This window comes from Pararhizobium sp., from assembly GCF_035497515.1.
GTDB lineage: Bacteria > Pseudomonadota > Alphaproteobacteria > Rhizobiales > Rhizobiaceae > Pararhizobium.
In genome coordinates, this window is record NZ_DATJDJ010000024.1 from 1 (window position 1) to 57381 (window position 57381).

Consider the following 57381-nt stretch of genomic DNA (forward strand, 5'->3'; position numbering starts at 1 on the left):
GTGCCGGGAAGGGCCGCCGCCTTGGTATAATATTCGGTGGAATTGCCGGGAGCGCCAGCCTCGACGGCACGGCCCATCCAGTACCAGGCCCGTGAGACAGAGATCGGACGGTTCGACGCTTTCAGGATGCGTTGGAAATGCCGGACGGCCGTCGCCGGGTCCTCCATTCCACGCAGGGCGTACCAGCCGGCGTGGAATTCCGCATCGACGATATCCGTCGGATCGGCTGCGACATGATCGGCGGCGATCCGGTAGGCGGCCTTGAACTTGCCGTCATCCAAGAGGCCCCGGCTGATGATCCGCTGCTCTACCCACCATTCGCCGGGATTGACCAGTTTGTCCTTGTCCCGGGGCAGGGTGGCGAGCAGCTTGGCCGCCTCTTCATACTTCTCCTGCTTGCGCAGATATTCGATGCGGATGAACAGATAGGCGGGCTCCGCATGCCAGGACGGATCAACAGTGGCGATCAGCGCCGCTGCATTGCCGGCCTTTTTCGAAACCGCGACCCAGGCCCGGTAGAGCGATTGCGCCTTGCCGAGATCGCTGAAGCGGACCGCCTGATCCAGCCGGTTGCGATAGAGCAGCATTTCCATCCGCCGCCTGTGGTCGGCGGTCGTCAGAAGGGTCGGAAATTCCGCAAGAATCTTGCTTTCGGTCGCCTTGTCCAGCGCTTCGGAAGCCCAGAGGCCGCGCAGCAATTTCGCTGCCTCGGCGGGCCGGCCGTTCGCCTGCAGCGCGCGTGCCAGGATGATCGTCCCATCGGTCGTTTCCGGCTGCGTCGTGCCGAAGGCCGAAAGAACATCGGCGGGAAGCGGGTTTTCGCGGTAAAGCGCCCGCTCGGAATTGGCGCGCAGCCTGCCGAGACCCGGCCAGCCCTTCAATTCCTGCTGGGCTCGGGCGATCTCGTAGGACGGTACGCCCTTCTGTCCGGAGACGGCAATCGCCCAGGTGAGGATATGGCTGTCAAGCGACCCTCTTGCCATTCCGTTCCGCGCCGCGATCGCCCTGGGCGCATCCTTGTTGGATAGCGCATCCAGCCCGGTCTTGAGATCCGAACTGGCGGGAATGGCTGCGGTGATGGAGGGGATCGAACCTGTGACATCGCGGAACGGGACGTCTTGCGCCGCCGCGAGCGCCAATGCTCTTGATTTCGGTACGGGAATGGTTCCGGTTTCGGCGGCGGCGGCAAAGGCGCACAACGACAGCGCCGACGCACCGAGCATCGCGATCAGCCGAGAAGAGATGTGCCCATGCATGAAGAACCCCACGCTGCCCCGTGATATCCTGTCATTTGGCGATGCATTTGCTAACGAAAGGTTACTCGCTTCCATTCAATCCCATAAAGGCAGGTTCGTCCACGCGGACGGGCGGTTTAATCCGGAAAACACATTGAAATCGCCGCTGAAGCCGGGCGGATATACGCCAACCGGCACCGAATGGCGCGATAGAGTGCTTGCCGCAGGCACCTCACATGATTATGGTGCGCCAGTTTTCTAACCATGAAATGCGGCTAAAGCGTGGGTTGGTCTTCAAGCTCCCGGGCCGTCAGGAGTCGTGCATGTTCAAGGGATCCATTCCCGCTCTCGTCACACCGTTCACCGCCTCCGGCGCCGTGGACACGGACAGCTTTGCCGCGCATGTCGAATGGCAGATCAGCCAAGGCAGCCACGGCCTCGTGCCGGTCGGTACCACCGGTGAATCGCCGACCCTGTCGCATGCCGAACACAAACGCGTCGTTGAACTGTGCATCGAGACCGCGGCGAAACGCGTTCCCGTCATTGCGGGTGCCGGCTCGAACAACACGATCGAAGCCGTCGAATTGGCGCAGCATGCCGAAAAGGCGGGCGCTGACGCGGTCCTGGTCGTGACGCCTTATTACAACAAGCCGACCCAGAAGGGCCTGTTCGCGCATTATTCGGCGATTGCCGAAGCGATCAAGCTGCCGATCATAATCTACAACATCCCCGGCCGTTCGGTCGTGGACATGAGCGTCGAGACGATGGCTGCCCTCTACAAGGCCTATCGGACGATCATGGGCGTGAAGGATGCCACCGGCAGGATCGAGCGCGTCTCCGAACAGCGCTTGGCCTGTGGTCCGGGCTTCGTCCAGCTTTCCGGCGAGGACGCGACCGCGCTTGGCTTCAACGCCCATGGCGGGACGGGGTGCATTTCCGTGACCGCCAATGTGGCGCCGCGCCTCTGTGCCGAGTTCCAGGAAGCCACGCTTGCCGGCGATTATGCCAAGGCGCTGGATTATCAGGACAAACTGATGCCGCTGCACAAGGCGATCTTCATGGAGCCCGGCCTCTGCGGCGCGAAATATGCGCTGAACCGCCTGCGCCAGATGAGCCGCACGGTGCGTTCGCCGCTGCTTTCCACGCTCGAGCCGGCGACGGAAGCGGCCATCGACGCGGCTCTTCGCCATGCGGGGCTGATGAACTGATGGCACCCAAAGGCAGCCAGCGCGTGGTCAAGAAAATTGTCGCGGAAAACCGGAAGGCCCGCTTCAATTACGAGATCATCGACACCTACGAGGCCGGTCTTGTCCTGACCGGCACCGAGGTCAAGTCGTTGCGTGAGGGCAAGGCCAATATCGCCGAGTCCTATGCCACCGACGAGGGCGGCGAGATGTGGCTGATCAATTCCTATCTGCCGGAATATCTGCAGGCCAACCGCTTCAACCACGAACCGCGCCGTCGCCGCAAGCTGCTGCTCACGAAACGTGAATCGACGCGGCTGCAGGGTGCCATCAATCGCGATGGCATGACCCTCATTCCGCTCAAGATCTACTTTAACGAGCAGGGGCGGGCAAAGCTCGAACTGGCGCTCGGCAAGGGCAAGAAGCTGCACGACAAGCGCGAGAGCGAGAAGGAACGCGACTGGAACCGCCAGAAGAGCCGTCTTCTCAAGGATCATTGATCCCGAATCATTCAGTCAAAAAAGGACCAGGCGAGGGATCGGCTGGTCCTTTTTTTGTACGCTGAAGTCTCAGTCGTTGAATTCGCCGCTGACCGGTTCGGCGGCGCGGGCAGGTCGTTCCGAGGGATCGCGGCCGACTTCGGCCTTGAGGCTGACCAGTTCGATGAAGTGATCGGCCTGGCGACGCAGGTCGTCGGCGATCATCGGCGGCTGTGTCGACATTGTGGAAACGACGGAGACCTTGCGTCCCTTGCGCTGCAACGCTTCCACCAGCGTGGTGAAATCGCCGTCGCCGGAGAAGATGACGAGATGGTCGACCGTTTCGGACTGTTCCATCGCGTCGATGGCCAGCTCGATATCCATGTTACCCTTGATCTTGCGGCGGCCGAGCGAGTCCGTGAACTCTTTCGCGGGCTTTGTCACAACCTTGTAACCGTTGTAGTCTAGCCAATCGATCAGCGGGCGGATGGACGAATATTCCTGATCCTCGATCAAGGCCGTGTAATAGTACGCGCGTAGCAGATAACCGCGCTTCTGGAACGCCTTGAGGAGCTTGCGATAATCAATGTCGAAACCAAGGCTTTTCGACGCGGCATAGAGGTTTGCCCCATCAATAAAGAGCGCGATTTTTTCGCGTGGGTCGAACATCATATTTCCTTTTTGTTGTCTCAATGTTTTTTTTTGATCTTCAACCTGACCGCGCAAAGAATGACGGTAGCCTTGCGATTAATCGATTACATTAAGATTTCTTCATATGCCAGCTTTCCGAGCCACCATTCGCTTTAGTCTAAGAAAATTCCTGGTGAAAGAGCTATTTCTCGCAGTTTTTTGCGGAAACCAGGAAGCACCTGTCTTGTTTTAGAAATTTTTTTGCCGACGGTTTTTCGCCGTGCCGAAACGGGCCGAGCTTCGCACTCCTCAGGGTGGCAGAAGGATTTTGTCGCATTCAATCATCATTTGCGCGGATGTCAAAGCCTATCCCTAGGGGATTGTCGCCCCCCGATATTTGTTTGCGGTCCGGCCATCGCCGAAAATGGCGCGGATATCTTTTTGCGCAATGCAGGAAAAACTTGAATTCCCGCGGGTTTGATTGTATCGGGCAGTTTAATTCCTGAAATCGGAGCCACGCATACCGTCAAGCAGACGGCTGGACGGGTTCCGATCTTGTCAATCAACGCAGCGGCGAGCGTGTCACGGCACTCGTGATAAGCTGCGCCTTAAGATCAAAGGACAGGCAATGGCCCGCGTCACCGTTGAAGATTGCATCGACAAAGTCGATAACCGTTTCGAGCTCGTGCTTCTGGCAAGCCACCGCGCCCGCTTGATCTCGCAGGGCGCTGCGATCACGATCGACCGCGACAACGACAAGAACCCGGTTGTCGCCCTTCGCGAAATCGCCGACGAGACGCTGTCGCCCGGCGACCTGAAGGAAGACCTGATCCACTCGCTGCAGAAGCATGTCGAAGTCGATGAGCCGGAGCCCGATCCGGCATCGATGATCGGCGGCGACGCTGCCAGCGTGTTTGCCGACCAGTCCGCCCAGGACGACGACCAGCCGGAAGTCGTGACCTTCGACCGCATGTCGGAAGAAGAGCTGCTGGCCGGCATCGAAGGCCTGGTTCCGCCGGAAAAGAGCGACGACTACTAAGTCGTTTCGTCTTTGCCCGACAGAGCGGATACAACGCGCCAAGACAATGCCGCGCTTTCGTCTGGAACTCGCGTGAGGCCGGTATTTGCAAAGCGGTGCGCCACTCCTATGATTGGCGCACCTTTTCTTTTCCGGATTCTCCTGGAGCCGCCCGCGGATGATGCGCCAATACGAGCTCGTTGAGCGCGTTCAAAAATACAAGCCCGATGTCAACGAAGCGCTTTTGAACAAGGCTTACGTTTACGCCATGCAGAAGCATGGCCAGCAGAAGCGGGCGAGCGGCGATCCCTACATCTCCCATCCCCTCGAGGTGGCGGCGATCCTCACCGAGATGCATCTCGATGAATCGACCATCGCAGTCGCGCTGCTGCACGACACGATCGAAGATACGACGGCGACCCGGGCCGAGATCGACGACCTGTTCGGCGAGGACATCGGCGCGCTGGTCGAGGGGCTCACCAAGATCAAGAAGCTTGATCTGGTGACCAAGAAGGCCAAGCAGGCGGAAAACCTGCGCAAGCTGCTGCTTGCCATTTCCGACGACGTGCGTGTCCTTCTCGTCAAGCTGGCCGACCGCCTGCACAACATGCGCACGCTCGATCACATGTCGGCGGAAAAGCGCGCCCGGATCTCCGAAGAGACCATGGATATCTATGCGCCGCTGGCCGGCCGCATGGGCATGCAGGACATGCGCGAGGAACTGGAAAACCTGTCCTTCCGCCATATCAATCCGGAGGCTTTCGAGACTGTCACGCGTCGCCTCAACGAACTTTCCACCCGCAACGAAGGCCTGATCAAGAAGATCGAGGACGAACTGGATGAACTCATCCAGGCCAAGGGTCTGACCGGAACGCTCGTCAAGGGACGCCAGAAGAAGCCCTATTCGGTCTTCAAGAAGATGCAGTCGAAGTCGCTGTCTTTCGAGCAGTTGTCCGACGTCTGGGGTTTTCGCATCATCGTCGCCGATATTCCGGACTGTTATCGGGCACTCGGCATCGTCCATACCCGCTGGCGCGTGGTGCCCGGCCGGTTCAAGGATTATATCTCGACGCCGAAGCAGAACGACTACCAGTCGATCCACACGACCATCGTCGGCCCGTCGCGCCAGCGCATCGAACTGCAGATCCGTACGCGGCTGATGCACGAGATCGCCGAATACGGCATTGCCGCCCACACCCTCTACAAGGACAGCGCCGAGCCGGTCGGCGAGGTCAAGCTTTCTCCGAAGTCGAATGCCTATTCCTGGCTGCGCCGGACGATCGAGAGCCTGGCGGAGGGCGACAATCCGGAAGAGTTCCTCGAGCATACCAAGCTGGAACTCTTCCAGGACCAGGTCTTCTGCTTCACGCCGAAGGGCCAGTTGATCGCGCTGCCGCGCGGCGCGACCCCGATCGATTTCGCCTATGCGGTTCATACCAATATCGGCGACACCTGCGTCGGCGCCAAGATCAACGGTCGCATCATGCCGCTGGTAACGCGGCTCAACAATGGCGATGAAGTCGAGATCGTCCGTTCCGGCATTCAGGTGCCGCCGCCGGCCTGGGAGGAAATCGTCGTCACCGGCAAGGCGCGCGCAGCCATCCGCCGCGCCACGCGGGCCGCCATTCGCAAGCAATATTCGGGCCTTGGCTACCGCATCCTCGAGCGCACATTCGAGCGGTCAGGCAAGTCGTTCACCCGCGAAGCGATGAAGCCGGTGCTGCACCGTCTTGGCCACAAGGAAATCGAAGACGCGATCGCCGCCGTCGGCCGTGGCGAACTCTCGTCGCTCGACGTGTTGCGTGCGGTCTTCCCGGATCATCAGGACGAGCGCGTGACCGTCAAGCCGAACACGGATGACGGCTGGTTCAACATGCGCAGCGCCGCCGGCATGGTGTTCAAGCTGCCGGGACGGCCGAAGGACATGTTCGACGTGCTGGAAGGCGAGGGGCCGGAAGCTCTGCCGATCCGCGGACTGTCCGGCAATGCCGAGGTTCATTTCAGCCCGTCGGGTGCCGTTCCGGGAGACCGGATCGTCGGTATCATGGAAAAGGACAAGGGCATCACGATCTATCCGATCCAGTCGCCCAGCCTGCAGAGATTCGACGAGGAATCCGAGCGCTGGATCGACGTGCGCTGGGATCTCGACGAGGCCAACAATACCCGCTTCATGGCGCGTGTTCTGATCAATGCCCTGAACGAGCCAGGCACGCTCGCCGAGATCGCCCAGGCGATCGCCACCAGCGACATCAATATCCGCTCGCTCTCCATGGGGCAGGTGGCCGCCGATTTCAGCGAATTCCACCTCGATCTGGAAGTCTGGGACCTGCGCCAGCTCAACCATCTCATCGCCCAGATCCGCGAACTGCCAAGCGTCTCGACGGTCAAGCGCGTCTTTGAGTGACGCTGCCTCTGCTGCGTTCCGCTGGCTGCCTTGGATTTTCGGCCATGATTGGTGCCGTTTTCGCATAGCCCGGCGGCAAATGCACTTTGAATGTGCATTTTGTGCGGCCAAAAAGTGCAGGCCATGCAACACATGCATGGCTGCCTGCTTTTTGTAGCTCTGGTGAGTTGAGGCCCTTTCACCTATCTTCTGCATCGGGAGGTAAACGAAAGGGGTTTACCATGTTTAAGCAACTGAAGAGCATCACCCGCGCCCTGCGCGTTCCGACCGCTGAAGAGCGGGAATTGAACTACCTGAACGGCTCGATCGACCGTATCGACCTGGAATATCGCCAGCGTCAGATCGACCGCGGCCTGTTCCGCAACTCCTTCTGATTTGTGCCTTAGTCCGGCCGCCTGTTGTCACAGGCTGCCGGGACGTATGCAGCAGAAGAATACCGAGATGACCCTCCGCGCATGACGCTCGGAGTTGGCCGGGATGCCCGGCCTGCGAACGGCCATGCGGCATATTTGCCTTCCGGCCGCCGGAAATGCCGATTTTCGCACCCGTGCCATTGAACAGCCATATCCGCATCGTTTATCAGAGCAGCATGTTGTTCAGACGCAAGAAGCCGGCGACGCTGTCGGGCAAGCTCCGTGAATTCCTGTGGCCGCGAAAGGGCTTTTCGCGCGGGCTGCGCTATATGTCCATGCGCGTCCTGCGGCTGTCCTCGTCTCCCCACTCCATCGCGGTCGGCGTCGCCGCCGGTGCGGCGTCCTCGGCGACCCCGTTCGTCGGGCTTCACATCGTCTTAGCGCTGGCGCTGGCCTATCTGCTCTCAGGCAACCTGATTGCCGCTGGCATATCGACGGCGCTTGCCAATCCGCTGACCATTCCCGTCATTCTCGCCGCCACCTATGAACTCGGCGTCATCCTCCTCGGAACCGGCGACAGCGGTGCGCTCCAGGGGCAGGATATCCTCCACATGCTCAAGCATCTCGAATTGTCGCATCTTTGGACGCCCGTCCTGAAGCCGATGCTGGTTGGCTCGATACCGCTTGCGGCCGGCAGCGCAGTGGTTTTCTATGTTGCGGCATTCCATGCGGCCAAGCTGTTTCAGGCGCGCCGCCAGATCCGTCGCCTGGGCAAGTTGCAGGCCCGGATGGCAGGATCGACGGACGGGCTTTGAACCTGACGAATTTGTAACTTGGCATGGCGCACCCGGTTTGCTTTTGTCCGGCCGGATCCGCTTCAGTCCGCATGGGGGTATCGTGTTTCGATGATTATCGGCATTGGCAGTGATCTGATCGACATCAGGCGTATCGAAAGTTCGCTCGAACGGTTCGGCGAACGCTTCAGCCAGCGCTGTTTTACGGACATCGAGATCGCCAAGTCGGAAGGCCGCAAGAACCGGGCGGAATCCTACGCCAAGCGCTTTGCCGCCAAGGAGGCCTGTTCCAAGGCGCTCGGCACGGGCATGGCGCAGGGCGTCTTCTGGAAGGATATGGGCGTTGTAAACCTGCCGGGCGGCAAGCCGACGATGCAGTTGAGCGGCGGCGCGGCCGAGCGGCTTCGGGAAATGCTGCCGGCCGGGCATCGCGCGGTCATCCACCTGACCATCACCGATGATTTTCCGCTCGCGCAGGCCTTCGTGATAATCGAAGCGCTGCCCGTTGCTCCCGATTGAGGAAAAGTTTAGAGCATGTCCGGATGAAGCGGACCCGCAAGCGGGCCGGGCTCGTTTGAAATGATGGCGCCGCCGCACGATATGCGTCAGGCAGCCTCGGCTCGGACGACCAGCCGCTGAACAACAGAACTCATTCCATCCGCCCGGCATCGCGATGCTGCGGGGAACAGATCAAGGAACGACAGGCGTGGCAGAAAACATCGAGAAGAAGCAAGACAGCGGCCTGTGGGAAAACGTCAAGGTCATCATCCAGGCGCTGCTTCTCGCCGTGGTGATCCGCACGGTTTTCTTCCAGCCCTTCACCATCCCGTCCGGCTCGATGATGCCGACACTGCTGATCGGCGACTACATCTTCGTCAACAAGTTCGCCTATGGCTATTCGAAATATTCGCTGCCGTTTTCGCCTGACCTTTTCGAAGGCCGCATCTTCGCCAGCGAACCCAAGCGCGGTGATGTCGTCGTGTTCCGTTTCCCGCCGAATCCGGACATCGATTACATCAAGCGCGTGATCGGTCTGCCGGGCGACAAGATCCAGGTGCGTGACGGAATCCTGTTTGTGAACGACCAGGCCGTCAAGCGCGTACCGGACGGCATGTTCCAGGCTGACGACGGCAAGGACAAGGGGCTCGATGTGCCTCTCTATCGCGAAACGCTGGACAATGGCGTCAATTTCGACACGCTCGATCAGGATTCAAATTCACGTGGCGACAATACCCGCGAGTTCCTCGTTCCTGAGGGCCATTATTTCATGATGGGCGACAACCGCGACAACTCGTCCGATAGCCGCTTCGACGTCGGTTTCGTGCCGGCGCAAAACCTCGTCGGTCGCGCCTCGATGATCTTCTTCTCGCTCGGCAACGACACATCGTTCACGCATATCTGGAAGTGGCCGGCCAACCTGCGCTACGACCGCATTTTCAAGGGCGTCGAATGAGCAAGAACCGATCGCTCGGCAATGAGGACCGGGAACGGCTCGAGGCTACGATCGGCTACAGCTTTTCCAACAAGGAGCGGCTCGACCGGGCGCTGACCCATGCCAGCGCCCGCAATGCCAAGGGCTCGAACTATGAGCGGCTGGAATTTCTCGGTGACCGCGTCCTCGGGCTCTGCGTCGCCGAACTCCTGTTCCAGACCTTCAAGGATGCCGACGAGGGGGAGCTTTCGGTCCGCCTCAACCAACTCGTCAGTGCCGATAGCTGCGCGCTCGTTGCCGATGCGCTGTCGCTGCATCTCTTCATCCGCACCGGCGCCGACGTGAAGAAACTCACCGGAAAACACATGCTGAATGTGCGGGCCGATGTGGTAGAGTCACTCATCGCCGCGATCTACCTGGATGGCGGGCTGGAAGCGGCACGCGGCTTCATCCAGCGCCACTGGGCCGCGCGGGCGGTCCGTGTCGATGGTGCGCGTCGTGATGCGAAGACGGAATTGCAGGAATGGGCACACGCCAAGTTCGGCGTGACACCGAGCTACCGTGTCGAGGAGCGGTCGGGACCCGACCATGATCCGCGCTTCACGGTCACGGTCGAGATTCAGGGCATCGCGCCCGCCATGGGGGTCGACCGCTCCAAGCGCGCCGCCGAACAGGTGGCAGCCACCAATATTCTGGAACGCGAAGGCGTCTGGAAGACAACGAAGACGGCTTGATCTGTCCGGAGGCGATTGCCTCTCGAAAGACCGGGCATTCCTTTTAAACAGACATGCGACTGCGCGCGCCGGACCGGCGCCCGGTCGCCCAATCGGAAATGACGGACAGTATGAGCGAAACAGACGCAATCCCGGAAACCACCGACAAGGGCCCGACCCGATCCGGTTTCGTGGCGCTGATCGGCGCCACCAATGCCGGCAAATCGACGCTGGTGAACCGGCTGGTGGGCGCCAAGGTGTCGATCGTCAGCCACAAGGTGCAGACCACCCGCGCCATCGTGCGCGGCATCGCCATCCACAAGAATGCCCAGATCGTCTTCATGGACACGCCCGGCATCTTCAAGCCGCGCCGGCGCCTCGACCGCGCCATGGTCACCACCGCCTGGGGGGGCGCCAAGGATGCCGACGCCATCATGATGCTGATCGACAGCGAACGCGGATTGAAGGGCGACGCCGAAACCATTCTCGAAGGGCTGAAGCATGTCGAGCAGCCGAAGATGCTGGTGCTCAACAAGATCGACCAGGTGTCGCGCGAAGACCTGTTGAAACTTGCGACCGCGGCCAACGAATATGTCGAATTCGAGCGTACCTTCATGATCTCGGCGCTCACCGGCTCCGGTTGCGACGACGTGCTCGATTATCTCGCCATGAAGCTGCCGGAAGGCCCCTGGTATTATCCGGAAGACCAGATTTCCGATCTGCCCATGCGCCAGCTCGCAGCCGAAATCACCCGCGAAAAGCTGTTTCTGCGCCTGCACCAGGAGCTTCCCTATTCCTCGCATGTCGAGACGGAAAAATGGGAAGAGCGCAAGGACGGCTCGGTGCGGATCGAGCAGGTCATCTATGTCGAGCGCGACAGTCAGAAGAAGATCGCACTCGGCAAGAACGGTGATGCCATCAAGGCGATCTCCATGGCCTCGCGCAAGGAACTCTCCGAAATCCTCGATCAGCCGGTGCACCTGTTCCTGTTCGTCAAGGTCCGCGAAAACTGGGGCGACGACCCCGAGCGGTTCCGCGAAATGGGACTTGAATTCCCGAAGTAGAACAGAGGCGCCGGATGGCGCCTCTTTGCTGTCTGCACGACTTGTCGAACAGTCTGTCGCGCAAGCTGCGGCTTGCCCATCCCGCGCGCGCATGCGATTCCGGAGCAAGAAGCGACCGCCCGGGTCGGATGAACAAGGACGCGCGATATGCCGCAACTGGTCGATGGAAAATGGGAAAAGGGCGACGTCGCCGCAAGCGAAATGAAGGGCGGCGCCTTTCACCGCGAGCCGACCAGTTTCCGCACCTGGATCACCGCCGATGGCTTGCCCGGACCGGAAGGACAGCCGGCGCTTCCGGCGGAAGCGGGCCGCTATCAGCTTTTCGTTGCCTATATCTGCCCCTGGGCATCGCGCACGCTGATGATGCGCAATCTGAAGGGGCTGCAGGACATCATCTCCGTCTCCGTTTCCGAGCCGGAACTCGGGGAGAACGGCTGGACCTATGCCGAGCCGCAGGATGCCGGCCCGCGCGTCGGGAGGATCCGCTACCAGCATGAACTCTACTCCGCCTCCGATCCGCACTATACCGGCAAGGTCTCGGTGCCGGTCCTGTGGGACCGCAAGGAAGGGCGCACCGTCAACAACGAGTCCGCCGATATTATCCGCATCCTCAATACGGCCTTCAACCACCTGACCGGCAACACGCTCGATTTCTACCCGCAGGTCCTGCGCCCTGAAATCGACCGCTGGAACGCGCTGATCTACGACACCGTCAACAATGGTGTCTATCGCGCCGGCTTTGCGAAGACCCAAGGCGCCTATGAGGACGCCGTCTCCGGTCTGTTCGAGACGCTCGACAGGCTGGAGGCGCATCTGGGGACAAGCCGTTATATCGCCGGAAGCCGTTTCACCGAGGCGGACATAAGGCTGTTCGTCACGCTGATCCGCTTTGATCCGGCCTATCACGGCGCCTTCAAGTGCAATCTGCGCCGGATTGCGGATTATCCCAATCTTTCCAGCTATATGCGCGAGATCTACCAGTGGCCGGGCATCCGCGAGACGGTGCGGATCGATCATATCAAGCGCGGTTATTACTCGATCACCCATATCAATCCGACGCGGATCGTGCCGCTCGGTCCGCTGCAGGATCTGGACCAGCCGCACGATCGCGCGCGTCTTGCGGGGCAGGGCGCACATGCCCGCTGATGCCGGAAATCGGCCATGAAATAAGTCTGCGCAAGGCCTGTCGAGGACTTGTCCAACGGCACGGTAGCATTAGTTTATCGGCTGTACTGTTGGATAGAGCTCTCGGGGTCGGGGCGGGCGATATCGGATGAATGCTGCGGACGGACGACACCAAAGACGCACGCCAACCCATCTGAGCCCGCGGCAAGATCTCCATCCACGGGAACGCGTGCATCTGTGGGTCGAGGTCTGAAATGAATACGCCATTTCTGAAAGTGCTCCGCCGTCTCGTTCAAAAGGGCAATCTGAAAGTCATTCTCTCTTCCGGCGAAAAGGCCGTTCTCGGCGACGGGTCGGGTCTGCCGGTGACCCTTCGAACACTCGACGCGGCGGCGGAAAAGGCCATCCTGCTCGATCCCGGCATGAAATTCGGCGAGATGTATGTCGAAGGCCGGCTTCTCATCGACGAAGGCAACATTTTTGACATGATCGCGATGATGAAGGCCAACGGCCTCGAAAACGCGGCCACCGTCAGCAACACGGTCATTGCGCTGCTGCGTGTCGCGCAACAGCAGCTGAAGAGCCGTTTGCCGGGCAATCGCAATCAGCGCAATGTCGCGCATCACTATGATCTCGACGGTAAGCTGTTCGACCTTTTCCTCGATCACGACTGGCAGTATTCCTGCGCCTATTTCGATCCACCCGGCATCACGCTGGACGAGGCGCAACTGGCCAAGAAGCGCCACATCGCGGCCAAGCTGCTGCTGGAACCGGGGCAGAGGGTTCTCGAGGTCGGCTCCGGCTGGGGCGGCATGGCGATGTACCTGGCAGAGATGGCCGGTGTGGACGTCACCGGCATAACGCTGAGCGAGGAACAGCTGAAAGTGTCGCGCGACCGCGCCGGCAAACGCGGCCTTGCCGGCAGCGTCCGCTTCGAGATGCAAGACTATCGGACGATGCAGGGCCGCCCGTTCGATCGCATCGTCTCGGTGGGCATGTTCGAGCATGTCGGGATGGCGAATTACGGCAATTTCTTTCGCAAGATGTCGAGTCTTCTCGCCCCAGGCGGCATCATGCTTCTGCATGCGATCGGGCAGGCGACAAAACCCTGGGCGACCAATCCGTGGATTGAAAAATACATCTTTCCAGGCGGCTACATGCCGGCTTTGTCCGAAGTCGTGCCGGCGGTCGAGAAGGCCCGGCTGATGATCCGTGACATTGAAATCCTTCCCATGCACTACGCCCACACGCTCCGGGCATGGCGGGAGAAGTTCACGGCCCGGAAAGACGAGGCAATCCGGCTGTACGATGAAAAATTCTACCGCATGTGGGAATTCTACCTTGCCGCCTCAGAGACCGCCTTTCTCTATGATAATCTTCTCATATTCCAGATCCAGCTGTCGCACGAACTGGGAAGCATTCCCTACACCCGCACCTATATCGGCGAGCGCGAAGCAGCGTTGAAGGAATTGGAGCGGAAGAGGCCACCGCTGGACCCGGTGGACTTCTGACGCCGCTGACGGGGCGATATCGTCCTGTGGACGTCTGACGGCTCGTCCCGCGCCGTCACTTGGCCTTTAAGGCATGTGCATCTATGGTCCCTGCCAAATCACAGCAACACGGAATGCCATGTCCTTGCCATCAAAATCCATCGCCGTTCTCATTGCCCAGGAAATCAAGGCCACGCCGGCCCAGGCCATCGCGGCCATCGAGCTTCTGGATGAGGGCGCGACCGTTCCCTTCATCGCACGCTACCGCAAGGAAGTGACCGGCGGGCTGGATGACACGCAGCTGCGCAATCTGTCGGAACGGCTGGTCTATCTGCGCGAACTGGAAGCACGCCGGGCCTCCATCCTCGATTCGATCCGTGGCCAGGACAAGCTGACGGCCGAGCTGGAGACGAAGATTGCCGCCGTCACCACCAAGGCGGAACTTGAAGATATTTACCTGCCCTACAAGCCCAAGCGTCGCACCAAGGCGGAAATCGCCCGCGAGCGTGGTCTTGGCGCGCTGGCCGAGGCCATCCTTGCCGACCGCCGCATGGCGCCCGCCGACCGCGCGCCGGCCTTCATCACTGCCGATGTGCCGGATGTGAAGACCGCGCTCGACGGTGCCCGCGATATCATCGCCGAAGGCATCAGCGAAAATGCCGACCTGCTCGGCCGGCTGCGCGCCTATATGCGGCAAGTGGCGTTCCTGCGCTCCAGGGTCGTGGACGGCAAGCAGGAGGCCGGCGCCAAGTTCTCGGATTATTTCGATCATTCCGAAAAATGGGCAACCGTTGCCGGACACCGGGCACTGGCTATGCTGCGCGGCTGGAACGAGGAATTCCTGTCGGTCGATATCGTCGTCGACCAGGACGATACCTCGCCGGTCAAGCCGGTCGAGCGTACCATTGCCGCGGTCTTTGCGATCGGCACTTTGCCGGGCGACACATGGCTGATGGAGGTCATCGGCTGGACCTGGCGGGTGAAGCTTTCCATGTCACTGTCGCTCGATCTGATGCGCGAACTGCGCGAGCGGGCCGAGGAAGAGGCGATCCATGTCTTCGCCCGCAATCTGAAGGATCTGCTGCTGGCGGCGCCCGCCGGCTCGCGCGCCACGATGGGCCTCGACCCGGGTATCCGCACCGGCGTCAAGGTCGCGGTGGTCGATGGCACCGGCAAGCTGCTTGAAACCACCACGGTCTATCCGTTTCCACCGAAGAACGATATTCGTGGCACGCAGGCCGAACTGGCCAGTCTCGTGCGCAAACACAAGATCGAGCTGATCGCCATCGGCAACGGCACCGGCAGCCGCGAAACCGAGCGACTTGTCGCCGACATGCTGACCCAGCTGCCGGCTGGCCCCAAGCCGACCAAGGTCATCGTCTCGGAAGCCGGCGCTTCGGTCTATTCCGCCTCGCAGGCCGCAGCCGACGAATTCCCCGGTCTCGATGTCTCGCTGCGCGGCGCCGTCTCCATCGCCCGTCGCCTGCAGGATCCGTTGGCCGAACTGGTCAAGATCGAGCCGAAATCGATCGGTGTCGGCCAGTATCAGCACGACGTCGACCAGGGCCGCCTTAATCGTTCGCTGGAAGCCGTCGTCGAGGACGCGGTGAATGCCGTCGGCGTCGATCTCAACACCGCCTCGGCGCCGCTTCTCGCCCGTGTCTCGGGTCTCGGGAAATCGTCGGCGGAAGCGATTGTCGCCCATCGCGACGCGACCGGCGCGTTTACCAGCCGCAAGGAACTGATGAAGGTGCCGCGCCTTGGCGCCCGCACGTTCGAGCAGTGCGCCGGCTTCCTGCGCATTCGCGACGGCAAGGAACCGCTGGATGCCTCATCCGTGCATCCGGAAGCCTATGGTGTTGCCAAGAAGATCGTCGCGGCCTGCGGCCGGGATTTGCGCGCGATCATGGGCGACAGCGCGGCCCTGAAACAAATCGATCCGAAAGACTTCGTCGATGAGCGCTTCGGTCTGCCAACGGTGAAGGACATTTTTGCCGAACTCGAAAAGCCCGGTCGAGATCCTCGCCCGAGCTTCAAGACCGCGACCTTTGCCGACGGCGTCGACGACATCAAGGACTTGAAGCCGGGCATGTTGCTTGAAGGGACCGTCACCAACGTCGCCGCCTTCGGCGCCTTCGTCGATATCGGCGTACATCAGGACGGTCTTGTCCACGTCTCCCAGCTTGCCGACCGTTTCGTCAAGGATCCACACGAAGTGGTGAAGGCAGGCGACGTCGTCCAGGTCCGCGTCACCGAAGTCGATGTCCCCCGCAAGCGCATCGGCCTTACCATGCGCAAGGACGGTGCCGCGGAGTCAGGCAGCCGCGACACCAGACAGGACCCGAAGGCCGCCCAGCAGGCCCGCCAAACCCTGGCGCGTACCCAGCAGCAGAAACCGCAGGCGCCAGCGCAGGGGGCGTTTGGGGCGGCACTGGCCGAGGCGATGAAGCGGAAGTAATAGCAGTGAGGGCAGGCGCGCTGCCCAACGATCACTTTAACTGACCGAACACGAAGGTTGAGGTTGCGCTCGGGCAACCCCAACCGATTAGGGCAGTTTTAACGAGGCCAGATGGTCGGCAAGCCGGACGGCAAGTGCGATGGCCGTGAGCGTCGGATTTGCCTGTCCCGACGTCGGGAACACGGACGAACTCGCCACGTAGAGATTGCCGGCGTCGAACGTCCTCAAATCGCCGTCGACCACGCCTTCGTCGCGGTTTCTTCCCATCCGGCTGGTGCCGATATGGTGGGTGCCGTGATTGGCGCTCGCGAGGATCGCTGCCGCCGTCTGTTCCACCGGCTGCCGGAAGTTGACCGTTCCAAGCTTGTTGTCCCGCAGCCACCGGTCGAGAAGACGATGGGCGTCGAGCAATGCCTCGGCATCCTTGCGGGAAAACTTCAGATCGATCGCAAGACGGGGCAGTCCGGCTGCGTCCTTTTCGTCTGTCAGCCACACCCGGCTATCGGCAGCCGGGAAATGCTCGGCATGATAGGAAAGACCATAGGTCAAGCCGGGATTGCGGACGAAAAAACCCGGAATGCGCATCTTGCTGACATAGCGATGATACAGGAACGACGGCGCATAGGTGATCGCGGAAGGGAGATTGCGCAAGACGTTGAGGATATGGGGTATTTTCGGCACGCCCTTGGGGGCGTGATAGCGGCGGATGACTTCCGCCACCAGGCGGCTGCCGATCGGCTTGAAGGCAAACGCCAGAAAGACCATGGAGAGAATAGAACTGCGATGCCGCGCATCCGCGACGGGAGGCACGACCGGCCAGAAGGAAACATTCGGAAGGTTCTTCTCCAGGATCTCGCGATCGCTGGGAATGAGCCGCCGGCGAGCGTAGGAGCCGTGAGCATCGGTTTGAAAGTCATAGGCTGCATCGATTTCCGCGTCAGTCCAGGTCACGTCGGCGACTTCACCGATGACATGAGCCATGTAGTAGCGGCCGAGCACGCCGCCCTGTCCGCCGAAAAGACCCGGCGACTTCCGCTGTACGGCCAGAAGAAGCCTTGTCGTTTCCAACCCGCCCATCGCCAGTACGACGGTCTTTGCCGCGAGATCGACCGTGTTTCCGGAAGCATCTGAAACGGTGATCGATTTCACCATGTCCTGGTCGCCGAGAACGAGGTCAATGACCGTGGCATTCAGCCGGATCGAAATCAGCGGGTTGCTTTCAAGTGCTTCGGCATGCGCCTTTTGAAAGGCGGGCCGCTGGCTGAAACGTTCCATCCGCTCCGTGTCAAACCGATCATCCGCCTTGCTTAACCTTTCGAAATGGCTGCGAAACACCGGTGCGCCGCAATTGGCATAGGCGCACGCCTTCTCATAATACGGCAATATGTCGGCGTGCCTGATCGGCCAGCTTGCGTCGAAAAGCGCGCCGCGTGGCTCGAAATCGACCGGGTCCAGCGGCTGGCAGCGCGCGCCCCACAGATTGGAGGTACCGCCCAGTTGGCGCGAGACCGTTATGCGCATGTCGTCATGGACGGCGGGATCGGTGATCTCGGCTCGAGAAAGCTCCTGCGTGGCCGGCGAAGGCGTCCGGCCGCCGGATTCCAACACCAGGACGCGCTTACCCTTGCTCGCAAGCTCGAGGGCAAGCGTGATGCCGACAGGCCCCGCGCCGATCACGCAGACATCATGCGTGCTTTCCGCCAATCCATCCAGTCCTTCAACGATCATGCGACGCTCTCGACACGGATTTTTCCCTTGACCAGTTCATCGACGAGCCGAATAGCATCCGGATTCACCGGCCGCGCCGCACGGGCGATATTGCTCGCCTGGTGCTTTTGCGAAAACATGCTGGCGAGGACCACGCCTTGCCTGTTCGAGGCCAGCGCCCGATCGACAAGCAGCGCCGCGACGGCTTCCTTTTCGCTGCCTCCGTAACCTGCCGCACGGATTTTCTTCAAATCCTCCGGGTGCTCGGACAGGCTTTGCAAAAGGCGATCCATGGCGCCGTCCACGCCGAGAACGGAGTGTGTGATGAAAGCCAGCGGCCGGCCGGCTTGCGTCGTCAGTTGCGGCAGGGGGCTCGATGTCGGATTGTCGGCCAGTTGGACGAGCCGGTAGATTTCCGGATGCTGGATGGCGGCGCGCGCCGCGTCCACTGCGCCGGCGACCGAGATATAGCGGGCCTTGCCGCTCTTCAGAATGTCTTCAAGCGTTCTTTGCACGTCATCCCGTCGCATGTCCTCGATGGAGGGCTTGTGCAACGCGAAGACATCCAGATGGTCGGTGCCGAGACGCTTCAGGGAGCGCTCGATCGACCCGCGGATAAAGTCCGGCGTCAGCGGGAGTGTCTGATTGCGGGTTGCCGACATCTTGCGGAATTTGCGGCGCAACCCCGATGCGACCGTCAGGGCAGGGCGCGCCAGCATATAGACCAGTTTCAGGAGATCGTTGCGGGCGGGCGGCACGACACCGACCTTGGAGCAGATCAGCACCTTGTCGCGGCGGCCGCGCAAGAACTCCCCGATGATCGGTTCGGCTTCACCCGCGCCATAGGCCGGCGCCACGTCGTACCAGGTGACACCCTTGTCGAAGGCCGCATTCAGGGCCGCGAGACCCTGCTGTTTGGAAATCCGCGAGCCAAGCGAGGCGCATCCGAAGCCAATGACGCTGCTGGTCATATCCGTTCCGGGCAGCTGAACCGTGTTTGTCATCTGTCGTCCTCTTTTCGGCCGGGAGCAGCCTTCTGTTTGCTCTGAATGATGTTCATGCTGGTGCGGACGCCCTCACTCGGCATTTTGCCCCTCCAGGTCAGCCGGCATGCGGGAAGCTTTTCTCCGAATTTTTCCGAGACCCATCCGCCGTCACCGATATCGCCGCCGCGCCGGACGTCCACCACTCCGGAATGGGAGAATCCAATCGACAGGAGTTGTTCCTCACCGCGGGCGACAATGGCCTGGCGATCGTTAATCTCGACGGTCAGATCGGTGGCGAACTGAAAGGCGATTTCGACGTCTTTCTCGACATTGCGTCCGGTCAGGCGATCCGTGATCAGTACGGTTTCGCTCTGTCTTTCGACAGTCCGTTCGTGCATCGCGCCAAAACGCTTGAGATAACCATCGTGGCGCCCCGAAAGTGCCCAAGGCGGCCCGTTATCCCGCGCGGTCAGCGTCGCATTGGCCTTGTGGGACCAGTTAAAGGACCCCGAAATCGTGCTCTGGTCGATCCCGTCTATATTCAACGTGTTGTGAGCGCGCGTGCCGCGGAACCAGTTTCTCCACGTGCCGCCGGAATGATAAAGATAGGTTCCCGGATCAACCAGCACAGGCTGTTCATCGAGGCTGAGGGAAATGGACAGTGCATCCGCATGCCCGTGAGCCGCAATGGACAGATAACCAAGCGGACCGTGGTCGAATGTCATGATGACGGAGCGTTGGGCGATGGTGTCGCGAATGACCGATAAGCCCCCGTCACTGAAGGTGCGATTGCCGGAGGTCGGGGAGGATGCAGGCGGTTGCTTCGTTCCCAGGATATCACGGAGCGTCGGGTACGGATGAAACACGCCGGCTATGTCGGCACCGGTAACGCCGGCAATCGCCGTTGCGACGGATGCCGGATAACGTTCCTCATACCGGCACAAAGTCAGGACACGTCCCTCGTCGTTGTCGCCGATACTGGGAACACGACCTTGGCCGTCCGCGAGGCAAAAGACATAATCGGCAAAACGCGTCAGCCTCGACCGCATGCCTTCGGGCACGATGCGTCCTGTCGCCTCGGCCACGACAATCGCGAGAAGGGCGAATTCGGCGGAAAATGCGCCATAGGTCGGTGATTGCTCGGCGTTCATCCCATCCGGAAGAAACTGCTTTTCAACCTCATTGCACAGGATCCGCCACGCCTTCTCCTGCGCATGGGACGGGGCCTTTCGGTCCAGTGCGACGGCAATCAGATATTCGGCGGCGACTTCCGCGATGAGGTGGTTGTTGGCGGACGAAAAGGCCGACGGGAACCGCTCCAGCCAGAATGCGTGCGCCCGCAACATCATGGAAATCCGTTTGTCGGTTTCCGGCGAAAGATGCCCTACACAGAAGCTGGAAACGATGAGCAGACTGATGGCCCGCATGGCGACATTGAGAATTTCCGCCCATTGCACGCCGCGGAAGGGAGGATTGGCCTTCGCCCAGCTCTCTATGGCTGTTTCTATGGCTGTGAGTGCTTTCGGATTGCCGGTCAGCGCGACATCGGCCGCCAGCGGCTGCAGGAATTGCAGCCTGTTGAACTCCCAGACATATTTAACGTCACCGAGCTGTTTCTCATGGCGATAGGGAATGTCGAAGCAATAGGTGTCGGCGCCCGGCCAGAGCTTGCCGGTGACGGGGTCCAGGCGCCAGATGCCCGTCGGAAAAAGGTCAGCCGGCTGGCGCGGCGGCCACTTGACGCCAAGCGTGACGAATGTCCCGGACAGAATGGACCGGCTGGCATCCTTCACGGCTTCGTGCAACTCCAGCGAGCCGCTTCGCAATCGGTCCTTTAAACCCGGCAGCGGTTCGGCGTGGCTAGAAGACCTGTATCGATCCCAGCCTTCGAACTTACCTTTTGCCGTGATTTTTTTTGTTTTCTCGATTGACCGGTGAACGATCTCGGCGGGACTCATGGCTCTTAAACGGTTGATGATCCACAAATAATCCATAAATCACTCGAAAATCGCTGGCTGAATTTGTCTGGCGTGCTGGATTTCCTTGGCGATCTTTCCGTAGACGGCCTCCTTGGCCTCCAAAATGCCCTTGATGTGACGATCGTATTGCCGGGCAACGTCGCGAAAGGCGACAGCCAGGGATGGTGCGTTCAACTCGCTGAACACGCCGCCTTCGCCGAGCACTTCACTCAATGTCGGCGATATGTTTGTGACGACCGGGATACCGGCGGAAAGAGCCTCCTCCACCGCCATCTGCATGATGTGCGGCCGCGTCGACAAGGAGATGACCGCAATCGACTGTGCCATGGTGGCGAGGTAGTCGCTGAAATCCATGAAGCCGGCGAGCTTGATGTGCGCGGGCTGGGATGCGGGATCGAGCTGACGCTTGCGATAGTTGCCTGAAATCACAAAATCGAATTCCGGGCAGGCTTTCATCGCCTCCAGCGCGACCTCGACCGGTTCGTCCTCCGCGAAAGAGCAGGAAAACAGGAAGAGGGGGCGCCCGTCTCGGAGCTTGTAGCTGACGCTATCCAACCCATCGCGCGGAATTGACAGGATATGAACGACCCGTGCATCCCAGGACGCAACAACTTTGCCGTCGATGCGATTGTGGCAGATGGTAAAAGGCGACCTGCGCGCGATCTGCCTGATGAGCGGCAGGAAAATCTTCCATTGGGATTTGGAAATCGCCCCCGAATGGAAGTCCATGATGACCACGGCTCCGGTAAAGCAGCCGTACAGCCAGCACATCATCGGCAGCATCGGCGGCTGGTTCAGGCAGACGACGGAGGAAGGTCGCTCGCGCATCAATATGCGGAGCGTTTCGATCATCCGTGACAGATAATACAGGCCCAGGGCAACCTTTCCGCGCCGTTTGTTGGAGCCGATCAGGAAAAGCTTCGCTCCGAAAAGCATGGCCGTGGATGTCGATCGGAAGCATTCCGATTTCCAGGCAATCATCAGCGAGTTCCGCAACGGATACTTCGGCATTTTCGACATCTGAATTACCTTGGCGGCTGAATATATTTTTTAAATGTGTTCCGTGTCGCCTTCACGGCTTCAACGGGAAGGCCGGATGAAGGCATCGTCATTTCGAAATGCGCTCCATCAAGGCAAGATAACGATCGACCGCGATATCGACGGAAAATTCCGCTGCCCGTGCCTGCAGCATCGCCTTGTCGGAAGCCTCGCTGAGGACTTCGATGATGGCTTCGGCCATGCGTATTGGATCGGCGACCGGCACCAGACGACCGTAACGTCCTCCGTCAAGGATTTCGGCCGGGCCGGATGGGCAATCCGTTGCAACAACCTTTTGGCCGCAGGCCAGTGCTTCCGCCACCACGATGGCAAAACCCTCCCACTGTGACGACAGCACGAAGATGTCGGCTTTCGGCATGTAGGAATATGGGTTTCCGGAAAAGCCGGGCAGATCGATGTCGTGACCCAGCCCCAGTTCGGCTACCTTTTTCTCGAGACTGTCCCGCTCCGGGCCATCGCCGACGATCAGCAGCCGGGCGGCCCGGGTTTGGCGAACGAGCGCAAAGGCTTCGATCAGTCCGACGAAGTCCTTGGCGATATGCAGACGCCCGACGGAAAGGATCACGGGTATGTCGTGTTGCGCGAACCAGCGATGCGCTACGGGCGCGGCCGCCTTTTCCTGAATCTGCGCGACGGGAATTGGATTGTAGATCGTCGTGGTGCGATCGGGATCGCAGCCAAAGCTCTGAATGAGGGGAGTGCGAAGCCCCTCGCTGACCGTGATGATATGCGCCACCCGTGGAAACAGCCATGACCGGAACAGCCGCGCGATTTTCGTCTTGATCGTCTTCGTTGCCTTGTCCGTCAGGATCGGATCATTGTGTTCGGTGATCACATACCGGGTCCGCTGGAAAGGGATGAGATTGATCACCGCCGCGGCGATGGCCTGCTGGTCGCCGCCGCAGACAACGACGTCGAACCGCTCGCGCAGCAACAACCACACGAGCTTGGGAAAACCATGCGCCATGGAAGCGTGACCCAGTTCGATGACTTTCAGCCGGGGATGGAGATCCTCGACATACTGCCCCGTCTTCATTCGCAGGATCAGCGTGATGTCGACGTCGCGCTCCTGCATGCCGTTGCAAAGCGCCAGGACAACACGCTCGATACCGCCATGCTTCATGCTGTTGGCGAGAAACGCATAACGGCGGCGGGGGCCGACAGTCCGTTCGGCATCGATGCGTTTGATGCTGCGATGGCAAAGGAAAAGGGACGTGCCGACGAAGGCGACGCCCACCATGCAGAGGCAGATCAGGGCAGCCAAGGCCGGAGCGCTGTACAATATATGTACCTTGAGGAACCAGATCACGGCAAAGGCGAGGATTGCCAAAAGCATTGACGTGAGAATGCTTGCGACGTGCAGCGGCACGCGCATCAGTTGGTAGGACAACAGGATGCTCATCGCGAGCGATGCAAGACTGCCCGAGGCAAACATCAAGGCCGCACCGTAATCCGGAAAAACCGGTACGACCAGAAAACCGACGACAATCGATACCGCTGAGCCGACCACCAGGGTAGGGATCTGCCGGATGTTCCTCAGGAACATGTGATAGATATTGTCGTAGACAAAGAACTTGATGTTGATTGCCATTGCTCCGACGACGACAAGCGGCGTGACCGTCAGAAATGTCGGCAGGAAGTCAGGCTTGAACAGGACGGTCGCGATGAGTTCCACGCTTGCGACAAGCACGGCTGCCCCGGGCAAAAAGACGGACAGGATAAGGGCAAGTTGTTGGGAAAGAAGGTTCTGCGCCTTTTCCGTCTTGCCTTCGTTGAACAGCGCCGAGAGCTTGACAAAAGCGCCGGTATTGAACGAGGCACCGACAACGTCAAATGCCGCGCGTCCGACCGTGAAAGCCGCAGTATAAATGCCGAGCATTGCGGCATCATGGACGGCCTTGAGGGTTGCCTTGTCGAGACTGCTGACCAACTGTCCCAGGAGGGTCAACGTGACCAGTGGCCAGGAGAAGGCAATCACGACTTTCCAGTCGACCGTATCTGGCAGGTCGGCTCGCGTATGGGCGATACCTTGCCGGCAGGCGATGATGCCCACCACGACGCCCGCGATACAGCCCGCCAGCGAGGCGTCCAGGAAACTGTCGGGTCTCAGGGTCATGACGCCCAGGGTCAGGGCGAGATAGATCGCCGCCCGCAGCGCTTCCAGCGACGACGCGGTCTTGGTGCGTTCGGCGATCTGGTTGAGCCGGATGCCGAACCTCAGGAATGCGGCGGATGCCACATAGCAGCAGACGGCGAGCCCGACTTCCCAGGCCCGTTCCGGGGCCAGACCCCAACTGATGGCAACCGATGCCGCGAGCGCGACAATCGTCGTGCCGGACATCAGCCAGGCCATGCGGATGACGAAAGGCCGGGAAATTCCGCCGGATTGCACACCGAAGCGTGCGATCCCGATGCGGGCCCAGTTCGTCAGCACCGTGTCGGCAAATTCGCCAATGAGAATCGTCAGCGAAAAATATCCGAATTCGCTCGGGGTCAGGAGCCTTGTTCCGAAAAGGATGACCACAAGGGCCGCCATTCTCGGTAGAATATACGCTGGCAGATAGATCAGCGTGCTTTTAATCACGTGTCTTTGCCGACGTCTTGTATGCCGCGATCAGTTTCGGAACCTCGTAGCTCCACGCCATCTGCGTTTCCACGCGGTTTCGGCCAAATGCACCCATTCCCGCGCAACGCTCGGGATCGGCCAAAAGCTCGGCGATCTTGTCGGCGAAGTCGACGGGATCGTTGGCCTTGGCGTAGAGTGAGGCTTCCTGGGCGCTGAAGCGGCCTTCGGTGACGTCGAACTGGACGATCGGTTTGGCGACCGCCATGTATTCGAGAATCTTGTTCATCGTCGACTTGTCGTTCATCGGATTGACGCGGTCCGGATTGACGCAGACATCCGATGTCGACAAGACCTCGAACAGGGTCTGGTCCGGCGCGCGGCCGGTGAAGGTGACATAATCCTTGAGACCCATCTTTTCAGACATGGCTTGCAGTGCGGCCAGGCTCGGGCCGCCGCCGACCAGCGCGAACTGGATATCCTTACGGCCATGCTCGTGGACTAGGTGACGCGCCGCTTCGAGCAGCAGGTCGATGCCTTCCTGCTCGCCCATGACGCCGACATAACCGACGAGGAAGTCGCGGCCGTTCTTCAGGGCCGGATTGGCAGGAACGGCCTTGACGCGCGTCAGGTCCGGTCCGCTGCGAACGACGAAGATATCCTTCGGATTCTTGCCGCCGCGCTCGATGGCGATCTTCTTGTAGCTCTCGTTCGTCGAGATCACCGTATCGGCGGTCTTGAAGGTCAGCCATTCGAAGAGGCACATCAGCCGCCAGAAGAAGCCGCGCTTGTTGAACTTGGCCTCATAGAGTTCCGGGTTGATGTCGTGGTGATCGAAGATGTAGCGCTTGCCGAGGAGCTTGAACTGCCAGGCGATGAGGAAGATCAGGTCCGGCGGATTGCAGCCGTGCAGGGTGTCGAAACCGTGGCGGAACAGGATCTTCCACGAGAGCACGGTTTCCCAGAATAGGGCAGCGCCATATTCCAGCAGGTAGCCAAGCGCACCGCCGGCGTCCAGCGGCAGCGGATGCCGATAGATGTGGATGCCGTCGAGAAGTTCGTAGCGCTCCGTGTAGCCTTTGCCGGTCGGGCAGATGATCGCCACTTCCGCCCCCGCGGACTTCAGCGTTCTCGCTTCCTGCCAGACGCGCCGGTCGAAGGGAACGGGCAGGTTCTCGACGATGATCAGTACTTTTCGTCCGGCAAGCTGCCCTGAAATGACGGCATCGCGGGCACCGGCATTGATTTCATTGTTTTGAAGCACGTGATCCATGGTCATCGTCTCAGGAAAGGGCGTTCAGATTGACGATATCGCCATTCTTTTCGAGATTGAGCCTCTTGTAGGTGTGGTTGGTCACGATGACCCGGTCGTAAGCGGCTGCCTCGGCCGTTTCCTTCGGTACCAGCAACTGCGACAGCGTCGGGATCTGGGTATAGGCATAACCGAGATTGGCGCCGACCAACTTGGTGGCATTGATCGCCGGATCGAAGATCGACAGCTTGTAGCCCTCGCGCAGGAGGCCGCGGGCAAGATCGATATTCGGACTTTCGCGCAGGTCGTCGGTATCGGCCTTGAAGGCCAGTCCGACCAGCAGAACCGTCGAGCCCGGCGCCAGGTCCTGGGTCACGTGCTGGAAGAGGCGGTACTTATGCGCCTCGTTGGAGCGCAGCAGGGAATCCACCAGATGGGTGTGAGCGCCGCAATCGGCGGCGATATACTGCATGGCGCGGACGTCCTTCGGCAGGCAGGAGCCGCCGAAGGCACCGCCGGGGCGTGTGTAGTAAGGCGAGATGTTGAGCTTCGTGTCGGACACGAAAATCTCGTGCACCTTGCTGGCGCTCAAGCCCAGCTGCAGGCAGACGCGGCCGATCTCGTTGGCATAGGCGACCTTGACCGCATGCCAGGTGTTGTCGACGAATTTGGTGATCTCGGATTCGCCGAGGCGCACGTAGAAAGTCGGCGCGGAAATGTTCTGGTTGAGGATGTCCATGCGCGCGTTCGGCTGGCCATCGACGGTGCCGATGACGATCTTCGGCGGGTCGAAATAGTCCTTGATGGCCGAGGATTCGCGCAGGAATTCCGGATTGTAGACGAGTTCGATGCTGCGCTCGAAGGTGTCGCCGAGTTCGGAGGCGAAGATCGGCGAGATCAGGCCTTCGACCGTGCCCGGACGGATGGTCGAGCGATAGACGACGGTGAGCGGCGATGTGCGGTCGCGGTTGACGGCGGCAGCGATCTGGCGCGTGACTTCGGCGATATAGGACATGTTGTGCGAGCCATCGGGCGCGCTCGGCGTTCCCACGCAGACGATCGCCATGTCGCAATCCTCGATGTGATTCCTGATCTCTGTATGCGCGCTGATCCGCCCTGCTTGGAGGCCTTCGCGCAGCAGCTCATCGACGCCAGGCTCGGTGATCGGTGCAATACCCTGATTGATTTGGTTTACTTTTTTCTCGCTGACATCGAAGCCAATGACATCATGGCCTTCTTTTGCAATGCAGCACATGGCGGTAAAGCCGACATAACCCAGGCCGAAGATTGCTACTTTCATTCAGTTTTTCCCACGTTTGGCAGAGTGTCGTGAGACGATTAAAAAGACATCCGCCCAGAATTAAGAAATTATATTAAAACAAGACATTAAGAGTTTTTGGAAAAATCAGCAGCGCAGTCTCGCGCCCGTTTTCCTGCTTTACGCCGACATTATAATAACAGGAGAGAACTTGAAACCCACCATACAGCGCCCCCGCAATGGTCTTTTTTGGGCTTGATTACACGAAATTGTTTTCACATAATTAAACAAGATTTCATAGAGCCTTTCGCAGTTGCGAGATGATATGGTTAAGGCCAGCGTCTTATTGGTCACGATTTCAGATGAGCAGGTGGCGTGGTGAACGCGTTTTGATGATCACCTAACGTTTATGTTTGAGGGCTCTTTTCCGGGCCAAAATTGATGTTTCTTTTCTCTGGTTTAGGATTTTATTGTCATGTTGAATCATAAAGCGATTTTTCTTGGCTGCGTTTTGGGGGTGACCTCCGTTGCCGTCGGGCCTTTATTCGCCCAGGACGCCACGGGCGTGCCGCAACAGCAAACACTGGAGCAATGGAAGTCGACGATCAAGGCCGGCAAGCCGGGTGAAGAGCTGGATCGTGCCATCGAGGGCGTCGAAGCGATGGCGGACAAAGGTGAGCCGCCCGCCTTGCTCCTCCTTGGAGATATTTACCGCGACGGCAAGATCGTTCCGAAGGACATCGCCAAGGCCGTCGATCTCTATCAGCAGGCGCTGGACAAGGGGCGGATCGATGCCGCCACCAAGCTCGGCGATCTCTATCGCCAGGGCGAGACCCTCGGGCTCGATGCCTCGAAGGCGCTTGGCTACTACGAACAGGCGATCCAGGCCGGCGATCCCGGCGCCAAGGTGGGCATGGCCAATCTCTATGCGGACGGCACGCTGGTGCCTCGCGATATTCCGAAAGCACTGGCTCTCTACGACGAGGTTCTCGCCTCCGGCGGCACCTGGGCGGCATCGTCGCTTGCGGCCCTCTATATGAAGGGCGCCGAACTCGGGCTCGATCCTGCCAAGGCCGTCGGTTACTACGAGCAGGCGGTGCAGGCCGGTGATATCGGCAGCCTGGTGGCGCTTGGGAATATCTATCGTGACGGCAAGATCGTTCCGAGGGACATCACCAGGGCCGTCGATCTCTACCAGCAGGCTCTGGGCAAGGGGCGCACGGAGGCAGCGACGAAGCTCGGCGATCTCTATCGCCAGGGGGCTGCCTTCGGGCTCGATGTGTCGAAGGCGTTCGGTTATCTGGAGCAGGGGGTGAAGGCCGGTGATCCCGGTGCCAAGGTCGGCATGGCCAATCTCTATGCCGATGGCGTTGCCGTTCCCCGCGATATGCCAAAGGCGCTGGCTCTTTATGACGAGGTGCTGTCATCGGGCGCCACCTGGGCAAACGCGTCACTTGCGAACCTGTATATGAAGGGTGCCGAGGTCGGTCTCGATCCGGCCAGGGCCGTCGGCTATTACGAGCAGGCGGCGCAGACCGGGGATGTCGCCAGCCTCGTCGCGCTCGCCAATATCTATCGCGACGGCAAGATCGTTCCGAAGGACATCACCAAGGCCGTCGATCTCTACCAGCAGGCCTATAGCCTCGGCCGTGAGAATGCGCTCGCCAGTGCCGCAAGCGCGCTGATGTCCGGCACGGCTGCCCAGCAGCGGCAGGCGCTTCAGCTTGTTGCGAAAGGTCAGGCTGAAAATGCACCGAACATGTCCTCGGTGCTTGCAAACGCTCTCCTCAACGGTACCGGGGTCGCGAAAAATCCGGGCAAGGCCGTCGCTGTCCTGACGAAGGCAAGCGGCGAGGGGGATGCAAATGCGGCCTCGACCCTCATTCTGCTTTACGCCTCCGGCCGTGGCAAGGATGTCGAAAAGAGCCTGGCTCGCGCCAAGGCAACGCTTACAAGACTGAAGGATCAGTTGCCCGAGGCGCAGCGTGCGAGCGAGGAACTGCTTATCGAGGGCGCTTCCGCCTATTCCGTTGGGAAATATTCGGAAATCCTCGACAAGATCAGAAGCCTGCCTGCGAACGATCGGGCAAATCTCACCAGCCGGCTGGCGAGCGCAAATCCGAACGTCTATGTTTATATCGTTCAGAGTGAACTCCAGAATATCGGGGTGTACACCGGCAAGCTCAACGGTGTTTTGACCGCCGGCACGATCAGGGCGTTCAACCAGTTCTGTACCCAGCGAAATGCCGCTGATGTCTGCAGGACCGGCCCCCTCAGCTGGCCATCACGCTCCGTCTTTGCCAGCTTCCTGCGCGAAGCGAAATCATAGGCTGGATCGACAGTGGCAAGCGCCGGCGGTCCATTGGACGATCGCCGGCAAGCTATGCCGTGATCCCGGTGTTGTTCGCCACCGTTGTCTTCCCTCGCCGGCAGGGATAGAACGCGTGCATGCAGTGGAGTGATCAGGCCATCATCATCGGTGTCAGGCGGCATGGCGAGACGTCGGTCGTCGTCGAAGTCATGACGCGTGATCACGGGCGTCATCTGGGGCTGGTGCGGGGCGGGCGATCGCGGGCGATGCAGCCGGTACTGCAGCCGGGAAACGAGGTCGAGGTCACCTGGCGGGCGCGGCTCGACGAACATCTCGGCGAGTTCAAGCTGGAGCCGGTCAAACTCCGCGCGGCGCGGCTGATGGAGGCCGCGACCTCGGTCTATGGCGTCCAGGCCATGGGCGCGCTGCTGCGGCTTTTGCCGGAGCGCGATCCGCATCCGCACCTCTACGAAACGCTGGGCATCATCCTCGAACATCTGGACGACCCCAGGGATGCCGGCGAACTGTTCGTGCGCTTTGAAATCGCAGTGCTCAACGATCTCGGCTTCGGGCTGGATCTGGCGGAATGCGCGGCGACCGGCGCGCGCGACGACCTCGTCTATGTCTCGCCGAAATCCGGCCGGGCGGTGAGCCGCGAGGCTGGCGCGCCCTATGCCGACAAGATGCTGGCTTTGCCGGGTTTCCTGGCGCAGGGCGGTGCTGCGGATCATGACAGCCTTCAGGCCGCCTTCCGCATGACCGCCTTCTTCCTTCACCGCCATGTCTACGAACCGCGCGGCATCGACCTGTCCGCCGCCCGTGACGGCTTCGTCCAGGCGGCGCTGAAGGCGCTGAAATCTCGCCAGACGACAGCCTCGCTCTAAGGAAAGCCCCCGCATGACTGTTGAAATCTACCCCGGAAATACCGTCTCCGGCATCGGTACGGTGCCGCTGGATGCCGTTGCCCGCGATGGCGGGCTGAAGGCGATGCTCGATCTGCTCGCCGGCATTCACCCCGCTCCGCCCATGGCCAAGACATTGAAATTCGGCCTGAGCGAGGTCGAGGAGGGCCGAGTCCTGTTCAAGGGCCTTCCATCGGCCGAACACCTCAATCCGCTCGGCACGGTGCATGGCGGCTGGACGGCGACGATCATGGATTCGGCGCTTGGCTGCGCCGTGATGACGACGCTGAAACCGGGCGAGGCCTATACGACCGTCGAGTTCAAGGTCAATCTGGTCCGCCCGCTGCTGCCCGGCATGGGTGAGGTTTTTTGCGAAGGGCGGGTCGTGCATCGCGGCCGCACGCTGGCAACCTCGGAAGCCTTCCTGAAGGATGGCAATGGCAAACTGCTGGCGCACGGCACGGAGACCTGCGCGATCTTCCCGATCGAAAACCTGATGCGGTGACCATCAACGATTCGACGGATGACGTCGCCGGAGCAGCGTCATCCGTCCATGGATCAGTCCGTCAGCCGATGCGGCCGCCGCCCTGTTTAATGATGGCGACGACGGCGGGGCGGACCGGCATGTCTTCCTTGAAGTCCGGCCAGCGCGTTGCCGGGGCCTCGTAGGTGGCAAGACCCGCGTCACCCGGATGCTGGACGGCGACGAAGAACGTGTCGGAGGCCGGGTTGAAGCTCGGGCCGCACATTTCGGCGCCGACCGGCACGCGGAAGAACAGTTTCGAGGTGCCGCGGGCGGCGCCCTCGGTATCGACCGCCCAGATGCCGTCGGTGCGTCCGGTATCCTTCTCGTTGTTGCCGTCGGTTGACACCCAGAGGCGGCCGTCGGCATCAATGGCGCAGTTGTCCGGCATGCCGAACCAGCCGTTCTTCGTCGTCGCGGTGGAGAAGGAGGCGCCGACTTCAGCGACGGACGGATCTCCGCACTTCAGGAGAACGTCCCACTTCGATTTCGTCGAGGCGTAGTCGCCGTCTGTTTCGGTGATCTCGATGATATGGCCGAAGGCATTGTCTGCGCGCGGATTGGCGGCGTCGAGCTGGTCGTCCTTGCGCTTGGTATTGTTGGTCAGCATCACATAGACCTTGCCGGTCTTCGGGTTCGGCTGGATGTCTTCCGGCCGGTCCATCTTGGTGGCGCCAGCGCATCGGCGGCAAGACGCGTCTCGATTAGCACGTCCGCCTGCGAGGCAAAGCCGTTGGCCGCCGTCAGCGGGCCTTCGCCGTGGATGAGCGGCAGCCATTCGACCGTGCCGTCCGCCAGGAACTTGGCGACATAAAGCGTGCCCTCGTCGAGGATGTCCATGTTGGCGGCCCGGTCGTCCGGGTTGAAGGTGGCCTTGGTCACGAACTTGTAGACATAGTCGAAGCGCTCGTCGTCGCCTGTATAGAGCACGATGCGGCCATCCTTGTTGACGATCGATTCACAGCCTTCATGCTTGAAGCGGCCGACGGCTGTGCGCTTCTTCGGCACCGAGGTCGGATCCATGACATCGACCTCGACGATCCAGCCGAAACGGTTCGGCTCGGTCGGCTCCTTGGAAACGTTGAAGCGGTCGTAGAAGGCCGACCATTCATATTGGCCGCCCGGCGCGCCCAGGCGCTTCAGCTGCCTGAACTCCGGGTGATCCTCGGCGATCACGCCGCCGAAATAGCCGTTGAAGTTCTCTTCCGCCATCAGATAGGTGCCCCAGGCGGTAACGCCGCCGGCACAGTTGTTGATGGTGCCGAAAACCTTGCGGCCGCTCGGGTCGGATGGCGTCTGCACGCGCGCATGGCCGGCAACGGGACCGGAGAGCTGCATCTCGGTCGTGGCGGTCAGGCGGCGATTGTACTTGCCGTCGAGCACCGGCTGCCACTTGCCGTCCACCTTGCGGATCTCGATGACGGTGCCGCCATGGGCGGCCATTTCGATATCGACGAGGTCCTTGGTGTATTCCCCGAGCTTGATCTTTTCTTCCTCGACTTCCTTGCCGTCCTTCAGGACCGGCTTGCCATCCTTCATCACCTTTTCCTTCACGACGGACGCGAATTTCGGAAACATGATTTCGGCATTGGTATATTCGTGATTGACCACCAGCAGGCCGTGGTCCGGGCTGCCTTCCAGCGGGATGAAGCCGATATAGTCGTTGTTGTAGCCGAACAGCTTTTCCTGGGCGGCGGCCGTCTGTTTCAGCGGGTCGAAGTCCGGGCTGTCGGCAAACAGCTTGTCGCCCCAGCGCAGCAGGATATCGGCGTCATAGCCTTCCGCGACGTGATGGGTCTGGTCGACGCCCGCCTCGACTTCCTTGAAATCGAAGCCGGACAGGCTTTCGGCGCGGGCATCCTCGGCCGTCAGGATGGCGAGCGGGCTGACTGTGGTGGAGATGGCGGCAACCGCCAGCGAGCCGGTCATGAAGGCGCGGCGGGAGAAGCGCGTGTTGATGATGTCGCCCATGGTCGGGTTGGTGGAACAGTTCTGGCCGATATCCTCGAGTTCCTCGCGACGGTCGGTCAGCGTCTTGATCTCCGGGGCGGCATCGGTGTGGGAAAGATGATCCATGGTCTAACCTCCTTTTGGTCCGGATGCAGCGCAAGGCCGCGTCGCAGCATCCATACCTGCCGCATAACGACAGTTTCGCGACAATTCGATGAAGAGATTGCTGTGCTGAACCGTCTTGCGATTTGGCGCGTCCCTGAAAAGCTGTATGGTCGGCGGGGGCATTGTTCGGCGTTGTGGAGACGACATGATGGAAGTCATTGCTTTGGCGGCGTTTGCAATCGCGCTGTCGGCATTCGTCAAGGGGCGCAACACCGCAGCACGGCTGGAATTCGAAATCGCCGCGCTGAGGGAAGCGCTGGCGCGTGTCGAGGCTCAACGCCCCGTTGCTTCGCCTGATGTCCAGACATCGGAGCAGGGCGCGGCCGTGGAGGCGACAGAGGCGGCGACGGCGGTGAGCATGCCTGCCGAAGCGGAACCGCTTTCGGAGATCGGCAAGGGCGATGCGATTTTTGGTGGCGCGCCGCCGAGCCAGGAGGCCGTCGAAAAAGCCTCGCGCGGCGAACCGGTGGCCGCAAGCGTTGCTGCTGGTGTGGCGACCGGTGCTGTCGCGCAGCCGCAGCGGGAGAGCCTCGAAAGCCGTCTTGGCGCGCGTTGGGCCGTCTGGGTCGGCGGTATCGCGCTGGCGCTCGGCGGCGTCTTCATGGTGAAATATTCGATCGATGCCGGGCTGCTGAGCCCTGCCGTGCGCCTGTCGATGGCGGCGGTTTTCGGTCTGGTGCTGATCGGCGTCGGCGAGTTTGTCCGTCGCCGCGCCACGCCCTTGATCACTGACGAATTCCAGAACGCGATGATCCCCGGCATTCTGACGGCCGCGGGCGTGATGACGCTGTTCGGCGTGTGTTTCGCGGCCCATGGCGTCTATGACTTCATCGGCCCGGCGACAGCCTTCGGGCTGCTGGCGCTGATCTCGCTGGCGACGGTTGGGCTCTCGCTCCTGCATGGCCAGGCGCTCGCCGGCCTCGGCCTGCTTGCCTCGCTTCTGACCCCGGCGCTGGTCTCGTCGGAAAGCCCCAGCCCCTGGAGCCTGTTCAGTTTCCTCGGTATTGCCTGGATCGCGACGCTCGTGGCGTCCCGTATCCGGCGTTGGTCGGTCGTGCCGTCGATGGCCAATATCGGCCTTTGCCTCTGGGCGCTCGCCTATATCGCATCGGTGCGTCCGGTCGAAAACCTGCCAGTGACGCTGGTCATGCTGCTGATGGTGGCGGGCGTCTGCTTCGTCTGGCCCGGTCCTCTTGCGCCAGTCGAACCTCAGCCGGATGTGGAGGCGCCTGCCGTCGATCAACCGGTGCCCGCCGTGCCATCGGCCTGGGAGCGGGTCATGGTGCCTCCCTTTGCCGCGATCAGCATCACCGCCGCCATCGCGCTCCTGCTCACCGCGCTTGCGCTGATCAGCCCGCTGGCATCGGCCGGCGGTTATCCCGTCGTCGAGTTCTGCGTTCTCGTCGCGGCGCTGGCGGCGCTTGGCGCGCTGCGCAGCTACGCCGTCTATCCCGCCTTGCTGGCCAGTGTCGCGGCGGTTGCCGGCCTCTGGAGCATGATGGCGCTGAGCGGTGTCCTGACCTTCATCGATCCGGCCATTCCGGGCCATATCGCAGTGCTTGCGGTGCCGGAAAAGACGGCGATGCTGGCCGGTATGGGGCTTTCCATCGCCTTCCTTCTGCTCGGTACGCTGGCGCAGTCCCTGCATCTTCGGGACCATCCGCCCTTCGCGGTCATCTGGGCGGCGATCATGGCCGTGGTGCCGGCGGCGCTGACGGGCATGTCCTTCCTGACGGTCGGTGATCTCACATCCGACCTGCCGCATGGGCTGTTTTCGTTCGTTGCCGGTGTTGTCCTTCTCGGCCTTGCCGAATGGCTGTCGCGTCGGGATGTGGAGCCGGAGCATATCCATCGGCCGCAGGCATTCCTCCTCGTCGGTTCTCTCGCTCTCTTTGTCATCGCGGTGCATGCACTGACAGAAGGCGTCGCGACCACCACCCTGATCGCGTTTCTCGGGGCTTCCTATGTCGCGGCGACGCGGCTGCGCTCCTGGCCGGCACTGCCTTGGATGATGGTGGGATCCGCCATCGTGGTGCTGGCGCGCATCGCCTGGGAGCCAACGATCGTCGGGGCGCAGAACCTGTCGACGACGCCGGTCTTCAACGGGCTGCTCGCTGGTTACGGCATTCCGGCGGTATTGCTGGCGCTTGCGGCAGTCGAACTGCGCAACTGGCCAGGCTTGAGGGTACGCAATCTCTTGCAGGCGCTGGCCAGCCTTTTCCTGCTCCTGACCGTAGCCATCCTCGTGCGCCATGCGATGAACGGCGGTGTGCTCGACAGCGCGGTGCCGACGCTCGGCGAGCAGTCGATCTACACCCTGGTCGCGATCGGCGGGTCCTGCATCATGATGACGCTGGATCGCAAGTCGCCGAGCCCGGTTTTCCGCTATGGCAGCATGGCCATCGGCGTTCTCTCGATGCTCTCCATCCTCGGCGCGCATCTCCTTGGGCTCAACCCCTATTTCAGCGGCGAACTGCTGGGCTCGATCCCGTTCTTCGATCTGTTGCTGATCGGCTATCTGCTGCCGGGCCTCGGTTATGCCGGCCTGTCCTGGTATGCGCGCGGCAAGCGGCCGGTGCCCTATGTCACGGCGCTCGCGGTCACAGGCGCCGTTCTTGCCTTTGCCTGGGCAACGCTGTCGGTGCGGCGGTTCTGGCAGGGCGAAAGCATCGCGGACTGGAAAGGTTTCCTGCAGGGCGAGACCTACACCTATTCGGTCGTCTGGTTGCTGCTCGGAGTGTTGCTTCTGGTCGCCGGATCACGTTTCAACGCCAAGAGCCTTCGCATCACCTCGGCGGTTCTCGTCTTCGTCGCGGTGCTGAAGGTTTTCCTGATCGACATGGCCAATCTCGAAGGCTTCCTGCGGGCTTTGTCCTTCATCGGTCTCGGCGGCGTCTTGATCGGCATCGGGCTGTTCTACCAGAAGATCCTGTCCGGCAAGACGGCCTCGCCGGTGGAACCAGTGGTGGACATCGCGGCGGAACCCGGCCAAACAGGCTGACAATTTCGATTCCACCGTTTCACCGGAATTTCGCATGAGCCACATTGCCACGCTTGCCGCCGCTTTTGCCCCGTATGAGGCCTTGGCCGAACAATTGCTGCCGCATGCGTTTTCCGGCAATGACGGCTCGCACGATGCCGCCCATCTGATTCGGGTGTGGAAGAATGCCGTCCGCATCCATGGCTCCGAAGGTGGCGACCTGCGGTTGCTGGCGGCCGCCGTGCTGCTGCATGATTGCGTCGCGGTCGAGAAGAATTCGCCGCATCGGGCAGGGGCCTCGCGGCTGGCGGCCGAGCGCGCCTTCGAATTGCTCGATGCGCTGGGCTGGCGGACCATGGAGATCACTGCCGTCGCCCATGCCATCGTCACCCACAGTTTTTCCGCCAATATCCAGCCGGAAAGCCTGGAGGCGAAAATCCTGCAGGACGCCGACCGGCTGGATGCGATCGGCATGATCGGCGCGGCCCGCTGCTTCTACATCGCCGGGCGCTTGGGAAGCGGTCTCTACGACCCGCTCGACCCGCTGGCGGAAAACCGGCCGCTTGACGACAAGGCCTATGCCATCGACCATTTCGAGACGAAGCTGTTCAAGCTGACAGACGGTTTCCAGACGGCGGCAGGCCGGGCGCTCGCCCGCCAGCGGCAGGAAAGGCTGCGCGCCGTGCTGGGCATGATGCTTGAGGAAATATAAGAAAGACAACGTCTTGCCGGAATCCGCGGAATCAATCCGCGATGATCTTGAATCACAATCTGAACGCCTGGGAGTGACGACATGAAAGTGATCGGTCTCAACATTCATCCGCTGAAAAGCGGCCGTGCCATTGCGCAGCAGGCGGTCTCGATCCGGTATGACGGGCTTGTCGGCGATCGCCGTTTCATGATCGTCGAGCCTGACGGGAAATTCATCACCCAGCGCGAATTGCAACTGCTGGCGCAGGTCGAGGCGACGCATGTGGCCGGTGGCGTTCACCTGAAGATGGGGACGAAAACGGCGACGGCAACCTTCGATCCGAATAACCGGCTGGATGTCCGCGTCTGGGATAGCGAAGTCAACGCGGCGGTGGCGGCCGATGGCGTCAACACGATTTTGTCCGGCTGGTTCGATCGCCCGGTCAAGCTTGTGCACATGGACGACAAGGCAAAGCGCGCGGTCGGCGCCGAATGGGCGGGCGAGGCGGCTCCGGTTGGTTTCGCCGACGGCTTTCCGGTGCTGATAACGACGACATCCTCGCTTGCCGATCTCAACGCCACACTGATCGCCAAGGGACAGGAACCGGTCGGCATGGAGCGTTTCCGCACCAACATCCTGATCGACAATGACGATGCGTGGGACGAGGATTTCTGGGAAAGCGTCGAGATCGGCGGTATCGTCTTTGATCTCGTCAAGCCCTGTGCCCGCTGCATCATGACCACGCAGGACCAGGTGACCGGCGAGCGCATCGGCGGCAACCCGATCCAGGGGCTCGCCGAAAAACGCATGTCCGCCGATCGCCGCGTGCCGGGTGTGCTGTTCGGCTGGAATGCGGTGCCGCGTGGCGAGGGAACGATCAGTCTCGGCGATGAAATGCGCGTCGTCGGCACCCGCGAACAGTGCTGGCCGATGAAGATCAGAGCCTGAACCGGGCCGGAATGATATCGATGGAGGCCCGTCGCCGGCGGCCCGGAACGCGATCGGTCATCCATCAATCCCACTGATCCGACCGTCATTTTATTTCGCTTTTTTAGCGTGAAGGCCGGGCGTAAATTGCCGGCTCAATCATCCGGAGTCGTTCATGTCAGCCGTTTCCCAATCCACCCCGCGTGCGTCCGCCGCAAGTCCCGGTCTGCCTTGGCTGATCATCGTCGCCGGATCGCTCATTGCCGTACTGACCTTCGGCCCGCGCTCAGCCATGGGTTTCTTCCAACTGCCTATGCTCGCCGATACCGGCTGGGACCGCACCACGTTCGGCCTCGCCATGGCGTTCCAGAACCTCGCCTGGGGCGTCAGCCAGCCGTTCTTCGGCGCGATTGCGGACAAGTATGGCTCCTGGCGCGTGCTCGCCTTTTCCGGTCTCGTCTATGCCGGCGGCCTGATCATCATGGCCTTTGCCAGCGCGCCGATCTGGCTGCATGTCGGCGGCGGCGTCATGGTCGGCCTCGGTGTCGGTTCCGGCTCTTTCGGCATTCTTCTGTCGGCCTTTGCCCGCAACGTGACGCCGCAGCAGCGCTCGATGGCCTTCGGTATCTGCACGGCGGCCGGGTCCGCCGGCATGTTCCTGTTCGCGCCGCTCAGCCAGGGACTGATCTCGGCTTTCGGCTGGTCGGACAGCCTGATCTACATGAGCGCGCTGATGCTGCTCGTGCCGCTGTTCGCTATCCCGCTGCGCGGCAATGCTTCGTCCGGCACGCAAAAGGAAGCCCTCTACAAGCAGTCGATCGGCGAGGCGCTGAAGGAGGCGCTCGGCCATAAGAGCTATCTGCTGCTGGTCACCGGCTTCTTCGTCTGCGGTTACCAGGTGGCCTTCATCACCGCGCATTTTCCCGCCTATATCGGCGATATCGGCATCGATGCGCGCTATGCCGTGATCGCGCTGGCACTGATCGGCTTCTTCAACGTCATCGGCTCTCTCGCCGCCGGCTTCATCGGTCAGCGTTATTCCAAGCCCTATTTCCTGGCATGGATCTATATCGGCCGCTCGGTCGTCGTCTCCGCCTTCCTGCTCCTGCCACAGTCGCCGACATCAGTGGTTATTTTCGCGGCGGTGATGGGCTTGCTCTGGCTATCGACGGTGCCGCCGACCAACGGCCTCGTCGCCATCATGTTCGGCACGCGCCATCTCGGCCTGCTCGGCGGCATCGTCTTCCTGTCGCACCAGATCGGCTCCTTCCTCGGCGTCTGGATGGGCGGTTATCTGTACGACCATTTCGGCTCCTATGATCCGGTCTGGTGGCTCGGCGTGGTACTCGGCGTTTTTGCAGCCATCGTCCATTGGCCTATCGAGGAAAAAGCGGTGGCAAGGCCTGCCATCGCGTAGCCGTTGTGAAATCTTGCTCTCCCGGAGAAAAACCGGGAGAGCATTCTTGAAAAGCGTCACAAAACTTTCTAAATCACATCCACCGGCACTGCCGGTTTTGTTTTGATCACGTTATGCTCAAGTTGAGCAAAATAGATCGACCGCCGGGGGACGGCGAGAGGAGTATGCAGATGACGATCGCACAAAGCGGTGTGAACATTGGCAATTCCGGCACGGTAAAGACCGCTGCCGAACGCTTCGGTATCCTGGAGCGGCCGGACCTCACCTTCACGCCCGAAATCGCCCGCGAGACCGAGCATCTCTACGAGCGCGTCAAACAGTTCATCCCCGCCTTTGAATGGCCGGTCTATGCGCCCTATGTGGCCGCCATCAACCGGCTGAAGAAGGAGCGCGGTGCCGTCATCCTGGCGCACAATTACCAGACGCCCGATGTCTTCCATTGCGTTGCCGACATCGTCGGGGACAGCCTGCAGCTCGCCCGCGACGCCACCAAGGTCGATGCCGAGATCATCATCCAGTGCGGCGTGCACTTCATGGCGGAGACATCCAAGCTGCTGAACCCGGAAAAGACGGTGCTGATCCCGGATGGCAAGGCGGGCTGCTCGCTGTCGGAATCGATCACGGGCGCCGATGTTCGCCTGTTGAAGCAGCGCTATCCGGGCGTGCCGGTCGTCACCTATGTCAACACCTCGGCCGACGTAAAGGCGGAGACAGATATCTGCTGCACCTCGTCCAACGTTCTCGCCGTGATCGAAAGCCTGGAGAGCGATACCGTCCTGTGCATTCCCGATGAATATCTGGCGATGAACGTCGCCAAGCAGACGAACAAGAAGATACTCACCTGGAAGGGCCATTGCGAAGTGCATGAGCGCTTCACGGCGGCCGAGCTCCTGGCTTACAAGGAAGCCGATCCGTCGATCGAGATCATCGGCCATCCGGAATGCCATCCGGACGTCATCGCTGTCTGCGACTTCGCCGGATCGACCGCCGGCATGATCAACTATGTCAAGGACAAGCGTCCGCCGCGCGTCCTGCTCGTCACCGAATGCTCGATGGCGTCCAATATCCAGGCGGAAGTGAAGGGTGTCGATTTCATCAAGCCGTGCAACCTCTGTCCGCACATGAAACGCATCACGCTGCCGAAGATCCTCGACAGCCTGCTGTTCATGACGGAGGAAGTCCTGGTCGATCCGGCAATCGCCGGCCGGGCAAGACTGGCCGTCGAGCGGATGGTGAATTTGAAGCAGTAAGTTGGCTCCGCCGGGAGGGGCGAAATGCGAAACTATTCGGACGGAACATGTGGAGGCGGGAGGCTTCGGTTTGTGATCTCCCCCGTTGAGGGGAGATGCCCGACAGGGCAGAGAGGGGTGTTCCTGGCACCGCCCTCGCACGTGGAACCCCCCTCTGTCACTTCGTGACATCTCCCCCTCAAAGGGGGGAGATCCGTCCGAATCCTTGGGAGCCAGAATCAATGCTGACCGATCATTTCCGCCCACAGAGCTTCAACGGCATCGATGACATCGTCATCGTCGGCGGTGGCCTTGCCGGGCTTTTCTGCGCGCTGAAACTCAGCCCGCGCCCCGTCACCGTGCTGGCCGCTGCTCCGATCGGCCATGGCGCCTCGTCGGCCTGGGCGCAGGGCGGCATCGCCGCTGCGATGGGGTTGGGCGATACGATCGACAAGCATGTCGCCGATACGCTGGTTGCCGGTGCCGGCATCGTCGACGAGAAGATGGCGCGGATGATGGTCGCCGAAGGGCCGGCGCGCATCCACGACCTTCTGGACTACGGCGTCCCGTTCGACCGCGATCTCGAGGGCAAGCTGCTGCTGTCGCGCGAAGCCGCCCATTCCGAGCGCCGCATCGTCCGCGTCAAGGGCGACATGGCCGGCAAGGCGATCATGGAAGCGCTGATCGCGGCGGTGCGCAACACGCCGTCCATCCGCGTTCTGGAAGGCTATGTCGTTGAGGAACTGGTGCGCGAAGGCCGCTTCATTTCCGGCGTCATCGCCCGACCGGATGCCGGACAGTCGAAGAAGCGTGTCGCCTTTCCGGCGCGTGCCGTGGTGCTCTGCTCCGGCGGCGTTGGCCATCTCTTTTCCGTCACCACCAATCCGACCGAAGCCTGCGGCCAAGGCGTCGGCATGGCTGCGCGGGCCGGCGCGATCATCGCCGATCCGGAGTTCATCCAGTTCCACCCGACGGCGATCAATATCGGCCGCGATCCGGCGCCGCTGGCAACCGAAGCCCTGCGTGGCGACGGGGCGCAGCTGATCAACTCCGCCGGTCACCGCTTCATGCTCGATATCCACCCCGACGCGGAACTCGCACCGCGCGACATCGTTTCGCGCGGCGTCTTCGCCGAGGTCAAGGCTGGCCGTGGCGCGTTTCTCGACTGCACAAAGACGGTCGGCGCGCATTTCCCCGAAGCCTTCCCGACGGTCTACGCCTCCTGCCTGTCGGCCGGCATCGACCCGGTCACACAGCCGATCCCGGTCGTTCCGGCGGTCCATTATCACATGGGCGGTGTGCTGACGGATGCGGAAGGCCGCACCTCGATCGACGGGCTCTGGGCGGCCGGCGAGGTCACCTCGACAGGCGTCCATGGCGCCAACCGGCTGGCCTCCAACTCGCTTCTCGAAGCCGTCGTCTTTGCCGCGCGCATCGCCGAAAACATCAAGGGCATGCTGCCGGAGCCGAAGATCACCGACTGGGGCAACAATGCCGGCGAGAACGACGATCCGGTGACGCTTGAGGACAGCCCGCCGCTGACGGCGCTGCGCCATGTCATGAGCGACCATGTCGGCGTCATCCGCTCCCGTGACACGCTGACCCGCGCCATCCGGGCGATCGCCAATCTCGAGCGCCAGAACACAAGGCTTCGATTCAGCAATATCGTCACGACGGCCAAGCTGATCGCGACCGGTGCCTATCTGCGCACCGAAAGCCGCGGCGGCCACTTTCGCTCGGATTGCCCCGAGCCGATGACGGAATGGAGGCGCCGGACCTTCCTGACCCTTGCCGGGGCCGACAAGGTCGTGGCCGAGGTCAGTGAGATGGAAAGCGCCTGACGGTTCTCTTCTCCCCGCTGGGGAAAAGAGGCGCCTCAACTGTTGAAACCGAAAGAACCCTGCAATGACGCCCACCGCTCTCCGCCCCCAACTGCCTGCGCTCATGGTCGAGGATCAGGTCCGCGCAGCACTTCTGGAAGATCTCGGCCGGGCAGGCGACATCACCACCTATGCGACGATCGCGCCGGGAATGATGGCCACGGCAGACATGAACGCTCGTGAAAACGGTGTCGTGGCCGGCATGGAACTGGCGCGCACAGCGTTTCGGTTGATCGACCCGGCCATCCGCTTCGAGGCTTTCGTCGCGGATGGCGACAGCGTGGCGCCTGGAATGGCACTTGCCCGCATTTCGGGCCCAGCGCGCGGGCTGCTGTCGGCCGAGCGCGTGGCGCTCAATTTCCTCATGCATCTCTGCGGTATTGCCAGCTACACCGCCAGATTCGCTGCGGAAATCGCCCATACGCGCGCAAAAGTCTGCTGCACGCGAAAGACCGTTCCGGGTCTCAGGGCGCTGGAAAAATACGCGGTTCGCATGGGTGGCGGCTCCAATCACCGGTTTGGGCTGGATGACGCCGTGCTGATCAAGGACAACCACATCGCCGTCTCCGGCGGCGTTGCAAACGCCGTTCATGCCGCGCGCGCCTATTGCGGTCATCTGGTCAAGATCGAGGTCGAGGTGGATGGGCTGGAGCAGATGCGCCAGGCGCTGACCGCAAGCCCCGACGTGATCCTGCTCGACAATATGGGGCCGGACCTTTTGCGCGAGGCGGTCGCGATCAATGCGACCCACTGGCAGCTCTCCACCGACGCCTATGCCACGGATCCGCGCCGGACCCGGCTCGAAGCCTCCGGCAATGTCAATTTCCAGACCATCCGCGCAATCGCCGAAACCGGCGTCGACTATATCTCGACCTCGAAGATCACCATGGCCGCGCCGACGCTGGATATCGGGCTGGATGTGGTGATCGGCTGAGGCAACGATCTATTTCGGCTGTCGCCGTTTCCATTCATCGGCGACGTCGCCCATCGTCTTGCTCTCGCCGTCCTCGATCCAGGCCATGAAAGCCCGGTCAAACTTGAAACCATCGCCGCATTGCGCAGTGAGGAAGCGGCGGACGTTCTGGGTGCTGCGATAGGTCCTGGTCACCGCCGTGTCGCGATCGATCGGATCGGCATGCCAGTCGAATGCGATCATTGTCTCACTCCCTATCGCTGCAGGACGAACGGGCAGACCGAGCGTTCACCGATTGTCAGCGTGCGGCCGCAATCGTATCGGCACGTCTTGAATTGTCCACCAATGTCCTCGCCGTTGAGATTGCAGATTTCGACGATCGGCGGGTTCGATCCCGTGTTGTGGTCAAAATAATCCGGGACCGCCGGCTTGTCTTCCGGGGACATCAGCAACGTGCCGGCAAGCAGGAAGGCGATTGTCTGCATGGAGCCTCCGCGTCGTTGATGTGAATTGCTTCACGGGAACCTTTACCAACGTGGTGCTGTTGGCGCAAATAGGCGGCGTTTCGGCGGGGGTGGTTCGTGTCGGCAGATTTTTGGGTTTTCGTGGTCATCGGCTTTTTCGCGCAATTGGTCGATGGCGCTTTGGGCATGGCCTTCGGCCTCTTGTCCACCACAAGCCTCCTGGCCGTCGGCGTGCCGCCGGCAACGGCAAGCGCGATGACCCATATCACCGAAATCTTCACCACGGCCGCCTCCGGCACCTCGCATGCCTATCATCGCAATATCGACTGGCGCCTCGTCGCGCGGCTGGCGCCGGCCGGCATGATCGGCGGCGCGCTCGGGGCTTATGGTCTCGCCAATGTCGATGCCGAGGTCATCGAACCCTTCGTGTCGGCCTATCTTGTGCTGGTCGGTCTCTACATCCTGTTCAAGGCGTTCCGGCCGCTCTGGCTGCGCGAGGTCAAGGACTGGGCCGTGCCCTATATCGGCCTTGCCGGCGGGGCGCTCGATGCGGCCGGTGGTGGCGGCTGGGGCCCGATCGTCACGACATCGCTTCTTGGTCGCGGTCATGAACCGAAAAAGGTCATCGGCTCGACCAGCTTTACCGAATTCGCCGTGACGCTGACGATCTCGGCGACCTTCATTCTGACCCTCGGCTGGTCCGAGCTCGGTTCCGCTGTCGGTCTCATCCTCGGCGGCGTGCTGGCCGCTCCGATCGGAGCCTATGTCGTCAAGCATCTGCCCGTCCGGCCGCTGATGATCGCGGTTTCGCTCGTCATCATCACGACCTCCGCCATTCGGATTTTCTAGGCTCCCCCTTCGCCATGGCGTGAAATGTGGAACCGCGGGCACCATCAGGCGTTGCCCTTGGACGAACCCATCGTCCCCGGAGGAATGTCTCATGAAACGCTTGCTCACCACGCTTGCTTTGATACTCGCAACGGCGACCGCCGTCGGTGCGCAATCCTCATCCCAGACGGCCGTCGCGAATTTTATCGGCAAGGATGGCAAGGAAACCGGTCGCGCTGCGCTGACGCAGGGCAAAAATGGCGTCCTCATCGAAATGGAAGTGACCAATTTGCCGCCGGGCAAATGGGTCGGCTTCCATGTTCACGAAACCGGCAAATGCGATGCCGCCCATAACCACGAATCAGCTGGCAAGCATTTCAATCCCGAAAAGGCGGAACATGGCTTTCTGGCGGTGAACGGACCGCATGCCGGCGATATGCCCAACCAATATGTCGGCGCCGACGGCGTGCTGCGCGCCCAGGTGTTCAACGGCATGGTCGTCCTCGACAGCGAAGAAAACGGTATTCGCGGCCGGGCGTTGATGATCCACGGAAAGTCCGACGACAACCGAAGCCAGCCGGCCGGCGACGCCGGCGAGCGGCTGGCTTGCGCCGTGATCGAGTAAGTCAGGGGCCGCTGATTGCCATGTCTTCCTGAGCCGCTTCAATCGGCGGCTCGGGCAGATAGAAGACACGTTTGGCGGCCTGCGGTATCTCGCGGGTGGCCGGCCATCAGTTACCCGTCCGCACCCAGCGTCAGCGTGCCGGCAAAAAAACCGGTCAGCGACCGCCGACCTTGAGGCCGGGCGCCGGGCGTTCGTCGAGGATCTGGCGGCGGAAGCGGAAGAGGGCGGCCGGCCTGCCACCGGTCGCCGCCGTCAGCATGCCCGTCGGCTCGACCAGTTCGGCGCCTTCAACGAGGCGGCGGAAATTCTGCTTGTGGAGATGCCGTCCGGAAATGGCCTCGACCGTCGCCTGCAGGTCGGTCAGCGTGAATTCCGGCGGCATCAATTCGAAGATCACCGGGCGGTATTTGATCTTGCCGCGCAGCCGGGCAACGGCGGTGGCGACGATGCGGCGATGGTCATGCCGCATGGTCAGGCCGATCGCCGACATGCCAGCCAAGGATGTGCCGCCGGTCGCCACACGACCGTCGATCGCCGCCTCGCCGACCAGGCCCGCTTCATAGAGAAGCTCGTAGCGCTCCAGCACGCGCTCCTCGTCCCAGGGAAAATCATCGAGCCCGAAGGCGAGGCGGATGCGGGTGCGCCGCTGTGGCAGGCCCAGGCGCTCGTCCTGATGGCCACCGGTCTCCCACAGGCGCAAGGCCGGGAGAATGACCTGATCGATCACGCCCGGCCGTCCCTGCCGCCAGTCTTCCCAAGGCAGGTAGCTGTACCAGTCACGCCAATGGGCGCCGGCTTCCGAGAGGCGCGCATTGTTTTCGGCGTCTGTGCGCGTCAGCGCGAGATAGCCAACCGAGACCATATGCTTGCCGCTTTCGCCGGGCGAACGGTGCCGCCCCTGGTCGCCGAACGTATAGAGCTGCTCGATATAGCCGAGATCAAGCGCCGTCTGCTGCTCCACCCTGGCCCTCAGGCTGGTCTCGAAAGTCCGGTGCCGGGCAGGATCGAAGGGACCGAAGGGCAGGCCGTCGCGGCCGTTGTCGGGTTCTTCGCTGACGGCGAGGATGCGCGGTGAGCGGCTCGTGACCGCCACGATCGCGGCATTGAGGCCGATCTCCACCGTCACGCCGCGATCCTCAACCGGCATGGGTGACGGTCTCCGGCAGGATGGAAAAGACAAAAGGCGCATTGCCGTCTGCGTCAGCGCCCCGTCCGATCGCCTTGATCGCGGCGACCAGCCTGCCGTTGCGCGACAGCATGCGGTCGCCGATCTCGATCAGCCGGCTGTTGGGCGTTACATAGGCGGACGCGGCGCGCAGCCTCAGCGCCACCGCCATGTCGTCCTGATCCGGCTCGACCGCAAGTGCTGCGATAGCGGCCGCTGCCGGCGAGCGCGACACGCCCATCCAGCAATGGACGAGAAGCGGCACGGAGCGATCCCACGCCCGCGCAAAACCGATGATCTCGCGGACATGGTCTTCCCCCGGCGCGATCAGGGCGGCGTTACCGGCAAAGTTGATATCGTTCATGCCCAGCAACAGGTGGCGGCTGGCATCGATGACGGCCGGTCGGTGAAAGGTCTGCTCTTTCGACAGAAGGCTCACCATCTCGCGGCAGCGGTGCCGGACAGCCATTTCGGCGATGCGGGACAGAGGGGAAACGACGATTACCGACATTCAGGTCACCACGCGCGTGTTCAGGCGCTGTGCCTCGATTGCTTCGAACCGCACGGCAAACAGCTTTTGCGCCTCGACCGCCGGAAGCGGATCGATGAGGATCATGTCGCGGGTAATGCCGCGCGGCTGGCCGAAGAACTTTCGGGCTTCGGCAAACGAGAATCCGGCAAGTTCGGTCGCCTCGAAATAGGCGGCGATCTGGTCGGCTTTCTTGATCTTGGCCTTGAGTTCGGCCGATGTCGTGACGGGTAGGCCGAAGCGAATGTGGATCGCGCCCTCCAGCCGTTTCTCGACGACCTTGTAGCCGCCGCCGACCACGGCCTTGAACGGCGAGATCATATCGCCGATCACATATTCCGGCGCATCGTGGAGCAAAGCCGTCTGGCATTCCTCCGCCGTGCCCTCATACTGGCGACGGAAGATTTCCTCGACGACGAGGCTGTGCTGGGCGACGGAGAAGGCATGGTTGCCGTTCGTCTGGCCGTTCCAGCGGGCGACGCGGGCAAGGCCATGGGCAATATCGGACAGTTCGACGTCGAGCGGCGACGGATCGAGCAGGTCCAGCCGCCGTCCGGACAACATGCGCTGCCAGGCACGCGCAGACATCAGGCGCTCGCCTCGTCGGCCTCAGCGGGAAATTCCAGGCCGGTCCAGGCGGGCAAAGTGAGGGTCACGGCGACATCGCCGGCGAGGATGGGTTCACCAGCCGCCATGGCCGCTCCCGCCTTGTCGGTGCGAACGATCGCAAGGCCCGACGTGCCGATAACGCTGCCGAGGGCGCCGATCAGGCGGCCATTGACGGTGAGCGGCGTGCCGGTTTCGGGAAGCGCAGTGTCGGCGGTGACGATGACGACCCGGCGGCGCGCGGTGCCACGGTGCTGCATGCGCGAGACGACTTCCTGGCCGACATAGCAGCCCTTCTTGAAGGATAGCCCGCCATTCTTGTCCAGCAGGATATCATGCGGAAACGCGTCCTGTAGCGCATAGTCGGCGCCGGCAATCGCAATGCCGCCGGCGATCCGCAGCCGGTCGTAATCCTCCGTCCCGGTCGCGTCGGTTGCGGCACCATAGACGCGATAGACGGTGTGTCCGGCCTTGTCGAAGCGCGCGTCGCGATAGCCATCGGCCGTTGCCGCGAACACAATTTCGATGGGAGCCGGTGAGGTGACGGACAGGGTGATCGGTGCCCGCAGCTTGTACATGGTCAGCCGCTTCAACAGGGCTTCCGCCTGATCCATCGTTGTTTCCAACCGGATGGCCGTCCCGTCGCGGGTCACCATAAAATCGAACATGATCTTGCCCTGAGGTGTCAGCAGCGCACCCGGTAAGGCTTCATTTTCGGTCAGTGTGTCGAGATCCGTGGTGATTAGCGCCTGCAGGAAGTCTTTCGCATCCTGTCCCGACACGGTGACGACGGCGCGATCGGGCAGGGAAACGGAGAGCATGGCGGTCATCCTGTTTGTGATGTCAGACAAGTAGGATTTCGTGAAGCTCCCGGCAAGCATTTTGCGATGGGACGTCAGTCCCCGGCGACGAAAAATTTCCATTCGCCTGATGGCGTGATGCCGACGCGGTAGAAGTTGTAGTTGCCGCCTTCTTCCATTTCGGCGAAATCGCCGGCGGTCACAAGCCGGAACAGATCGACCTTTTCCGGCGGTGTCAGCGATGCCAGCGGCCGTTCGGTGAAATAGGGCCAGACATACATTTCATCGGGCGTGCCCTTGTCGACCAGCACGAACCCCGTCGACAAAACGTCGAGCAGGATCGCCATGATCTCGATGCCTTCCTGATCGCCGGACAGGCCCTTCAGCGTCTCGACCGGATCTGCATCGGCATCGCCGACCTGGGTTTGCGTCGGTCCCTTGCCGAGCAGCGGACGCAGCCGTTCGATATCGCCCGAAGCCGCCGCCTCGACAATCAGTTCGCGCATCCGTGCAGCAGCCTGTGGAATCTTGGAAACGTCCGACAGAACCTCGACCGGTTCGGCTGGCGTGGCATCTTCCTTAGTGTCGGTCGCGGGCTTGTTGACCAGCGGGTCCGGCATCGGAATCTGCATCGGGCCTTCGTCGGCGGGTTCCTCTTCCTCCTGCGGAACGTCGCCAGCCTTTCCGTCCCGCGGCACGTCGCCGGGGATCTGCTTGAGTTCGCTGAGCGCGAACGCGGTATCCACTGGTAGGAGGGACGAGGCGAACAGGCTCGCCACTAACAGCGCAGAGAGGCGAACCGTAAATGGCCGGTTTGCTGATGTCTGGCGTTTCATAACGGCCTCGAAGATTACTGCAATGAGCGTTCCGGTGAAAATTCGCCAGCCAGCATGCGTTCACGCAGGGAGGTCAAAAGCGCCTCGGCGCTGTCTTCGCCATGTAGGCGGATCGTCTCGCGCAGAGCAAGCGCGATGGCCGCGTCGGCAATGATTTCCGGCTCGATGCCGTCAGCCATTCCGTCCGCCCAGGCTTCATTCTGGTGTTCCAGGGCTGCCTGCATCTTCTCATGAACGATCATGTCGTCGATGTCATTCAGACTGGGTTCCATCATTCGTTCCATGGCCTTGTCACGCTCTTTACCTGGTATCCAACTCAAGCCGATACCACTTCTTACCACTCTCTTAACGACCTTAGCAGCCTTTTCCCAAAACGACACGGGCTCGTGAAGAAAGAGGTTAATTTTAGTTTAATTTCCAAATCGGGCGACGATTTCTGAAGCAAGTGTTGCTCCTTCGGCACGGTATCGCTGCTCGGCAATGACCGCCGGCGGCGTGCAGGCGGTATAGACGGAGGCGAAGGCTCGGTAGCCGCGATTGAAGGCCGCCGTCATCCTTGCCCGCCTCTGTGCCTCGCTTCCGGCCTCCTTGTCGAGCAATTCCCGCATCGACTGGCGCCAGGAATCGGCATTTTCGTCCTTGCAGAGCATGCGCAGGTAGTGCACCGAGCCGATGATTTCCGACAGCCGCAGCAGCCGCGCATCATAGGGCGCAGGCTTTTCAGTGGCAACAGCCGGGACGCCAGCGGGCGGCGTATCCTGTGCGAGGCCAGTCGATGAAATCCCGGCGAGGACCGGAAGAAGGCAGAGGCGCAGTATCGCTGGAAAACGGATCATGCCCCTTTGAAACCCCGAATCATGCATGCGGGCAAGCGGTTTCGACAAAATCCGCTCATCGTGGCCGAATCAGCTCCAGCTTTTCCACGCAATCGCGCACGCTGTCGGGGATCGGCAGGGCGAAGATCTCGGTGGACGTATACCAGCCGACGCTGGCGGCATCGTCGCCGGCGACTGCCTCCAGGCCCGGATCCGCCTCGACCTTGAACACCGAGAGGAAGAAATGACGCGCTCCCGACCCATCCGATTCGCGCGGCGGCAGGTCATAGGTCTGAAACAGCTGCGGATTCCTGGGCAGGATGCCGGTCTCCTCGTGAAATTCCCTGACCGCCGTCTCGGCCGGCGTCTCGCCCGGTTCCGCCCGACCGCCGGGAAAGGCATACATGTCGGCGGAGGGCGGATTGGCCCGCCGAACGAAGAGGTAGCGGCCATCCCGTTCGAGAATCGCCGAGGACGCCAGTTGGGGAGAAGATGTCATGGTCACGCAATCGGATATGATCGAAAATCTTGACCCACCTTAGGCGAAGTGCGATTTCAATACCATGTGCGGACGTTTCTCATTGACGGCGACGCCGAGGGAATTGGCGGATACTTTCGGGGTCCTGGAAACCGAGGATTTTCCGGCGCGGTACAATATCGCTCCGACGCAGCCGATCCTCGTCGTCATTTCCGCTGACAGGCCGAAGCCGGGAAGCAACCTGCCGGCGCGCAAGGCCGTGCTGGTGCGCTGGGGGCTGACGCCGTCCTGGGTGAAGGATCCGCGGGATTTTCCGCTGCTGATCAACGCGCGGGCGGAGACGGCGGCGACCAAGGCATCGTTCAAGGCGGCGATGCGGCATCGGCGCATCCTCATCCCGGCTTCCGGCTTCTATGAATGGCACCGGCCGTCGAAGGAAAGCGGGCAGCCGTCGCAGGCCTATTGGATCAGGCCCAGGAATGGCGGCATCGTCGCCTTTGCCGGGCTGATGGAAACCTGGGCCTCGGCCGACGGCTCGGAGGTCGATACGGCGGCAATCCTGACGACCCATGCCAATGCGCGGATCGGCGATGTGCATGGCCGCATGCCGGTTGTCATCAAGCCGGAAGACTTCAGTCGCTGGCTCGATTGCACGACGCAGGAGCCGCGTGATGTGGCTGATCTCATGGCGCCGGCCGATGACGATTATTTCGACGTCATCGCCGTCTCCGATCGTGTCAACAAGGTCGCGAATGTCGGTCCCGACCTGCAGGCGCCGGTTCACGCGGTCTCAAGGCCGCTGGCAAAGCCGAAGGAGCCTCCGGCGGATTCGCAACTGTCGCTGTTCTGAAAGCTCAGGCCGGCTTCGGCACAACGGGCTTCTTGACCGGCTTCGCCTTGATCTGCAGGGCTGCGGCAAGCACGGCCTTCAGGCCGAGCGGACGGTATTGCTCGACGAGATCGGCCGCGGGTCGCGGACTGTTCTTGTCGGTCTTTGTGCCAGGCATTTCAAACTCTCCTTTGATGCTTCCCTGAATCGGAATTGCTTCGTCCCGTGTTTTGTCCACCAAACCGGCATTCCTGATTGTACCCCAGGAAACAGGCTTTCTTGTGCGTCCCCGCAAAGCCTTGTCTCCCCGGACGTCTGGCGTTTCCAGATAAGCGCAATCATGACAAAAGCATGACCAATAATCCAGTATCCCAACATATGATGCTGGAGCGCACCTGACCTCTTGACCGGGATGAGGCGAAGCGCGATAAAGCTCGCCATGAAAACGGTTATCTGCAGCACCTGCCGGATTATTATTCGCTAGCCCAAACGCTGGCCTGGCCGTTTTCGTCTCTCAAAAATCAAGATGACAACGCGAAGGTCCAGCCGGGGCGATGGCGTGTGTTTGGTCGACTGTGGATTTGGGAGATTGGGAATGAACGGGCAGCCAAAACTGAAACTGTACAACACGCTGACACGGGAAAAGACGGACTTCGCGCCGATCGATCCGCGGAATGTCCGCCTGTATGTCTGCGGCCCGACGGTCTACGATTTCGCCCATATCGGCAATGCCCGTCCGGTCATTGTCTTCGACGTGCTCTATCGGTTGCTGCGGCACGTCTATGGCGAAAGCCATGTGACCTATGTCCGCAACATCACCGACGTTGACGACAAGATCAACGCGCGGGCGTTGCGCGATTTTCCGAACCTGCCGCTGAACGATGCCATCCGCGCGGTCACGGAGAAAACGGAAACGCAGTTCCTTGACGACGCCACGGCGCTTGGCAGCCTCGAGCCGACGCACCAGCCGCGTGCCACCGACAATATCGCCCAGATGATCGAGATCATCGAAGCGTTGATCGCCAAGGGGCATGCCTATGCGGCCGAGGGCGAAGTGCTGTTCGATACGCGCTCGATGGCTGACTATGGCCAGTTGTCAAAGCGCAATCTCGACGAGCAGCAGGCGGGGGCCCGCGTCGCGGTCGAGGCGCACAAGAAGAACCCGCAGGATTTCGTGCTCTGGAAGCTTTCCTCCGCGGAAGAGCCCGGTTGGGAAAGCCCGTGGGGCAGGGGCCGTCCCGGCTGGCATATCGAATGCTCGGCGATGAGCCAGCGTTATCTCGGCGAGACCTTCGATATCCATGGCGGCGGGCTGGACCTGATCTTCCCGCACCATGAGAACGAAATCGCCCAGTCGCGCTGCGCCCACGGTACCGACGTGATGGCCAATGTCTGGATGCACAATGGCTTCCTGCAGGTCGAAGGCCGCAAGATGTCGAAATCCGAGGGCAATTTCGTCACCATTCATGATTTGCTGCACACCGAAACGTTCGGCGGCCGGAAATGGCCGGGCGAAGTGCTGAGACTAGCGATGCTGATGACGCATTACCGCGAGCCGATCGATTTCTCGCTGAAGCGGCTGGAGGAGGCGGAGCGCCTGCTGTCCAAATGGCCGGCCGGGAAGGCGGGCGATGCGCCGCCGGATGCATCCGTGCTCAATGCGCTCGCCGACGACCTGAACACGGTGGCCGCTGTGCAGGCCCTGCATGCTTTGGCCCAGGCCGCCAATGCCGATTCGGCCGCATTGCCGGTCTTTTCAGCCAGCGCCGCCTTACTCGGCGTCTTGCCGAAGGAAGCCGAGATCGACGACGCGCTTGCTGCTGCCGTCGAAACGCTGGTGGCGATGCGCCTGGAAATGCTGAAGGCGAAGAACTTCGCCGAGGCCGACAAGATCCGCGACGATCTGGCGGCGAAGGGCATCCAGCTGAAGGACGGCAAAGATGCGACGACCGGTGAGCGCGTGACGACATGGGACGTCAAGCGCTAGACTGAACGCCAAACAGGGGAGGACGACATGATCGATCATACGGGAATAACCGTTTCGGATTTCGAACGGTCGCGAACCTTCTACGATGCCGCGATGGCGCCGCTCGGCGCATCGCTCCTGAAGACGGTGCCGCCGGAGTTCACCGGCGGCAAGAAGGTCTGCGGTTATGGCCGCGAACGGCCGGTCTACTGGGTGCACGAAGGCGCCGAACCTGGTCCCGGCCGTCACATCGCCTTTACGGCCGATAGCCGCGCCGCCGTGGATGCCTTTCATGCTGCGGCACTCGCGGCCGGTGGCAAGGACAATGGCGGCCCCGGCCTTCGACCGCATTATCATCCTGACTATTACGGCGCCTTTGCCTTCGATCCGGATGGCAACAATATCGAGGCTGTCTGCCACGCGCCGGAATGAGGCGGCATCGGGTTGAACGGGGAGCGAACCTGTCATGAGCAACAACGAGACCTTGCAGTATTCCGGCGGTTGCCAGTGCGGCGCCGTGCGTTTCCACGTCGAGGGAGAACTCAGCGACGCCTCCGTCTGCCATTGCCGCATGTGCCAGAAGGCGTTCGGCAATTTCTATGCGCCGCTCGTCACCGTGGGCAGGGCGAAACTGACCTGGACGCGCGGTGCGCCGAAATTCTTCCAGTCCTCCAATTTCGTCAGGCGTGGCTTCTGCGGCGATTGCGGCACGCCGCTTTGCTTCGATGCGCCGGATGGTGTCGGCCTGGCGATCGCCGCCTTCGATCACCCGGAAACCATCGTGCCGAGGATACAGTGGGGTATCGAGGCCAAGCTGCCCTATGTCGACGGCATTGCCGGCCTGCCCGGTGAGGACACGATGGCGGACCAGGACGCGGCCTCGTTCCTCACGCATCTGGTTTCCTATCAGCATCCGGATCATGACACCGAAACCTGGCCGCCCGAGGACGTGCGATGAGCATCGCCCGCATCTATACCGGCGGCTGCCAATGCGGCGCGGTCCGCTACCGGGCGGAGGGAACGCTCGGCGATCCGCATCTGTGTCATTGCCGCATGTGCCAGAAGGCGGCCGGCAATTATTTCATGCCGCTCGCCAATGCGTCCCGCGCTTCGTTCAGCCTGACGCGTGGCGAGCCGAACTGGTTCCAGTCATCCGATCTGGCAAGGCGCGGTTTCTGCGCCGCCTGCGGCACGCCGCTGTTCTACGACATGCCCGGCGCCGATTTCATCAATATCGTGCTGGGCTCGCTGGATGATCCCTACGATGTCCGGCCGTTGAAGCAGTCGGGCGTGGAATCGCGCATGCCATGGTTCTCCAGCCTTCCGGGCCTGGCCGGTGGAGAAACCGACGCGCACAAGAAGACCCGGGCGGAGCGGCATATGGCCATCCTGGAATCGAACCGCCAGCACCCGGACTATGACACCGAACATTGGCCACCGGAGGAAGACCTGCCATGAGCGAAACCATTCGAACCGGAGGCTGCCAGTGCGGCGCCGTGCGTTTCAGGATCAAGGGTGCGCTCGGCCGCCCGTCGATCTGCCATTGCCGCATGTGCCAGAAGCAGTTCGGCGGCTTTTTCTCCGCGCTGGTGACTGCGCCGAAAGATGGCGTCGAGTGGACCCGCGCGGAACCCAGCTATTTCCAGTCCTCGGTCAATATCGATCGCGGCTTCTGTGCTGCCTGCGGCACGCCGCTCACCTACCGGCATCCCGGCGGCCTGGAGATCGCCATCGGCGCCTTCGACGATCGCTCCGATCTCGCGCCGCAGATCCAGGTCAACTACGCCGCCCGCTTGCCTTGGGTCGAGACGATCTTCGACCAACCGGTCCATAACGATCCCGACTTCTACTCCCGGCAGGAACACATCATCTCCTTCCAGCATCCCGATCACGATACCGCCGCTTGGCCGACCCACGGATTGATCCCATGACATCTGAACTGCGCACGCTCTATCCCGAAATCGAACCCTATGCTTCCGGCCATCTCGATGTCGGTGACGGCCATGTCGTCTACTGGGAAAAAATTGGCACGCCGGGTGCCAAGCCCGCCGTTTTCCTGCATGGCGGCCCTGGCGGCACGATTTCGCCGAACCATCGTCGGCTGTTCGACCCGGCGCTCTACGACGTGACGCTGTTCGACCAGCGCGGCTGCGGCAAGTCGACCCCGCATGCCGAGCTTGAGGCGAACACGACCTGGCATCTGGTCGCCGATATCGAGCGCTTGCGCGAAATGGCCGGTGCCGAACAATGGCTGGTCTTCGGCGGTTCGTGGGGCTCGACGCTCGCGCTTGCCTATGCCGAAAAGCACCCGGAGCGGGTGTCGGCGCTGATCCTGCGCGGCATCTACACGCTGACCAAGGGGGAACTCGACTGGTACTATCAGTTCGGTGTCTCGGAAATGTTTCCGGACAAGTGGGAACGCTTCATCGCGCCGATCCCGGAAAACGAACGGCATGAAATGATGTTTGCCTATCACCGGCGGCTGACCAGCCCCGACCGGCAGACGCGGCTCGACGCCGCCAAGGCATGGAGCATCTGGGAAGGCGAGACGATCACGCTTTTGCCGGAATCTTCAACCTCGACGCCGTTCGAGGAGGAGGAATACGCCCACGCCTTCGCCCGCATCGAGAACCACTTCTTCGTCAATGCCGGCTGGCTGGACGAAGGACAGTTGCTGCGTGACGCCCACAAGCTCACCGGCATCCCCGGCGTCATCATCCACGGCCGCTACGACATGCCATGCCCGGCAAAATATGCCTGGTCGCTGCACAAGGCGTGGCCTGAAGCCGAATTCCATCTGATAGAAGGGGCTGGCCACGCCTATTCCGAGCCCGGCATCCTCGACAGGCTGATCCGGTCGACCGACCGGTTTGCCGGGAAGGTGTGATTATGCAGAGTATCAATCTGTCGGATGTGGGGGGCACCCCCCTCTGTCACTTCGTGACATCTTCCTCTCAAGGGGGGAGATCATTCTTTTCCTATTTGACTGGGAAGGTCAGGGACGCACAGAGCTTCCGGCCACTCTGCCTTCTTGAGGGGGAGATGTCGGCCCCCGTGTCTTGCCTTCCGCAAGCCCGAGGACAGGCTCAGCCGACAGAGGGGGGGAAACTTCCGAACCACAGGGGATGCGCATGACCCGCGAACGCATATATCTCTTCGACACCACCCTGCGGGACGGTCAGCAAACCCCCGGCATCGATTTTTCCGTCGAGGACAAGATTGCCATTGCGACGATGCTGGATGACTTCGGCATGGATTATGTCGAGGGCGGCTATCCCGGTGCCAATCCGACAGACACCGAGTTTTTTCAAAAGAAGCGCACCCAGAAAGCCCGCTTCGTTGCCTTCGGCATGACCAAGCGCGCCGGCGTTTCCGCCTCCAACGACCCGGGGCTGACAAGCCTTTTGCAAGCCGAAAGCGACGCGATCTGTCTTGTCGCCAAGAGCTGGGACTATCATGTCCGTGTCGCTCTTGGCTGCTCCAACGAGGAAAACCTCGAATCGATCCAGGCCTCGGTCGAAGCGGTCGTCGCCAACGGCAAGGAAGCACTGATCGACTGCGAGCATTTCTTCGATGGCTTCAAGGCCAACCCGGCCTATGCGCTGGCCTGTGCCAAAACCGCCTATGATGCCGGCGCACGCTGGATCGTGCTGTGCGATACCAATGGCGGCACCCAGCCGCCGGAAATTCGCGATATCGTCCAGGCCGTCATCGCCCATGGCGTGCCCGGCACCAGCCTCGGCATCCACGCCCACAATGACACGGGCCAGGCGGTGGCCAATTCGCTGGCCGCCGTCGAAGCCGGCGTGCGCCAGATCCAGGGCACGCTCAACGGCATCGGCGAACGCTGCGGCAATGCCAATCTGGTAACGCTGATCCCGACGCTGGCCTTGAAGGAGGCCTATACCAGCCGTTTCGAGACGACGATCGACCCTGATCGCCTGCAGGAATTGACCAAACTGTCGCATTCCTTCGACGAGTTGCTCAACCGCTCGCCGGACCACCAGATGCCCTATGTCGGCGCCTCCGCCTTTGCCACCAAGGCCGGCATTCATGCTTCGGCACTCCTGAAGGACCCGCGCACCTACGAGCATGTGACGCCCGAAAGCGTCGGTAACCTGCGCAAGGTCATGGTCTCCGACCAGGGCGGCAAGGCCAATTTCATCAATGCCCTGAAACGGCGTGGCATCCTCGTTTCCAAGGACGATCCGAAGCTCGACAAGCTGATCGCCATCGTCAAGGAACGCGAGGCGACCGGCTATGCCTATGAAGGTGCCGATGCAAGCTTCGCCATTCTAGCGCAGCGCGTTTTGGGCTCGGTCCCAGATTTCTTCCATGTCGAGAGTTTCCGCGTCATGGTCGAGCGACG

General features: G+C 61.4%; 53 protein-coding genes and 2 pseudogenes (1 of these 55 only partly in view). 34 read left to right on the forward strand and 21 right to left on the reverse strand.

All coding sequences use genetic code 11. The annotated features are described in order from the left end of the window. Window positions 1-1256: pseudogene (locus VL202_RS01905) on the reverse strand (lytic transglycosylase domain-containing protein); the annotation flags it as partial. On the opposite strand from VL202_RS01905, the gene VL202_RS01910 reads away from it, so the two are divergent. The 3 genes from VL202_RS01910 to smpB all read left to right on the forward strand — a co-directional run bounded on the left by VL202_RS01910 (window position 1255) and on the right by smpB (window position 2919). After that, complete coding sequence (locus VL202_RS01910) at window positions 1255-1497, forward strand: hypothetical protein (protein ID WP_325462499.1); 243 nt, start codon at window positions 1255-1257, stop codon at window positions 1495-1497. The pseudogene VL202_RS01905 and the gene VL202_RS01910 overlap by 2 nt on opposite strands. A 61-nt stretch (window positions 1498-1558) precedes the next feature. Next, entirely contained in the window at window positions 1559-2443 is an 885-nt protein-coding gene (dapA, locus tag VL202_RS01915; protein WP_325462500.1) for a 4-hydroxy-tetrahydrodipicolinate synthase, read from the forward strand. Next, the gene (gene smpB, locus VL202_RS01920; RefSeq protein WP_325462501.1) at window positions 2443-2919 is read left to right on the forward strand and encodes an SsrA-binding protein SmpB; all 477 of its coding nucleotides are present in this window, start codon (window positions 2443-2445) and stop codon (window positions 2917-2919) included. Before dapA ends, smpB begins: the two co-directional genes overlap by 1 nt. Before the next feature lie 69 nt (window positions 2920-2988). Here smpB and VL202_RS01925 read toward each other — a convergent pair whose 3' ends face one another. After that, complete coding sequence (locus tag VL202_RS01925) at window positions 2989-3567, reverse strand: NYN domain-containing protein (protein WP_325462502.1); 579 nt, start codon at window positions 3565-3567, stop codon at window positions 2989-2991. Between the two features lie 589 nt (window positions 3568-4156). Here VL202_RS01925 and rpoZ point away from each other — a divergent pair. The 11 genes from rpoZ to VL202_RS01980 all read left to right on the forward strand — a co-directional run bounded on the left by rpoZ (window position 4157) and on the right by VL202_RS01980 (window position 16379). Continuing rightward, entirely contained in the window at window positions 4157-4567 is a 411-nt protein-coding gene (rpoZ, locus tag VL202_RS01930; protein WP_325462503.1) for a DNA-directed RNA polymerase subunit omega, read from the forward strand. Between the two features lie 157 nt (window positions 4568-4724). Further along, window positions 4725-6950: a bifunctional (p)ppGpp synthetase/guanosine-3',5'-bis(diphosphate) 3'-pyrophosphohydrolase gene (locus tag VL202_RS01935; protein ID WP_325462504.1), complete on the forward strand. Its 2226-nt coding sequence runs from the start codon at window positions 4725-4727 to the stop codon at window positions 6948-6950. A 221-nt stretch (window positions 6951-7171) separates the two neighbouring features. Then, the gene (locus tag VL202_RS01940; protein WP_325462505.1) at window positions 7172-7324 is read left to right on the forward strand and encodes a DUF3563 domain-containing protein; all 153 of its coding nucleotides are present in this window, start codon (window positions 7172-7174) and stop codon (window positions 7322-7324) included. Window positions 7325-7539: 215 nt separating this feature from the next. Further along, entirely contained in the window at window positions 7540-8118 is a 579-nt protein-coding gene (locus VL202_RS01945) for a DUF2062 domain-containing protein (protein WP_325462506.1), read from the forward strand. Window positions 8119-8208: 90 nt separating this feature from the next. Beyond that, window positions 8209-8616, forward strand: coding sequence for a holo-ACP synthase (gene acpS / locus VL202_RS01950; RefSeq protein ID WP_325462507.1), 408 nt, complete (start codon window positions 8209-8211; stop codon window positions 8614-8616). A gap of 187 nt (window positions 8617-8803) precedes the next feature. Then, window positions 8804-9550 (forward strand): signal peptidase I, encoded by a 747-nt coding sequence (gene lepB, locus VL202_RS01955; RefSeq protein ID WP_325462508.1) that lies wholly within the window; start codon window positions 8804-8806, stop codon window positions 9548-9550. Continuing rightward, on the forward strand, window positions 9547-10263 hold the full coding sequence (rnc, locus tag VL202_RS01960; protein WP_325462509.1) for a ribonuclease III: 717 nt from the start codon (window positions 9547-9549) through the stop codon (window positions 10261-10263). The genes lepB and rnc overlap by 4 nt, the downstream gene beginning before the upstream one ends. A gap of 98 nt (window positions 10264-10361) precedes the next feature. Further along, the gene (era, locus tag VL202_RS01965) at window positions 10362-11306 is read left to right on the forward strand and encodes a GTPase Era (protein WP_325462510.1); all 945 of its coding nucleotides are present in this window, start codon (window positions 10362-10364) and stop codon (window positions 11304-11306) included. 147 nt (window positions 11307-11453) lie between these two features. Next, entirely contained in the window at window positions 11454-12452 is a 999-nt protein-coding gene (locus VL202_RS01970; RefSeq protein ID WP_325462511.1) for a glutathione S-transferase family protein, read from the forward strand. Between the two features lie 233 nt (window positions 12453-12685). Next, on the forward strand, window positions 12686-13942 hold the full coding sequence (locus VL202_RS01975) for a cyclopropane-fatty-acyl-phospholipid synthase family protein (RefSeq protein WP_325462512.1): 1257 nt from the start codon (window positions 12686-12688) through the stop codon (window positions 13940-13942). 118 nt (window positions 13943-14060) lie between these two features. After that, window positions 14061-16379, forward strand: coding sequence for a Tex family protein (locus VL202_RS01980; protein ID WP_325462513.1), 2319 nt, complete (start codon window positions 14061-14063; stop codon window positions 16377-16379). An 87-nt stretch (window positions 16380-16466) separates the two neighbouring features. On the opposite strand, the gene VL202_RS01985 is transcribed toward VL202_RS01980, so the two are convergent. From VL202_RS01985 to VL202_RS02015, 7 genes are all read right to left on the reverse strand, one after another. Beyond that, window positions 16467-18107: a GMC family oxidoreductase gene (locus tag VL202_RS01985; RefSeq protein WP_325462514.1), complete on the reverse strand. Its 1641-nt coding sequence runs from the start codon at window positions 18105-18107 to the stop codon at window positions 16467-16469. Beyond that, a complete protein-coding gene (locus VL202_RS01990) occupies window positions 18104-19090 on the reverse strand; it encodes an aldo/keto reductase (protein WP_325462515.1) in 987 nt (328 codons plus the stop codon). The genes VL202_RS01985 and VL202_RS01990 overlap by 4 nt, the downstream gene beginning before the upstream one ends. Next, window positions 19087-21066 carry an alginate lyase family protein gene (locus tag VL202_RS01995; RefSeq protein WP_325462516.1) on the reverse strand — a complete coding sequence of 660 codons (1980 nt, stop codon included), beginning with the start codon at window positions 21064-21066 and terminating at the stop codon, window positions 19087-19089. Before VL202_RS01995 ends, VL202_RS01990 begins: the two co-directional genes overlap by 4 nt. Before the next feature lie 3 nt (window positions 21067-21069). After that, window positions 21070-22071, reverse strand: a complete 1002-nt coding sequence (locus tag VL202_RS02000) for a glycosyltransferase (protein WP_325462517.1) — start codon at window positions 22069-22071, stop codon at window positions 21070-21072. An 88-nt stretch (window positions 22072-22159) separates the two neighbouring features. Further along, entirely contained in the window at window positions 22160-24694 is a 2535-nt protein-coding gene (locus tag VL202_RS02005) for a glycosyltransferase (RefSeq protein WP_325462518.1), read from the reverse strand. Further along, a complete protein-coding gene (locus tag VL202_RS02010; RefSeq protein ID WP_325462519.1) occupies window positions 24687-25946 on the reverse strand; it encodes a glycosyltransferase family 4 protein in 1260 nt (419 codons plus the stop codon). Before VL202_RS02010 ends, VL202_RS02005 begins: the two co-directional genes overlap by 8 nt. A gap of 10 nt (window positions 25947-25956) precedes the next feature. Continuing rightward, on the reverse strand, window positions 25957-27225 hold the full coding sequence (locus VL202_RS02015; protein ID WP_325462520.1) for a nucleotide sugar dehydrogenase: 1269 nt from the start codon (window positions 27223-27225) through the stop codon (window positions 25957-25959). A 433-nt stretch (window positions 27226-27658) separates the two neighbouring features. Between VL202_RS02015 and VL202_RS02020 the strand changes: the two genes are divergently transcribed. From VL202_RS02020 to VL202_RS02030, 3 genes are all read left to right on the forward strand, one after another. Continuing rightward, the gene (locus VL202_RS02020) at window positions 27659-29512 is read left to right on the forward strand and encodes a tetratricopeptide repeat protein (protein ID WP_325462521.1); all 1854 of its coding nucleotides are present in this window, start codon (window positions 27659-27661) and stop codon (window positions 29510-29512) included. Window positions 29513-29631: 119 nt separating this feature from the next. Continuing rightward, a complete protein-coding gene (recO, locus tag VL202_RS02025) occupies window positions 29632-30378 on the forward strand; it encodes a DNA repair protein RecO (protein WP_325462522.1) in 747 nt (248 codons plus the stop codon). Between the two features lie 13 nt (window positions 30379-30391). Then, a complete protein-coding gene (locus tag VL202_RS02030) occupies window positions 30392-30901 on the forward strand; it encodes a PaaI family thioesterase (protein ID WP_325462523.1) in 510 nt (169 codons plus the stop codon). A gap of 61 nt (window positions 30902-30962) precedes the next feature. On the opposite strand, the pseudogene VL202_RS02035 reads toward VL202_RS02030, so the two are convergent. Beyond that, window positions 30963-32995, reverse strand: a pseudogene (locus tag VL202_RS02035) (PhoX family protein). 184 nt (window positions 32996-33179) lie between these two features. Between VL202_RS02035 and VL202_RS02040 the strand changes: the two are divergent. The 7 genes from VL202_RS02040 to nadC all read left to right on the forward strand — a co-directional run bounded on the left by VL202_RS02040 (window position 33180) and on the right by nadC (window position 43092). Further along, window positions 33180-36035, forward strand: coding sequence for a DUF2339 domain-containing protein (locus VL202_RS02040; RefSeq protein WP_325462524.1), 2856 nt, complete (start codon window positions 33180-33182; stop codon window positions 36033-36035). Between the two features lie 34 nt (window positions 36036-36069). Beyond that, complete coding sequence (locus VL202_RS02045) at window positions 36070-36726, forward strand: HD domain-containing protein (protein ID WP_325462525.1); 657 nt, start codon at window positions 36070-36072, stop codon at window positions 36724-36726. Window positions 36727-36807: 81 nt separating this feature from the next. After that, complete coding sequence (locus tag VL202_RS02050; protein ID WP_325462526.1) at window positions 36808-37653, forward strand: MOSC domain-containing protein; 846 nt, start codon at window positions 36808-36810, stop codon at window positions 37651-37653. 154 nt (window positions 37654-37807) lie between these two features. Beyond that, window positions 37808-39049 (forward strand): MFS transporter, encoded by a 1242-nt coding sequence (locus VL202_RS02055; protein WP_325462527.1) that lies wholly within the window; start codon window positions 37808-37810, stop codon window positions 39047-39049. Between the two features lie 170 nt (window positions 39050-39219). Continuing rightward, the gene (gene nadA / locus VL202_RS02060) at window positions 39220-40299 is read left to right on the forward strand and encodes a quinolinate synthase NadA (RefSeq protein ID WP_325462528.1); all 1080 of its coding nucleotides are present in this window, start codon (window positions 39220-39222) and stop codon (window positions 40297-40299) included. 221 nt (window positions 40300-40520) lie between these two features. Beyond that, a complete protein-coding gene (locus tag VL202_RS02065; RefSeq protein WP_325462529.1) occupies window positions 40521-42119 on the forward strand; it encodes an L-aspartate oxidase in 1599 nt (532 codons plus the stop codon). A gap of 64 nt (window positions 42120-42183) precedes the next feature. Continuing rightward, window positions 42184-43092: a carboxylating nicotinate-nucleotide diphosphorylase gene (nadC, locus tag VL202_RS02070; protein WP_325462530.1), complete on the forward strand. Its 909-nt coding sequence runs from the start codon at window positions 42184-42186 to the stop codon at window positions 43090-43092. A gap of 9 nt (window positions 43093-43101) precedes the next feature. Here nadC and VL202_RS02075 read toward each other — a convergent pair whose 3' ends face one another. Both VL202_RS02075 and VL202_RS02080 read right to left on the reverse strand, forming a co-directional pair. Further along, a complete protein-coding gene (locus VL202_RS02075) occupies window positions 43102-43314 on the reverse strand; it encodes a DUF6434 domain-containing protein (protein WP_325462531.1) in 213 nt (70 codons plus the stop codon). Window positions 43315-43325: 11 nt separating this feature from the next. Continuing rightward, window positions 43326-43556 (reverse strand): hypothetical protein, encoded by a 231-nt coding sequence (locus tag VL202_RS02080; protein WP_325462532.1) that lies wholly within the window; start codon window positions 43554-43556, stop codon window positions 43326-43328. A gap of 96 nt (window positions 43557-43652) precedes the next feature. Here VL202_RS02080 and VL202_RS02085 point away from each other — a divergent pair, with 96 nt between their 5' ends. Both VL202_RS02085 and VL202_RS02090 read left to right on the forward strand, forming a co-directional pair. Next, window positions 43653-44384: a sulfite exporter TauE/SafE family protein gene (locus VL202_RS02085; RefSeq protein ID WP_325462533.1), complete on the forward strand. Its 732-nt coding sequence runs from the start codon at window positions 43653-43655 to the stop codon at window positions 44382-44384. Window positions 44385-44475: 91 nt separating this feature from the next. Continuing rightward, window positions 44476-44988, forward strand: a complete 513-nt coding sequence (locus VL202_RS02090; RefSeq protein ID WP_325462534.1) for a superoxide dismutase family protein — start codon at window positions 44476-44478, stop codon at window positions 44986-44988. A 154-nt stretch (window positions 44989-45142) separates the two neighbouring features. On the opposite strand, the gene VL202_RS02095 is transcribed toward VL202_RS02090, so the two are convergent. The 8 genes from VL202_RS02095 to VL202_RS02130 all read right to left on the reverse strand — a co-directional run bounded on the left by VL202_RS02095 (window position 45143) and on the right by VL202_RS02130 (window position 50238). Beyond that, entirely contained in the window at window positions 45143-46177 is a 1035-nt protein-coding gene (locus tag VL202_RS02095; protein ID WP_325462535.1) for an NUDIX hydrolase, read from the reverse strand. Beyond that, window positions 46125-46664 carry a tyrosine phosphatase family protein gene (locus tag VL202_RS02100; protein WP_325462536.1) on the reverse strand — a complete coding sequence of 180 codons (540 nt, stop codon included), beginning with the start codon at window positions 46662-46664 and terminating at the stop codon, window positions 46125-46127. Before VL202_RS02100 ends, VL202_RS02095 begins: the two co-directional genes overlap by 53 nt. Beyond that, entirely contained in the window at window positions 46665-47273 is a 609-nt protein-coding gene (locus tag VL202_RS02105) for an HD family hydrolase (protein WP_325462580.1), read from the reverse strand. It lies immediately after the preceding gene. Then, a complete protein-coding gene (locus VL202_RS02110) occupies window positions 47270-48109 on the reverse strand; it encodes a folate-binding protein YgfZ (protein WP_325462581.1) in 840 nt (279 codons plus the stop codon). The genes VL202_RS02105 and VL202_RS02110 overlap by 4 nt, the downstream gene beginning before the upstream one ends. Before the next feature lie 74 nt (window positions 48110-48183). Next, window positions 48184-48924, reverse strand: a complete 741-nt coding sequence (locus VL202_RS02115) for a hypothetical protein (RefSeq protein ID WP_325462537.1) — start codon at window positions 48922-48924, stop codon at window positions 48184-48186. A gap of 14 nt (window positions 48925-48938) precedes the next feature. After that, a complete protein-coding gene (locus VL202_RS02120; RefSeq protein ID WP_325462538.1) occupies window positions 48939-49208 on the reverse strand; it encodes a hypothetical protein in 270 nt (89 codons plus the stop codon). Between the two features lie 126 nt (window positions 49209-49334). Next, window positions 49335-49760, reverse strand: coding sequence for a TIGR02301 family protein (locus VL202_RS02125; RefSeq protein ID WP_325462539.1), 426 nt, complete (start codon window positions 49758-49760; stop codon window positions 49335-49337). A 55-nt stretch (window positions 49761-49815) separates the two neighbouring features. Then, window positions 49816-50238 (reverse strand): NUDIX hydrolase, encoded by a 423-nt coding sequence (locus tag VL202_RS02130; RefSeq protein WP_325462540.1) that lies wholly within the window; start codon window positions 50236-50238, stop codon window positions 49816-49818. Between the two features lie 64 nt (window positions 50239-50302). Between VL202_RS02130 and VL202_RS02135 the strand changes: the two genes are divergently transcribed. Next, complete coding sequence (locus VL202_RS02135; protein WP_325462541.1) at window positions 50303-51067, forward strand: SOS response-associated peptidase; 765 nt, start codon at window positions 50303-50305, stop codon at window positions 51065-51067. Window positions 51068-51071: 4 nt separating this feature from the next. On the opposite strand, the gene VL202_RS02140 is transcribed toward VL202_RS02135, so the two are convergent. After that, window positions 51072-51224 carry a hypothetical protein gene (locus VL202_RS02140; protein ID WP_325462542.1) on the reverse strand — a complete coding sequence of 51 codons (153 nt, stop codon included), beginning with the start codon at window positions 51222-51224 and terminating at the stop codon, window positions 51072-51074. Between the two features lie 417 nt (window positions 51225-51641). Here VL202_RS02140 and cysS point away from each other — a divergent pair, with 417 nt between their 5' ends. From cysS to cimA, 7 genes are all read left to right on the forward strand, one after another. After that, window positions 51642-53033: a cysteine--tRNA ligase gene (gene cysS, locus VL202_RS02145; RefSeq protein ID WP_325462543.1), complete on the forward strand. Its 1392-nt coding sequence runs from the start codon at window positions 51642-51644 to the stop codon at window positions 53031-53033. A gap of 27 nt (window positions 53034-53060) precedes the next feature. Beyond that, window positions 53061-53444 carry a VOC family protein gene (locus VL202_RS02150; protein WP_325462544.1) on the forward strand — a complete coding sequence of 128 codons (384 nt, stop codon included), beginning with the start codon at window positions 53061-53063 and terminating at the stop codon, window positions 53442-53444. Window positions 53445-53478: 34 nt separating this feature from the next. Then, entirely contained in the window at window positions 53479-53970 is a 492-nt protein-coding gene (locus VL202_RS02155) for a GFA family protein (protein WP_325462545.1), read from the forward strand. Then, window positions 53967-54470: a GFA family protein gene (locus VL202_RS02160; RefSeq protein ID WP_325462546.1), complete on the forward strand. Its 504-nt coding sequence runs from the start codon at window positions 53967-53969 to the stop codon at window positions 54468-54470. Before VL202_RS02155 ends, VL202_RS02160 begins: the two co-directional genes overlap by 4 nt. Beyond that, entirely contained in the window at window positions 54467-54943 is a 477-nt protein-coding gene (locus tag VL202_RS02165) for a GFA family protein (RefSeq protein ID WP_325462547.1), read from the forward strand. The genes VL202_RS02160 and VL202_RS02165 overlap by 4 nt, the downstream gene beginning before the upstream one ends. Next, on the forward strand, window positions 54940-55899 hold the full coding sequence (gene pip, locus VL202_RS02170) for a prolyl aminopeptidase (protein WP_325462548.1): 960 nt from the start codon (window positions 54940-54942) through the stop codon (window positions 55897-55899). The genes VL202_RS02165 and pip overlap by 4 nt, the downstream gene beginning before the upstream one ends. A 244-nt stretch (window positions 55900-56143) precedes the next feature. Continuing rightward, window positions 56144-57381: the 5' portion of a citramalate synthase gene (gene cimA / locus VL202_RS02175; RefSeq protein ID WP_325462549.1), read on the forward strand. Its footprint extends 379 nt past the window's final position; the window shows 1238 of its 1617 coding nt (coding positions 1-1238); the start codon lies at window positions 56144-56146; its stop codon lies beyond the right edge, outside the window.

Bases quoted from the DNA above. Each gene is read 5' to 3' on its own strand.
- VL202_RS01910 (WP_325462499.1), top strand. From the start codon at position 1,255: ATGAAGAACCCCACGCTGCCCCGTGATATCCTGTCATTTGGCGATGCA.
- dapA (WP_325462500.1), top strand. From the start codon at position 1,559: ATGTTCAAGGGATCCATTCCCGCTCTCGTCACACCGTTCACCGCCTCC.
- smpB (WP_325462501.1), top strand. From the start codon at position 2,443: ATGGCACCCAAAGGCAGCCAGCGCGTGGTCAAGAAAATTGTCGCGGAA.
- VL202_RS01925 (WP_325462502.1), bottom strand. From the start codon at position 3,567: ATGTTCGACCCACGCGAAAAAATCGCGCTCTTTATTGATGGGGCAAAC.
- rpoZ (WP_325462503.1), top strand. From the start codon at position 4,157: ATGGCCCGCGTCACCGTTGAAGATTGCATCGACAAAGTCGATAACCGT.
- VL202_RS01935 (WP_325462504.1), top strand. From the start codon at position 4,725: ATGATGCGCCAATACGAGCTCGTTGAGCGCGTTCAAAAATACAAGCCC.
- VL202_RS01940 (WP_325462505.1), top strand. From the start codon at position 7,172: ATGTTTAAGCAACTGAAGAGCATCACCCGCGCCCTGCGCGTTCCGACC.
- VL202_RS01945 (WP_325462506.1), top strand. From the start codon at position 7,540: ATGTTGTTCAGACGCAAGAAGCCGGCGACGCTGTCGGGCAAGCTCCGT.
- acpS (WP_325462507.1), top strand. From the start codon at position 8,209: ATGATTATCGGCATTGGCAGTGATCTGATCGACATCAGGCGTATCGAA.
- rnc (WP_325462509.1), top strand. From the start codon at position 9,547: ATGAGCAAGAACCGATCGCTCGGCAATGAGGACCGGGAACGGCTCGAG.
- era (WP_325462510.1), top strand. From the start codon at position 10,362: ATGACGGACAGTATGAGCGAAACAGACGCAATCCCGGAAACCACCGAC.
- VL202_RS01970 (WP_325462511.1), top strand. From the start codon at position 11,454: ATGCCGCAACTGGTCGATGGAAAATGGGAAAAGGGCGACGTCGCCGCA.
- VL202_RS01975 (WP_325462512.1), top strand. From the start codon at position 12,686: ATGAATACGCCATTTCTGAAAGTGCTCCGCCGTCTCGTTCAAAAGGGC.
- VL202_RS01980 (WP_325462513.1), top strand. From the start codon at position 14,061: ATGTCCTTGCCATCAAAATCCATCGCCGTTCTCATTGCCCAGGAAATC.
- VL202_RS01985 (WP_325462514.1), bottom strand. From the start codon at position 18,107: ATGATCGTTGAAGGACTGGATGGATTGGCGGAAAGCACGCATGATGTC.
- VL202_RS01990 (WP_325462515.1), bottom strand. From the start codon at position 19,090: ATGACAAACACGGTTCAGCTGCCCGGAACGGATATGACCAGCAGCGTC.
- VL202_RS01995 (WP_325462516.1), bottom strand. From the start codon at position 21,066: ATGGATTATTTGTGGATCATCAACCGTTTAAGAGCCATGAGTCCCGCC.
- VL202_RS02000 (WP_325462517.1), bottom strand. From the start codon at position 22,071: ATGTCGAAAATGCCGAAGTATCCGTTGCGGAACTCGCTGATGATTGCC.
- VL202_RS02010 (WP_325462519.1), bottom strand. From the start codon at position 25,946: ATGGATCACGTGCTTCAAAACAATGAAATCAATGCCGGTGCCCGCGAT.
- VL202_RS02015 (WP_325462520.1), bottom strand. From the start codon at position 27,225: ATGAAAGTAGCAATCTTCGGCCTGGGTTATGTCGGCTTTACCGCCATG.
- VL202_RS02020 (WP_325462521.1), top strand. From the start codon at position 27,659: ATGTTGAATCATAAAGCGATTTTTCTTGGCTGCGTTTTGGGGGTGACC.
- recO (WP_325462522.1), top strand. From the start codon at position 29,632: ATGCAGTGGAGTGATCAGGCCATCATCATCGGTGTCAGGCGGCATGGC.
- VL202_RS02030 (WP_325462523.1), top strand. From the start codon at position 30,392: ATGACTGTTGAAATCTACCCCGGAAATACCGTCTCCGGCATCGGTACG.
- VL202_RS02040 (WP_325462524.1), top strand. From the start codon at position 33,180: ATGATGGAAGTCATTGCTTTGGCGGCGTTTGCAATCGCGCTGTCGGCA.
- VL202_RS02045 (WP_325462525.1), top strand. From the start codon at position 36,070: ATGAGCCACATTGCCACGCTTGCCGCCGCTTTTGCCCCGTATGAGGCC.
- VL202_RS02050 (WP_325462526.1), top strand. From the start codon at position 36,808: ATGAAAGTGATCGGTCTCAACATTCATCCGCTGAAAAGCGGCCGTGCC.
- VL202_RS02055 (WP_325462527.1), top strand. From the start codon at position 37,808: ATGTCAGCCGTTTCCCAATCCACCCCGCGTGCGTCCGCCGCAAGTCCC.
- nadA (WP_325462528.1), top strand. From the start codon at position 39,220: ATGACGATCGCACAAAGCGGTGTGAACATTGGCAATTCCGGCACGGTA.
- VL202_RS02065 (WP_325462529.1), top strand. From the start codon at position 40,521: ATGCTGACCGATCATTTCCGCCCACAGAGCTTCAACGGCATCGATGAC.
- nadC (WP_325462530.1), top strand. From the start codon at position 42,184: ATGACGCCCACCGCTCTCCGCCCCCAACTGCCTGCGCTCATGGTCGAG.
- VL202_RS02075 (WP_325462531.1), bottom strand. From the start codon at position 43,314: ATGATCGCATTCGACTGGCATGCCGATCCGATCGATCGCGACACGGCG.
- VL202_RS02080 (WP_325462532.1), bottom strand. From the start codon at position 43,556: ATGCAGACAATCGCCTTCCTGCTTGCCGGCACGTTGCTGATGTCCCCG.
- VL202_RS02090 (WP_325462534.1), top strand. From the start codon at position 44,476: ATGAAACGCTTGCTCACCACGCTTGCTTTGATACTCGCAACGGCGACC.
- VL202_RS02095 (WP_325462535.1), bottom strand. From the start codon at position 46,177: ATGCGCCTTTTGTCTTTTCCATCCTGCCGGAGACCGTCACCCATGCCG.
- VL202_RS02100 (WP_325462536.1), bottom strand. From the start codon at position 46,664: ATGTCGGTAATCGTCGTTTCCCCTCTGTCCCGCATCGCCGAAATGGCT.
- VL202_RS02110 (WP_325462581.1), bottom strand. From the start codon at position 48,109: ATGCTCTCCGTTTCCCTGCCCGATCGCGCCGTCGTCACCGTGTCGGGA.
- VL202_RS02115 (WP_325462537.1), bottom strand. From the start codon at position 48,924: ATGAAACGCCAGACATCAGCAAACCGGCCATTTACGGTTCGCCTCTCT.
- VL202_RS02120 (WP_325462538.1), bottom strand. From the start codon at position 49,208: ATGGAACGAATGATGGAACCCAGTCTGAATGACATCGACGACATGATC.
- VL202_RS02125 (WP_325462539.1), bottom strand. From the start codon at position 49,760: ATGATCCGTTTTCCAGCGATACTGCGCCTCTGCCTTCTTCCGGTCCTC.
- VL202_RS02130 (WP_325462540.1), bottom strand. From the start codon at position 50,238: ATGACATCTTCTCCCCAACTGGCGTCCTCGGCGATTCTCGAACGGGAT.
- VL202_RS02135 (WP_325462541.1), top strand. From the start codon at position 50,303: ATGTGCGGACGTTTCTCATTGACGGCGACGCCGAGGGAATTGGCGGAT.
- VL202_RS02140 (WP_325462542.1), bottom strand. From the start codon at position 51,224: ATGCCTGGCACAAAGACCGACAAGAACAGTCCGCGACCCGCGGCCGAT.
- cysS (WP_325462543.1), top strand. From the start codon at position 51,642: ATGAACGGGCAGCCAAAACTGAAACTGTACAACACGCTGACACGGGAA.
- VL202_RS02150 (WP_325462544.1), top strand. From the start codon at position 53,061: ATGATCGATCATACGGGAATAACCGTTTCGGATTTCGAACGGTCGCGA.
- VL202_RS02155 (WP_325462545.1), top strand. From the start codon at position 53,479: ATGAGCAACAACGAGACCTTGCAGTATTCCGGCGGTTGCCAGTGCGGC.
- VL202_RS02160 (WP_325462546.1), top strand. From the start codon at position 53,967: ATGAGCATCGCCCGCATCTATACCGGCGGCTGCCAATGCGGCGCGGTC.
- VL202_RS02165 (WP_325462547.1), top strand. From the start codon at position 54,467: ATGAGCGAAACCATTCGAACCGGAGGCTGCCAGTGCGGCGCCGTGCGT.
- pip (WP_325462548.1), top strand. From the start codon at position 54,940: ATGACATCTGAACTGCGCACGCTCTATCCCGAAATCGAACCCTATGCT.